This window comes from Streptacidiphilus rugosus AM-16, from assembly GCF_000744655.1.
GTDB lineage: Bacteria > Actinomycetota > Actinomycetes > Streptomycetales > Streptomycetaceae > Streptacidiphilus > Streptacidiphilus rugosus.
In genome coordinates, this window is sequence record NZ_JQMJ01000004.1 from 2,252,720 (window position 1) to 2,309,383 (window position 56,664).

The following is a 56,664-nucleotide window of genomic DNA, read 5'->3' on the forward strand; positions in this document are numbered from 1 at the left end:
GATCACTGTCACCAGGGTGACCAGATCGAGCAGATCACGGAAGCCCTGGATCGGGTGACCGCCCACCAGGGTGGTCAGGCCGCGCACGCCCAGGGAGCCGACGGTGAGGGTGATGACCTCGGCGCCCTCGGCGTTCATCGGATCGCCCTCCGGTGCGGAAGGTGCGGGACCGGCTTTCAGGCGACCACGCCCAGGTCGTGGGGCGTGTTGTTGAGCCGGCGGCCCCCGGTGTCGGTGACGGTGACGATGTCCTCGATCCGGACGCCGAAACGACCGGGCAGGTAGACGCCGGGCTCGATGGAGAAACACATGCCGGGCACCAGCGTCTGCTCCTCGCCCTCGACCATGTAGGGCGGCTCATGGGTGGTCAGTCCGATGCCGTGGCCGGTGCGGTGGATGAAGTACTCGCCGTATCCGGCGTCGGTGATCACGGCTCGGGCCACCCGGTCGATCTCCTGACAGGCGACGCCGGGCCGGACGGCCTCGAAGGCGGTCTGCTGGGCGCGGCGCACCACCTCGTGGACCTTCCTGACCTCGTCGGGCGCCTGCTCCCCGACGTGGACGGTCCGGGTGGTGTCCGAGCCGTATCCGTCCTTGAGGCCGCCGAAGTCGAGGACCACGGTGTCGCCCTGCCGGATCACCCGCTCCCCCGCCTCGTGGTGCGGGTTGGCCCCGTTGGGCCCGGAGCCCACCACGGTGAAGTCGACCTGGCTGTGGCCGTACTCCAGCAGCAGCCGGGTCAGGTCCGCGGCGACCTCGGTCTCGCGGCGGCCGGCGAAGGGCACCGAAAGGATCGAGCGGAACGTCTCGTCCGCGGCGGCCCCGGCGGCGGCGAGACGTTCCAACTCGTCGTCGTCCTTGACCGCCCTGAGCATGGGCAGCGCCCGGGTGAGCGGGCGGAAGCGGGTCGACGGCAGCGTCTCCTGGAGACCGAGCAGGTGGAGCGCCCAGGCCGAGTCGGAGATGCCGTAGCTCCCGGCGGGGTCGAGCAGCGGGCCCGCCGCCTGGTAGGGGTCGGCGCCGTCGGCCCAGTCGGTCAGGGTCAGCGCCGGGGCGCCGGTGGCGCCCTGGGCGTCGGGGCGCTCCAGCCGCGGCACGATCATGGTCGGCGGCCGGTCGGGCGCGAGCACCAGCGCGGTGAGGCGTTCGGTGAGGGCCACCGGCTGATAGCCGGTCAGGTAGAGCAGGTCGGGGCCGGGGGTGACGACGAGACCGGAGAGTCCGGCCCGCGTCGCGGACTCGGTCGCGCGGGCCATCCGGTCGGCGTAGTCGTGGACGGTGAAGGCCTGGGGCATGGTGTCGGACTCCGTGTCAGCGGGCGCTCGCCGCGTAGTGGCGCAGGAACAGCGCCTCCACCAGGGCCATGCGCTCGATCTCGGTCGGGTCCACGCTCTCGTTCGGCGCGTGGATCATGCAGCGCGGCTCCTCCACGCCCATCAGGATCAGTTCCGCTCCGGGGATCGCGTCGGCCAGCACGTTGCACAGCGGGATGGAGCCGCCCTGGCCCAGGAAGGAGATCGGCTTGCCGTAGGCCTCCTGCATGGCCCGGTCCAGCGCGGCGTAGGCCGGACCGTCCGTGGCGGCGCGGAACGGCGACCCGCCGCTCTCCCGTTCGACCTCGACCTTGGCGCCCCAGGGTGCGGCGGCGGTGAGGTGTGCGGTCAGGGCGGCCGCGGCCGCGTCGGCGTCCGTGCCCGGCGGCACCCGCAGGCTGACCCTGGCCCTGGCCTTGGCGGGCACCGCGGCGGCCGAGCCGACGACCGGCGGGCAGTCGATGCCCAGCACGGTGACCGCGGGACGGGCCCAGAGTCGGTCGGCGACGCTGTCGGAGCCCATCAGCCCGACCCCGTCGAGCACCCCGGCGTCGGTGCGGAACTGCTGCTCGTCGTAGCCGACGCCGGCCCAGGTCCCCGTGTCGTCCAGGCCGTTGACGCGGGTCCCGCCGTCGGCGTCGCGCAGCGAGTCGAGGATCCGGATCAGCGCAGCCAGCGCGTCGGGGGCGGGACCGCCGAACATGCCGGAGTGCACGTCCCCGGCCAGTGTCGAGACGGTGACCACGACGTTGGCCAGTCCGCGCAGGACCGTCGACGCGGTCGGCACGCCGACCGCGGCGTTGCCGGTGTCGCAGATGAGCAGCGCGTCGGCGCGCAGTTCGTCCGCGTGGTCGGGGACGTAGGCCTCCAGACCGCCGGTGCCCTGCTCCTCCGAGCCCTCCACCACCAGCTTCAGCCCCACCGGCAGGTCGTCGCCGAGCGCGCGCAGGGCGGTGAGGTGCATGACGATGTTGCCCTTGCAGTCCGCCGACCCGCGCCCGTACCAGCGGCCGTCGCGCTCGGTCAGCTCGAACGGCGGGGAGTGCCAGGCGGCGTCGTCCAGCGGGGGCTGGACGTCGTAGTGGCAGTAGAGCATGACGGTCGGCGCGCCGGGCGGGGCCGGGCGGTGGCCCAGCACGGCGTGGCTGCCGTCGGGGGTCTCCGCGAGGCGCACGTCCTTGAGGCCGACCTCGGTGAAGGCGGCCGCGACCCACTCCGCGGTCCTGCGGCAGTGCTCGGGCGGGTACTGGCGGGCGTCGGCGACCGACGGCATGGAGACCAGTTCGGTCAGGTCGGCCTTGGCCCGCGGCATGAGGGCGGCCACGCGGCCGGCGAGGTCGTCGAGTGTTTCAGTCACGGACGGTGTTCCCAGTCTTGAGGTCGTCGATCTTGCGCTGGTACTCGTCGAGCTTGTCCGGGCAGTACACCTTGACCACCTCGGCGCCGGCCTGGAGGATCCGCAGGTCGGCGATGACCGGCCGCATCCCCGGGCCGCCCGAGCCGTTGGCCATCTGCACCAGCCACAGGCCCTGCTTCAGAGCGGAGTTCGGGTCGTTGCAGACGGCTCCGCCGTCGGTGCCCAGGACGTCGGTGATGTTGTGGACGTTCAGGGAGGGGAAGCCCTTGGCGACCAGCGCGTCGTTCAGCTGGTGCGCCTTGCTGGTGGCGTCGTTGGTGGCCTTCTGCTGGGTGTAGGTGAACACGCCGGCGATCATCATGCCGACCAGCACCACGATCGCGCCGACGTAGATCCACCGGTGCTCGGACCACATGCGGGTGGGGCTCACGCCGCTCCTCCGTTCACAGGGGCCGCGTCCGCGCCGGGCTGCCGCCAGCTGGGTTTGCGTGCCTTCAGGAATCCGAACGGAATGACCACTCCGAGCAGCAGGAGGCCGCCGCCGACGATGCCGATGTAGGCCCAGTCGTTGCCGCTGCCGAACTGCGAGGACGGGATGAAGCCGATCGCCATCGCCAGCGCCGAGGCGACGAAGCCGACCACGCAGAGGGTGGTGAGCAGCGGGGCGCGGTAGCCGCGAGGATGGTCCGGCTGCTTGCGGCGCAGCTGGACGGCGGCCAGGAACATCAGCAGGTACACGATCAGGTAGACCTGGGTGGTGATCACCGAGAAGATCCAGTAGACGCTGGAGACGTTCGGGATCAGCGCGTAGAGCAGGGCGATGAAGGTCGTGAGCGCGCCCTGGGTGACCAGGATGTTCTGCTGGACGCCGTGCTTGTTGAGCCGCTGCAGGAACGGGGGCAGGTAGCCCTCCTGGCGGGAGATCAGCAGCAGGCCCTTGGACGGGCCGGCCAGCCAGGTGAGCATGCCGCCGAGCGACGCGGCGCACAGGGCGAAGGCGACGATCGGGACCAGCCAGCCGACGTGGAAGTACTGGAAGAAGGCGTCGAAGGCCTGCATCACGCCGGCGGTCAGGCTGAGCTGGTCGGAGGGGATGACCCAGCTGATCGCCAGGGCCGGCAGGATGAAGATCAGCAGAACCAGGCCCATGGCCAGGAACATCGACCTGGGGAACTCCTTGGCCGGATTCCGCAGCTTGTTGACGTGGACCGCGTTCATCTCCATGCCGGAGTAGCTGAGGAAGTTGTTGACGATCAGCACCAGGCTGGCGACGCCGGTCCACTCGGGGAAGAGGTGCGCGGCGTTCATCGGCGCGGCGGAGGGGTTGCCCTGCCCGAGGAAGACGAGCCCGAGCACGACCAGCAGAGCGCCGGGGATCAGGGTTCCGATGATCAGGCCGCCGGAGGCCAGACCCGCGACGGCGTTCGTGCCGCGGGAGGACACCCACACCCCGGTCCAGTACAGGACCACGATGACGATCGCCGTGTAGACGCCGTTGCTGGCCAGGCTCGGGTTGATCGCGTAGGAGATGGTGCTGGCCACGAAGGCGAGCAGGCTCGGGTAGTAGAAGATCGTCATGGCGAACTGACACCAGACGGCGAGAAAGCCCATGGGCTTCGACAGCCCCTGGGCCACCCAGTTGTAGACGCCGCCGCTCCAGCCCGAGGCCAGCTCCGCCGAGACCAGCGCGGTCGGCAGCAGGAACACGATCGCCGGCACCACGTACAGGAAGACACAGGCGAGGCCGTAGACGGCCATGGTGGGCGCGGCACGGAGGCTCGCGACGGAACTGGTGGTCATCAGGGCCAGGGTCAACCACGTGATCTTGTTGGGCCCGGTCGTGGCCCGTACCGCGGTGGCCGCCCCGGACCCTCCGGCCCGGCCCCGGTCCGCGGCCGGTACGTCGGCAGCACTCATCTGGCCCCTCCTCGTCCTGATCACCGGCGGGCTCCCGCCCGCCTGGAACCGATCATGAGGATCGTTCAGATCCTTCGCATGCGGTGTGCGCCGTCCGTGGCACGCCCCAGGTCGCAGGGCGGGAGGCTGCCACCGGCCGTAGGCTGGGGCTCTGATGCGTATCAGCCGTCCGGCGTCCCCCGGGATCGTGCTGCCGTCCGTCCTGGCGGTACTGGTCGTGGCGAACCTTGCCGAGAACGGACGCCTCCCCTCCCTCGGCCTGGCGGACGCCGTCCTCGCGATCGCCCTGCTCAGCGTGATCGTCCGGTGGGCCGGCGGGACCCTCGACGACGTGGGCCTGGCCCCGGACACCCTGGGCCGCGGCGCGCGGTGGGCACTGGCGATCATCGGCATCGTCGCCTCCGTCTACCTGGTCGGCGCGCTGCTGCCGTTTACCCGCGAGCTCTTCTCCGACACCAGGACCGGCCACCTCGCCGGCGGCGAGGTGGCGCTGAAGGTGTTCGTCGTCGTCCCGCTGGGCACCGTGCTGCTGGAGGAGTACGCCTTCCGCGGCGTGCTCTACGGGCTGCTCCGGCGCTACCGCGGCACGGTGACGGCGACCGCGGTCTCCTCCGTGCTGTTCGGGCTCTGGCACGTGCTGCCCTCACTGCACCTGGCCACGCAGAAGCCGACGCTCACCGCGGTCTTCGGCCATTCTCCGCTCGGCGCGGTCGTCGCCGACGCCGGCGCGGTGCTCTTCACCTCCGCCGCGGGCGTGCTCTTCTGCGAGCTGCGCCGCCGCAGCGGCAGTCTGCTCGCGCCGATCGGGCTGCACTGGGCGACCAACGCGCTGGGCTACCTGGCCGCCTACGCCCTGGCGCGGAGCCGGTAGCGCCCCGTGTCCGGCTGGCAGCGCGCAGGACTGCGGGCGACCATGAAGGTGCACCGTTCGATCACCTGATGGGTCGCCGTGGTGAAGACGCTCGACGAGGCCCAGGACCCTGGTGAAGGGCCCGGCGGGCCGGACAATCCGGAGAGGCCGAAGAAGCAGAGGAAGCGGCGCGGGGACCGGTGGTTCCGGTCGCTCACCCTCCCCGGCTGCTGGGGCGCGCTGGTGGCCTCGTGCCTGTCCTTCACCCCGTCACTGCTGCCGCGCGGCGGCGTGATCCAGGGCGTGGTGTGGGGCATCAGCGCCGTCATCGGCTACGGGATCGGAGTGCTGCTGGCGTCGATCTGGCGCGCCTTCGCCGACCGGGAGAGGCGCCCGCCCCGGTCCTGGGCCTGGCGGGCGTTCTTCGTCAGCGCGGCCGTGCTGCTGGTCGTGTTCTTCGGACTCGGACAGTACTGGCAGTACCTGATCCGCCAGATGATGGGCGTGAGCGAGTACGACGTCTGGTTGGTCGTCCTTTCGCCGCTGGTCGCGGTGGGGATGTTCTGGGTCCTGCTGCTGATCTCGCGCGGGATCAGGGGCGTGTTCCGCTGGACGGCGGATCGGCTGGGCCGGAGGTTCGGGCAGCGCGCGGCCAGGACGGTCGGCTGGATCCTGGTGGCAGGCGTGGCCTACCTGGTCGTCACCGGCCTGCTGCTGCAAGGGCTCGTCGGCCTGGCCAACGACATCTTCTCGGTCCGCGACGGCGCGACACCCGAGGGCGTGCACCAGCCCACCAGCGCGCTGCGCTCGGGCGGCCCGGGCTCGGTGGTGCCCTGGGACACGCTGGGACGGCAGGGCCGCGGCTTCGTCGGCACCGGCCCCTCGGAGACGGACATCGCGTCCTTCGTCCACCACCCCGCCATGGAGCCGATCCGGGTCTACGCGGGGCTCGGTTCCGCGGACGACACCGAGGCCCGCGCGCAGCTGGCGGTCCAGGACCTGGAGCGCGCGGGCGCCTTCCAGCGCAAGAGCCTGCTGGTGGTGAGCACGACCGGGAGCGGCTGGGTGGACCCGGCCTCGGTCGACTCCTTCGAATACCTGACCGGCGGCGACTCGGCGACCGTGGCGATCCAGTACTCCTACCTCCCGTCCTGGATCTCCTACCTGGTGGACCAGTCCAAGGCCAGGGAGGCCGGCCGCGATCTGTTCGACGCGGTCTACGGCGCCTGGTCGCGCCTGCCGCAGGCGGCCCGGCCCAAGCTCTACGTGGCCGGGGAGAGCCTCGGCTCCTTCGGCGGCGAGACGGCCTTCAGCGGCGAGAACGACCTGGCCAACCGGACGTCGGGCACGCTGTTCGTCGGTCCGCCCAACTTCAACACGCTGTTCCGCGAGTTCAGCGACCACCGCGACCCCGGCAGCCCGGAGATCCAGCCGGTCTACAAGGACGGCCGGACGGTCCGCTTCACCAGCGACCCGACCGCGGGGATCCCGCCCGCCGGCCGACCCTGGAACGGCACCCGGGTGCTGTACCTGATGCACCCGTCCGACCCGATCGTGTGGTGGAGCCCGCACCTGGTCTTCAGCGAACCCGACTGGATCGCCGAGACACAGGGAGCGGACGTGCTCAAGGGCATGGTCTGGATCCCGTTCGTGACCTTCTGGCAGGTCACCGCCGACCTGCCGTTCTCCACCGGGGTGCCGGCCGGCCACGGCCACAAGTACACGGCGGAGTACGTGGACGGGTGGAACACGGTCTTGCAGCCTTCCGGCGTCTCCGCCCAGGACCTCGACAACCTGAGGAAGATCATTGCCGGCGAGTGAGCGGTGGCGTGCGAGCGGGCCGGGCCGCGTGTGGCGTGAGGCAGCGGAACTGGACCTGATGCGCCGGTCCATGGGCTTCGCCACGCAGGGCCTGATCACCCTGGCGCCGCTGCTGATCGTCGTGGCGGCGATCGACCCGTTCACGGAGAACGGGTTCGCCAGGTGGGTGACCGACGGCATGAGCCTGCCCCCGAACACCGCCGCTCCGGTCTACCGGCTTTTCGCGACCGAGCACCAGGCGGCCCGGGCCGCCGGTGCCGTCAGCCTCGCCCTGCTGGCGGCCTTCGGTCTGAGCTTCGTGGCGGACGTTCAGTCCGGCTACGAGAAGATCTGGGGGCTCTCCGCCCCGTCGTGGCGCGGACTGTGGCGGCAAGCCGTCTGGCTCGGCGCCCTGACGGCCTACGTCGGGCTCTCCGTGGAGAGCGGCGACCTGCTCCGGCACGGCCTCGGGGCCTCCGTCGAACGGATCGCCCTGTTGGGGGTGTCCGGACTGCTGTTCTTCTGGTGGGGTCAGCGGTTCCTGCTCGGCGGCCGGGTCGGCTGGCTCGCGCTGCTGCCGGGAGCGCTGGTGACGATCGTCGGTCTGGGCGGCCTGCGGATCTTCTCGTGGCTGGTGTTCGACCCGATGGTCGTCAGCAACGCGGAGGCCTACGGCGCGGTCGGCATCGTCGTCGTGGTCGAGTGCTGGCTGATCGGGGTGGGCTTCGTCTTCTTCGGCGGCGGACTGGCGGGCCGCCTGTTCGTCGAGGCGCGCCAACGGCGGAGGGAGAGGGCCGCCGTCGGGCCGAACCCCGAGGAGTCCTAGGGCCGGGGTCTGTCAGTCCGAGGGGGGCAGTGCGCTGCCGAGCGCCAGAGCCAGCAGACGACGCCAGTCCAGCGGGCCGCCCGGGGCCGCGGGCACGCCAGGGCGTCGCCTGGGGACCACCACCCGCAGCGCGCCGGGACGGACCGCGCAGGTGACCGGCGTCGGCAGGTTCAGCGCCTCGCCGTCCACCCCGACCGGGATGGTCGGGGCCTGCGCGTCGACGGTGACCTGCCGCGCGGTCGTGACGGTCAGTCCGGCCGCCCGGCTGCCCAGCACCGCCACCTGCGCCGCCTGGGCGGCGTTCGCCACGCGCACCGAGACGACGCCGAGGGTGCCGAGGTCGAGCCGTGGCCGACGGGCGCCGCCACCCAGCGGCTGGGCGCCGGCGTACGGGTTGTTGCTCACCAGCAGGGCCTGCGGAGCGGTCAGCCGGGTGTCGTCCGCACGCGCGTCGAGCTGCGCGCCGGAGTAGCCGAGCAGCAGGTCGGGCAGGGCGTCGAGGGCCGTGCTCGTCTTGGCGTCGCGGTACTCGGGGCTCTGCACGATCTGCGCGTACACCCCGAAGGAGACGGTGTTGACGAACGGTCGGCCGCTCACCGTCCCCAGGTCGACCAGCAGTTCCTCTCCGTCGGTCAGCGCGTCCAGGGTGAGCGAGGGGTCCGCGCGGTCCAGGCCGAGGTCCATGGCGAAGTGGTTCCTGGTGCCTGCGGGAAGCACCAGGAACGGCAGCCCGTGCTCGGCGGCCACGGCGGCCACCAGCGCCTGGGTGCCGTCGCCGCCCGCCACCCCGAGCAGGTCGGCGCCCCCGGCCACGGCCCCGCGGGCGAGCTCGGTGACGTCGGTGTGTCCGCCCGCTGAGGTGTCCAGCAGCAGCACCCTGGCGCCCAGCCTCTCGGCCTTCTCGACCAGGCCGAACCGGCCCACCTTGCCGCCGCCGGAGCGCGGGTTCATGATCAGCACGGGGTGCTTCGCCGGGAGGTGGCGGACCGCGCGCATACCGGCCGGCGGCCGCACCGTCCGCAGCGCGGACCGGGCGCAGACCGCCGCGAGGCCCCACAGGACCACGGCGGCCAGGGCCTCCCCCCACAACCCCTTGACGGTGTAGGCGACCAGGACCAGGGCGAGCGCGGCCAGGGCGAGCACGGCGCCGGTCCAGCGTGCCGCACCCCGGTGGGCCACCACCAGCCACACCCCGGCGGCCGTCCCGGCCAGGCCGCACAGTCCGAGCAGCAGGATCAGCAGGCCGCCCCGCCCGGTCGTCGCGACCAGCACGACGACGGCCGCCAGACCGGCCAGCAACGCGGCCCAGGCCAGCAGCCGGGCGCGCGAACGAACCGACACCATCCGGAGCACCTTCTTCCCCTTATACCGTGATGATGACCCCCAGGTACGGCCCCCGCCACAGAGAAATGTGCGCCAGGAACTCCGGTCGGCTGCGTCGGGGGCGCCGGGCGTCGCACGCGGTCGGGCGCTCCGGGCGGAGCCGTGACGCGCGCACGTGTCCGAGCAGCCCGGCGGGCCCGGGCGCCCCGGCCGGTCGAAGCGCCGGGACGCCCCTGGCGAGGCATCATGAGGGAGCGCGACGGGAGGTGCTCCATGTCTGTCGACGGCTCGGCCGACGGGTGGCGACGTGTGGTGCCGTCCCTGCCGGGGCTCGGGACCCTCCGCCGCTACCGGCGGGACTGGCTGCGCGGCGACCTGCTCGCCGGCGCGACCGTCGCGGCCTACCTCGTGCCCCAGGTCATGGCCTACGGAAGCGTCGCCGGCCTGCAGCCGGTCACCGGCCTGTGGGCCATCCTCCCGGCGATCGTGCTCTACGCCCTCTTCGGCTCCTCGCGGCTGCTGTCGGTCGGCCCCGAGTCGACGACCGCCCTGATGACCGCGACCGTGGTCGGACCGCTGGCCGGCGGGGACGCCGGCCGGTACGCGGCCCTGGCGGCGACCCTGGCCGTGGTGGTCGGCCTGCTGTGCGTGGTGGCCTGGCTGGCCAGGCTCGGCTTCGTCGCGGACCTGCTCTCCCGCCCGGTGCTGATCGGCTATCTCGCCGGGGTGGCACTGATCATGATCGTGGATCAGCTGTCCAAGCTGACCGGGATCGACGTGCGCGGGGAGGGCTTCTTCCCGCAGCTCAAGTCCTTCGCCTCGGACATCACCGAGGCCCACCTGCCCACCGTGCTGTTCAGCATCGGCACGCTGCTCTTCCTGCTCCTGGTGGCGAAGTTCCTGCCGCGACTGCCGGGACCGCTGCTGGCCGTCGTGCTGGGCACCGCGATCTCGGCCGCCTTCTCGCTCAAGGACCACGGCATCGCGGTGATCGGCGACATCCCGGCCGGGCTGCCGCGCCCCAAGCTGCCGGAGCTGGGCGAGCTGCACCGGCTGGCGCTGCCGGCGACGGGCATCCTGCTGGTCGGCTACACCGACTTCATCCTCACCGGGCGTGCCTTCGCCAAGCGCGGCGACAAGCCCCGGCTGGACGCCAACCAGGAACTCCTGGCCCTCGGCGCGGTGAACATCGGGGCGGGCTTCTTCCAGGGCTTCCCGGTCAGCAGCAGCGCCAGCCGGACCGCCATCGGCGAGTCGACGGGCGCGAAGAGCCAGGTCTACACGCTCGCGGCCGGCCTCGGCGTGGTCGCCGTGCTGCTGTTCCTCAGCCCGCTGCTGCACGACACCCCCGACGCGGTGCTTGGCGCGCTGGTGGTGTTCGCCGCGATCCGGATGATCGACCTGGCCGGCTTCAGGAAACTCGCGTCCTTCCGCCGCGGCGAACTGCTGCTGGCGCTCGCCTGCCTGGTCGGCGTGCTGGCCCTGGACATCCTCTACGGCGTGCTGGTCGCGGTGGGCCTGTCGGTGGTGGAGCTGCTCAGCCGGGTCGCCCGGCCGCACGACGCCGTGCTCGGCGAGGTGCCCGGCGTGGCGGGCATGCACGACGTCGACGACTACCCGCAGGCCAGGACGGTCCCCGGCCTGCTGGTCTACCGCTACGACTCCCCCCTGTTCTTCGCCAACGCGGAGGACTTCCGCCACCGTGCGCTGGACGCCGTGGAGGACGAGCCAGGACCGGTGTCCTGGTTCGTCCTCAACACCGAGGCCAACGTCGAGGTGGACATCACCGCGCTGGACTCCGTGGACGCCCTGCGGCAGGAGCTGGAGGAGCGCGGGATCGTCTTCGCCCTGGCCAGGGTCAAGCAGGACCTGCTCGACGATCTCGACGCCTACGGCCTGAGCGAGTCCGTCGGCGCGGACCGGATCTTTCCCACGCTGCCCACCGCGGTGGACGCCTACCGCGCCTGGGCGCGCGGGAAGGGCATCGAGGACGGCGCCGCGTCGGAGTGATCCCTCGCCCGTGATCCGGGGTCAGCCCTCGGCCGGGGCGGACGTCCTGATGACCTCGGCCGCCACGCGCTCCACCAGGATCGGGACGAAGGTGCGGATCCTGCTGCCGTCGAAACGACGGCGGGCCGCGTCCCAGGCGCGGTCCACCGCCTCCGGGCCGACGGCCCCGTCGAAGTCGCGGTGCAGCCGCGCCCGCACCACCTCCAGCGCCGCGCCCTCCTGGCTCTCGTGCATGTCGTCGACCACCAGCTCAGTCACTTCACACCAGGTCTCTCCGCCCCGAACGGCGGGCCAGGAACTTGCCGGACTCCCACGCCAGCAGCAGTGCCACGGCGGCGAGGAGCGCCCAGCCGAACTGCCGGGCGTTGATGTCGGTGGTGCCGAGGATGCGGTGGAACGCGTCCATCTGGGTGACCAGGACAGCGAGGACGAACTCGCCCAGGGCGGCCAGGTTCATCTGCTTGCTGTCGAAGGTGCTGACCCGCAGCACCGACTCGCGCTCGCTGCGGCACTCGAAGGCGGCCACGATCAGGCAGAGCGCGAAGGCGGTGAAGGCGATGGAGTTGCCGATGCGCTCGTCGCCGTAGTGGACCTGGCCCAGCTTGATCAGCGCGAGCAGCAGGACGGTCACCGCCAGCCCGGCGAGTCCGACGGTCACGACGACCGGCCTGGTCAGCACGGACTCGCCGCGCGGACGGGGCACCCGGCGCATCAGTCCGGTGCTCTCCTGGTCGAAGCCCAGGGCGAAGCCGAACGGGGCGTTGACGACGAAGTGGACCCACAGGACCTGGGCCGGGGTGAAGGGTTCACCGGCGGCGATGTTGAAGAGGGTGGCGCCGAGGAAGGTCAGCACGAAGGTCACCAGCAGCACCAGCACGAAGCGGATGTACTTGGTGAGGTTGTCGTAGAGCTTCCTGCCCTCCTCCACCGCGTAGACGATGGTGGCGAAGTTGTCGTCGGCGAGGACCATCCGGCTGGCGTTCTTGGCCACGTCGGTGCCGCTGCCCATGGCGATGCCGATGTCGGCGGCCTTGATGGCCGGGGCGTCGTTGACACCGTCGCCGGTCATCGCGACCACGTCGCCCTTCCGCTTCAGCGTCTCGGCGAGCAGCACCTTGTGTTCGGGGGCGACCCGGCCGACCACGCCGATCGCGTCGATCCGGTCCAGGCGCTCCTGCTCGGACAGCGCGGCGAACTCGGCGCCCAGCAGCGCCTCCCCCTCGATGCCGAGCTGGCGGGCGATGGCGGCGCCGGTGGTGACGTCGTCGCCGGTGACCATCCGGACGCGGATGTGGGCGTCCTTCGCGCTGGCGACGGCGGCCTTCGACTCCTCGCGCGGCGGGTCGACCATCGCGACCAGGCTGGTGATGCGCAGGTCGGTGACGTGCGCCAGCAGGTCGCCCTCCGGGTCGAAGTCGGCCGGGTCCAGGTCCCGGTAGGCCGCGGCCATCACCCGCAGTCCCTCGCCGCCCATCCGCTCGGTCTGCGCCTGGGCGCGGCCGCTGAGGTCCGCGTCCCAGGGGACGCCGGCCCCGTCCGCCAGCGCGGTGGTGACCCGGCCCATGACGGCCGGCGCGGCGCCCTTCACGAAGCAGCGCACCACCGGCCGGCCGGCCGCGTCCTCGGCTCGGTTGAAGCTGGCCATCAGTTTGTAGTCCGGGTCGAAGGGCAGGGTCGCCAGCCGGGGGTAGCGCTCGCGGCTGCCCTCGATGTCCAGGCCGGCCTTGTGCCCGAGGACCAGCAGCGCGCCCTCGGTCGGGTCGCCCACGACCTCGCCGTCCACCAGCTTGGCGTCGTTGGCGATCAGGTAGGGCAGGACGGCGGACTCGACGCTCCGGGAGGAGCCCGCGGCGTGGTGGACCTGTCCTTCCAGGCGGTAGCCGGTGCCGGAGACGGTGTAGCGGTCGGTGGGACTGAGCACCTCGACGACCGTCATCTGGTTCATCGTCAGGGTGCCGGTCTTGTCCGAGTTGATGGCGGAGGTGAAGCCGAGGGTCTCGACCGACGGCAGCTCCTTCACGATCGCGTGACGCTTGGCCAGGTTGAGGCTGCCGACGGAGAGGATGACCTGACTGACCGTCGGCAGCGCCTCCGGGATCGCGGCGATCGCCAGCGAGACGGCGCTGACGAAGAGCGCGTCCCACGCCTGGTCCCGGCTGCGGCCGAGGGCGAACATCACGATCATGGTCAGGCCGGCCGCCGCGGCGATCCACAGCGTCAGGGTGTTCAGCTCACGGGTGAGCGGCGACTGCTCCGACTCGGTGGCCGACAACATCCCCGAGATCTTTCCGAGTTCGGTGCCGGAGCCGGTCGCGGTCACCACCAGCAGTCCGCTGCCGTGGGTGACCGGCGTGTTCATGAAGGCCATGTTGGCCTGCTCGCCGGGGGAGAGCCGGGTGCCGGTCAGCGTCGTCGTCTCCTTCGACGCGGGGACGCTCTCCCCCGTCAGCGCCGACTCGTCGATCTGCAGGGCGTTGGCCGCCACGATCCGGCCGTCCGCGGGGACCTCGTCGCCCGCCGAGATCAGCACGACGTCGCCCACGACCAGCTGCTCGGCCGGGAGTTCCGTCTCCACCCCGTCGCGCCGGACCCTGGCCGTCGCCTCCATCATCGACTTGAGCGCGTTCATCGCGCTCTCCGCCTTGCCCTCCTGGCGCAGTCCGGTGACGGCGTTGAAGAGCGTCAGGGCGATCAGCAGGATGCCGGTGCTCCACTCCTTGATCGCGAGGGAGACCACCGCCGCCGCGACCAGGATGATCTGCATGTAGCTGCGGTACTGGTCCAGAAAGCGCAGCCAGTCGGGGCGCGGCTTCTCCTCGGGCAGCGCGTTCGGCCCGTCGGCGGCGAGCAGTTCGGCCGCCCTGGCCCCGCTGAGCCCGGTCGCCGGATCCGTTCCCAGCCGGATGGCCACCTCCTGCGCGGTCCGGGCGTACCAGGGCGACGCGTCGACGTCCGGCGCTGCGCCGGCGGCCTGCTCAGCCATGCCCGCCACTCCGGTGCTCCGCCGCGTACGGGTCCCGTTCGGCGCCCTCGGGAGCCTCGTCCTCCAGGTCGCGCTTGGCCGCCCGCAGCGCCTTGCGGGTCTTCTTGTCGACCTCGGGGTACTGCGGATCGATGTCCATCAGGGTGTGCACCAGCAGCGCCGCGGCGCAGATCCTGGCGAACCACTTGCGGTCGGCGGGAACGACGTACCAGGGCGCCCACGGGGTGCTGGTGGCCGAGAGCATCTCGGAGAAAGCCTTCTGGTAGTCGTCCCAGTACTGGCGCTCCCTGGCGTCGGCCGCGGAGAACTTCCAGTTCTTCTCCGGCAGGTCGACCCGCTTGAGGAAGCGCTTGCGCTGCTCCTCCTTGGAGAGGTTCAGGAAGATCTTCACCACCCGGAAGCCGTTGTCGGTGAGGTGACGTTCCCAGTCGTTGATCGCCCGGTAGCGGCGTCGCCACAGGCCGGGGCCACGCATCTCCTCGGGCAACATCTGCCGGTCGAGGTTCTCCGGGTGCACCCGCACCACGAGGACCTCCTCGTAGTGGGACCGGTTGAAGATGGCGATGTCCCCCCTGGCGGGCAGCCTCGCGGCGTAGCGCCACAGGTAGTCGTGGTCGAGCTCCTCGCTGGAGGGCACCTTGAAGCTGCTGACGTGCACGCCCTGCGGGTTCACCCCGCTCATGACGTGGCGGATGGTGCCGTCCTTGCCCCCGGCGTCGAGCGCCTGCAGGCAGAGCAGCACCCCGTGGGTGTCCTCCGCGGCGAGCTTCGCCTGGTACTCCGCCAGCAGGGACACGCCGGTGCGCAGCAGCTCGACGCCCTCGTGCTTCTTCATCCCGGCCTTGAAGCGGGGGTCGAAGTCCCGCGCGAGACGGACGCGGGAACCGGGCTCCACCCGCAGCGGCTCGATGAACTCGGCGATCCTTCTGACCGTCTTCCTGTCCGCCATGACCGGCACCAGGCCCTTCCGGTTCCCGCGGACACGCGGGGCCCGCTGTGTTCGTTCCACGGTCCGGCTGCCGCACGGGACCGGCAACCCGACCGCGTCCGTCCGGGGCGGTCGGCCCACGGCGACGTGAGCCGGCCGCCCCGGGTGTCGTCGGCGTCAGGCGCTCGGGCCGGTGCCTCCGGTGCCGTCCGCCGCGGACGCCGGGCGGTTGCCGGCGGACCAGACGGTCAGGCCGTAGATGGCGACCACGTCGACCGCGATGATCAGGAGCGACCACAGCGGGTACGAGGGGATGAAGGCCATCTGCACGAAGGCGTTGAGGCAGAGCACGACGATGCCGGTCCACCGGGCCCACTCGGCGCGGGCGACCAGGACGCCGTAGGCGGCGCCGATCTGGACCACCGCCAGGGCCAGCACCACCCAGCCCCAGGTGCGCAGGTCACCGAAGACGAAGGTCGCGTTGCCGACGAAGACCTTCGAGTTGGCGATGGCGGCGATGCCGTCCAGCCCGTTGAGGAAGCCCAGCAGCGCCAGCAGCACCCCGGCGAAGGTCACCAGCCCCGGGCGCCCGATCTCGGTTCCGGCCGCCCCGGCCGCGGCACGGCGGGGGTGGTGGTGGGTAGCGGTGGTCACGTTGTCCTCCGGTTCGGCGGTTCGGGGTCAGGCGGCCAGCACCTTGGACTTGGCCTTCTGGTACTCCTCGTCGGTCAGGTCGCCGTGGTTCTTCAGCTCGACGAGGCGGGCGAGCTGCTCGCCGGTGTCGGGACCGGGCTGGTCCTTGGCCGCGTCGCGCACGCGGGCCCGGAAGTCGTCCTCGGCCGCCGCCATCTCCTTGGCCTGGCGCTCCGCCATGCCCTTGCCGCGGGCGATCAGATAGACGAAGACGCCGAGGAAGGGCAGCAGGATCAGGAACACGGCCCAGCCGGCCTTGCCCCAGCCGCCGATGTCCGGGTCCCGGAACAGGTCCATGAACACCCGCACCAGCAAGAAGATCCACAGGACCCACAGGAAGAACCACATGGTGGTGAGAAAGATGTCCAGCAACGGATAGTTCACGGCGTCCACCTTTTTCGGTTCCTTCAGCCCCTGACGCCGGGGCTGCGGCTGCTCCGAGCGCAGTCGCACCTTCAGCTTCGGCAGCACCCGGCGTCGGCCGCACCACCCGGCCGGGGTGATTTCTCCGCGACCGGTCTCAGTGACCCACGGCGACCTTGGCGATCACGATCAGCAGGCCGAGCGCGAGATTCACCCCGGCCTCGACGGCCGTCTGCCGGACCGAGGCCCCGGCGCGGCGCGCGCCCAGGGTCGTCCAGACGACCTGCTGGGCCACGGCCACCCCGATCGCCAGCCAGGCGGTCTCGGCGGTCCCCAGCCACGGGCTGACCAGCACGGCCACCGCGGGCAGCACGGCGGCCTCGACGATGGGCCACTCGTGGCGCCCGACCCGCCGCAGGTCACGCCAGTTGACGGGGTGCCCGATCTCCCGCTCGCCGACCAGGCGGGCGTAGGCGTGCGCCATCCAGAACACCAGCCCGGTGACGACCAGCAGCAGGACCAGGGCGAGCCGGGGATGCGGTCCCGTCGTGCCGGAGGCGGCGATCACCGAGGCGGCCAGCAGCGAGCCGTAGACCGCGCCGGCGTAGTCCGTGCGCTCGGAGTCGGCGTCCTCCGCGGGCCGGAGGGGCGGGCCGGACGCGTCGGGCGCACGGGCCCGGGACGGATCGGGGACGGTCACGGTGTGCTCCTGTTCCGGCAGGCTGCTGCGTGCACCCGAAGGGCCGATCGTCGCCATGGTGCCCGGCCGCGGCGCGCGCCCGGCTCACCCGAAGCAGGTGAACGGACCGCCGTCGGCCGACCGGCCGAATGGCCCAAGGTCAGGTTCTCGACTACCGTCGAAGACGTCGTCACGAAGGCGGTGCCCCGTCACGCCCGGTCGCCCGGGCGGCTCCCGGTGCCTGCGTCGCCGCAGTCCGCCCGCCCGCCCCGTGGCGGCAGATTCCAGGCGGTGACACCCATGTACGACCCCCAGCAGCCGTCGACACCGCCGGCCGCGGCGCCCGGACTTCCGAACGGCGACCCGGTCCTGCTCACCCGGCTGCACGCACCGGGACCCATGACCGCCTTCGTGCGCCGCGACCGCCTGGTCCGCAGGCTCGACGAGGCCGTCAGACTCCCGGTCACCCTCGTCAACGGGCCCGCGGGCGCGGGCAAGACGATGCTGGTGGCCGACTGGCTGACCTGCGGCCGGATACCGGGGCCCACGGCGTGGCTGACCCTGGAGACCGGGGACAACCTCCCCGGCAACTTCTGGGCCTACGTACGCGAGGCGCTGTTCCGCGCGGCCCCCGACGACCTGCCCGCGGACGTCGGCGTTCCCGCGCAGGCCGAGCATGTCGAACCGTCCCTGCTGGTGCGCCTGGCCGCGTGGATCAACAGCAGGCCGGAACCGTTCGTGCTGGTGCTGGACGAGTGCGAGCAGCTCAACAACCCCGACCTGACCGGCCAGTTGCACGACCTGATCCGGCACACCGAGGAGCACCTGCGGCTGGTGCTGATCAGCAGGAACGAGCCGCTGCTGCCGCTGCACCGCTACCGGGCCGCCGGCCTGCTGACCGAGATCCGCACCGCGGACCTGGCGCTTCGGCTCCCCGAGGCCACCGAGGTGCTGGCCAGGCACGGCCTGCGCCCCAGCCCGGCCACGGTGGAGGCGGTGAACCGGAAGCTCACCGGGTGGACGGCAGGACTGCGCCTGCTGGCCCTCGCCGCCAGGGACGTGGACGACGTCGACACCTGTCTCAAGCGGATCGAGACCGAGCAGGCGGCGCTGTCGGACTTCCTGCTCGCCGAGGTGCTGAAGGTCCAGCCCCACGAGTCGCAGGACCTCCTGCTGCGCTGCAGCATCCTGGGCCTGGTCCACCCCGACCTGGCCGACGCGCTCACCGGACGCCGCGACGGCCGCCGCATCCTGACCGAGCTGCACCAGACCAACGCCTTCACCGAGGCCCTGCCCGACGACTGGTACCGGCTGCACCCGATGTTCGCCAGCATCCTGCGGCTGCACCTGAGCGCCACCGCACCCGACCAGGTCGAGGCGCTCCACGAACGCGCCGCACGCTGGCTGGCCGCCCACGAGCGGCACCGGACCGCACTGGACCACGCCGCCGCGGGCGGCGCCTGGGACTTCGCCGCCCAGATCGTCGTCGACCAGCTGGCGCTGGGCGAGCTGTTCACCGGCCGTGAGGTCGGCCGGCTGCGCGACCTGTTCTCCCGGATGCCCGCGTCGGCGCGCTCGCCCGCCGCCGAACTGGTGCGCGCGGCCCTGCACCTGACGGCCGACGACGTCGAGACCGCGGTGACGGTCCTGGACCGGGTCGCCCCCGCGCTGCCGCCGGAGGAGGCCGGTCCGCAGTTGGCGGCGGCGCTCCTGCACGCGGAGGCGGGGCGGCTGCTCGGCTCCGCCGAGATCGCCGACAGCGCGGCCCGCCGGGCCCACGGCCTGGAGCGCTCGGCGCCGCCCTCCCGGCTGGCCGAACACCCCGAGCTGCTCACCCACGTGGACGTCGACCTGGCCTCCGCCCTGCTCGCGGAGGGACGCCTGGAAGAGGCCGGCCAGGCGCTGGACGCGGCGGCACAGGCTCCGGTGTCGACGGCGACGGCGCTGCTGCGCCACGACTCGCTGTGTCGGCTGGCGCTGATCGACTACCTGCGCGGCTGGCCGGGCCGGGCCGAACAGCGGGTGCGCCGCGCCGACCAGGAGGCCGAGAGCGCCAGTCTCCCGGCGGACAGCCGGTTCGGCGTCGGCGACCTGGTCCTGGCCGCCGCGGCGCTGGAACGCGAGGAGGTGGGCGTCGCCCAGGAGGCGCTCACACGTCTGGAGACCGCGCAGGAGAGCCGGTCCGATCCCGTGGTCGCGCTCGGCCGGGGCGTGGTCAGGGCCGACCTGCACGTGGTCCAGGGGAATCCCGAGGCCGCCCTGGAGCTGCTGGAGGAGACCCGTCGGCACGAGCTGGCCGGGCATCCCTCGGCCTGGGGGCGCGAACGCCTGGCCATCACCGCCGCCGCGGCCCACCTGGCCGCCGGGCACCCCGAGGCCGCCCTGGAGGTCCTCGCCGAGGTGCAGGACGGCGGACCCGGCACGATCGTCGCCGCGGCCAGGGCACGTCTCGTCGCGGGCCGGACGGACGGGCGCACCGTCGAGCAGCTCCAGGCGCTGCGGGACGACCCAGAGGTCGGCACCGCGCCCCGCACCCGGGCGCTGCTGCTGCTGGCGCAGACGAGCTCGGCGCACGGCGACGACGACAGCACCCGGCTGCTGCGCCAGGCCATCGCCACGGCGCAGCCCGAGCGGCTGCGGCGCCCGTTCCGTGAGTGCGCGAGCTGGGTGCGCCCGCAGCTCCGGCGTCATCCCCAGCTGGCGCAGAGCCATCTGTGGCTCCCCGGCGACCTGCGTCCGCCCGGGCCCGACGGCGTCACCGACGGGGCGGCCGACGCGGCCGTCGAGGCGCTGACCGAGCGCGAGCTCTCGGTGCTGGCGTGCGCGGCGCGGATGATGTCGACGCAGGAGATCGCCGAGGACCTGTTCCTCTCGCCGAACACCGTGAAGACCCATCTCAAGAGCATCAACCGCAAACTGGCGACGTCGAGCCGGCGTGAGGCGGTGCGCAAGGCCGCCCGACTGCACCTGCTGGACGACCTCTGACCGCAGGCGGCGGTCAGTCCTCCTCCGGCAGCTTGCGCACGTCCGTCACGGTCAGCCCGAGCGCCTGGAAGCGGTTCAGCAGCCCGTAGAGATGGGCCTCGTCGACCAGGTCCCCGAAGAGGACCGTCTGTCCCAGCACCACGACGCTCTCCAACTCGGGGAAGCCCTCACGGCGGGTGGTCTCCTGCAGCACGCCGGCGACTCGGATCTCGTAGCGCACGGGGCCGGCTCCCTTCGCTTCGCTCTGCGCTCGAACGGTGAGTCCAGCGTCGCCCCGGGCGGCACGGATCCGCATCACCCCTTCAAGGTGACTGCTGTGCGAAGGATGTGAGCGGCCGTGCCCGCGGCGGCGCCGCGCCGACAGTCACCCACCTCGGGTGATTCGCCCGCGCGGCGGCGCTCCCTACGGTGACAGGGCAGGGAAGATCTCCGCCCGCACGGGAGCACTCGATGAGCCTCTACCCCCCGAACGCGGACCACGGCGTCGTCGGCGAGCTGCAGAGCACCGCGCCGGGGCGTGGGGCCGGCGCCGGAGCGCACGGATGACCAGCACCCTCTCCCTCCCCACCGCCGCCGGGCGGCGCGTGCTGATCCCGCTGGCCCTGGCCCAGTTCATCTGCAGCTTCGCCGGCTCCAGCATGAACGTGATGATCAACGACATCAGCGCGGACCTCGACACCACCGCCCAGGGCGTCCAGGTCGCCATCACCGTGTTCCTGCTGGTGATGGCCGCGTTGATGATCCCCGGCGGGAAGCTGACCAACCGGTACGGCCGCAAGCGGTGCCTGATGGTCGGTCTGGCCACCTACGGCGTGGGCGCGCTGCTCAGCGCGGTCGCTCCCGGGCTCGGGGTGCTGATCCTCGGCAACTCGATCCTGGAGGGCGTGGGCACCGCGCTGCTGATCCCCCCGGTCTACATCCTGACCACGCTGCTCTTCGTCGGCACCGCCACCCGGGCCCGCGCCTTCGGCGCGATCATGGCGCTCGGCGGCATCGGCGCGGCGGCGGGCCCGCTGATCGGCGGCCTGCTCACCACGGCGATCAGCTGGCGGGCCAACTTCGGCTTCCAGGTGCTGGTGATCGTCGTGATCATCGTGCTCACCCGGAAGCTGGAGGACCCGCTGCCGGCCGACCCGACCCAGCCCTTCGACGGCGTCGGCGCGGTCCTGTCCGCGGTCGGGCTGGTGCTGGTGGTGACCGGGATCCTCGCCGCGGACAACAACACCTGGCTGATGCTGGGGCTGATGCTCGGCGGTGCGGCGGTGCTGGCCGCGTTCTTCTGGTGGATCAGGAGGCAGGAGCGCTCCGGACGCGAGCCCCTGCTCCCCATGGAGCTCTTCCGTCACCGCGTGTCCAACCTGGGTCTGGTCACCCAGAACGCCCAGTGGCTGGTGCTGATGGGCGCCTCCTTCACGGTGGGCGCCTACCTCCAGGTGGTCCGCGGCTACAGCGCGATCGCCACCGGCGGCGTCTTCACCGCCGCCACCGTCGGCCTGCTGACCACCTCGCTGGCCGCCGAGCGCCTCGCCAGGCGCTACGCGCAGCGCACCCTGATCGTCGCGGGCTTCGTGGTCACCGTCGCGGGCATCGTGCTGCTGCTCACGCTCGTCCGCGCCTTCAGCGACGTGTGGGCGTTCACCCCGGGCCTGCTGCTGATCGGGCTGGGCCTCGGCGCGATGCTGACGCCGTCGGTCAACGTGGTGCAGTCCGGCTTCCCCGACAGCCTCCAGGGCGAGATCTCCGGGCTGTCCCGCTGCATCTCCAACCTCGGCTCCTCGCTGGGCACGGCCGTGGCCGGCACCATCCTGGTCTCCGAACTCACCAGGAACGGCTACGCCGCGGCCATGATCGCGCTCGCCGCCTTCGGTCTGGCCGGACTCGCCGCGGCACTCCTGCTGCCCCACGACAGCCCCGACCGCGGCGCCGTGTGAACGGCGGATGCGCAGAGTGCATCGAATCACCACGCATGTGCACGTCCTGTGGCGATCCGATCATTCGCGCGATTCGGAGTTGCCGACTCCGAGCGCCCTGTGAGCAGAATCGGGTCGCCCCCGGACGAACTCGAACCGCGGGCGGGCGATCACGGGGGTGTCATGCCAGGCTCAAAGCGATCGGGAGCATTCCACCGTGTGGTTCCAGTCCCGCCGCCCCGGAGGCGAGCCCCCGGCCGGTGTTCCCGAGAGCGACATCCTGAGCCCGCCGCCCCAGCAGGGCCCTCCCGAAGGCGCCCTGACCGGCCGTGACGTCGCCCTGATCCGGGCGAGCCTGGCCGTGGTCGAGCCGCTGGCCGCGGATCTCGCGGTCTACTTCTACGCGATCCTCTTCACCCGCTTTCCCCAGGTCAGGGAGATGTTCCCGCCGGGCATGGACGTCCAGCGCGGACGCCTGCTGCGCGCCCTGCTGCACATCGTCGACCTCGTCGACGACCCGGAGGGGCTGCAGCGCTTCTGCGCGCATCTGGGCCGCGACCACCGCAAGTTCGGCACGCAGACCGCCCACTACGACGCCGTCGGGGAGTGCCTGCTCGCCTCGCTCGAACGGTTCGCCGCGGACGCGTGGAACCCGGAGGTGGCCCGCGCCTGGACGCGTGCCTACGCCGCCGTCGCCCGGACCATGACGGAGGCGGCCGACCAGGACGCCCAGGTGCGCCCTGCGGTGTGGAACGCCAGGATCGTGCACCGCCAGCTGTTCGGGCACGGCATCGCCGCGATCACGGTGCTGCCCGACCAGCCCTACCGGTACTCCGCCGGACAGTACGTCAGCATGGAGACCCCGTGGTGGCCCCGCGAGTGGCGCTACTACTCGCCCGCCAACGCGCCGCGGGCCGACGGCACGATCACCTTCCACGTCCGCGCCGTGCCCACCGGCTGGGTGAGCAACGCGTTGGTCCGCCGCTCCGCCGTCGGCGACGTGGTCCGGCTCGGGCCTCCGCTGGGCGACATGGTCCTCGACCCGGCGTCGGGCCGCGACATCCTGTGCGTCGCCGGCGGCACCGGGCTGGCGCCGATCCGGGCCATCGTGGAGGAGAGCGCCCGCAGCGAGCAGCAGCGCCGGATGGACGTCTTCATCGGCGCGCGCACGTCCGACGAGCTCTACGGGCTCGACGACATGCTCCGCTTCGCCCAGCGCAACCACTGGCTCCAGGTCCGCGCCGCCGTGTCCGACGAGGACATCCTCGGCCTGAGCGGATCGCTGCCCCAGGTGCTGGCGAAGTTCGGCCCCTGGTACCGGCACGACGCCTACCTCAGCGGCCCGGCCCCGATGGTCACCGCCACGGCCGACGCCCTCACCAGAACCGGCGTGCCGCTCTCGCGCATCCGCCACGACCCGCTCGACCTGCCCTCCCTGTCCCTGGCCTGACCCGGCCGTCCCCGGTGCTCCCCTGGCGGGAGCCGCCGGGCCTCACCCCTGGGAGTCCCCCTCCGTGACCGAGCCCGACCACCGCTTCGGTTCCGCCGGCGAGCGCATGCTGCAGCAACGGCACGGCACCGCGGAACGCGCCGCCGCGTTCTACGACCGCCAGGTGCACCCGTCGCTGACCTCGGCCATGCGCGCGTTCATCGCCCGGATGCCGATGGTCTTCCTCTCCACCGCCGACGCCGGGGGCGAGTGCGACGCGAGCTTCCGGGCGGGACCGCCCGGCTTCGTCCAGGTCCTGGACGACCGCACCCTGGCCTATCCCGAGTACCGCGGCAACGGCGTGATGGCCAGCAGCGGCAACATCGCCGAGAACCCCCACCTCGGCATGCTGTTCATGGACTTCACCCACGACCACGTCGGACTGCACGTCAACGGCACCGCGGCGCTCTACCCGGACGCCCGGCTGCGCAGCCGCCACCCCGACCTGCCGGTCGACCCGGCCCCCGGCCGCCGCCCCGAACTCTGGGTCCACGTCCGTGTCGACGAGGCGTACATCCACTGCTCCAAGCACATCCCCCATCTGGAGCCCGCCGCGCGCCCCCGCGACCCCGAGTCCACCCGTCCGCGCGACCAGCACTACTTCACCGCGCCGCAGCTTCCCCGGCAGCCGGACGGGTACCCCCCGGTCGCCGCGGAGCTCGCCGAGGAGCACGAGAAGGCGCCCCAGGGCGGGCGCGCCCGGTGGCGGGGGCTCAGCCGTCACCGTTGAGGCCGTGAGGGGCGGCGAACGGCACCTCCGCCGAGAATGGACTGGTGAGCACCTCTGCGCGGGCGGAAGCCGCCGGTCCCGGACCTCGCCTCGCGACGCCCGCGGCCCGGCCGTCGGCCCGCAGGGGGACGCCGTGTCGGTCAGGGTGAGCGTTCGCGCTCACCTCCGCGCGAAGGCGACGGCGGTCACCGCTCGGTGGCCGGAGTTCCGCGCCTTCGCGATGCGGGCCTGGCACCTGGGGCACGAGGTGGAACTGCTGCAGCGCTCGATGGCGTTCGCGGCGCTGTTCTTCGTGACGCTGGTGCCGCTGCTGGTGGTCATCGCCGCCGCCTCCACCGCGCACGGCAGCGGGATCTCCCGCTGGGTCACCGACGCGCTCGGCCTCTCCGGCGAGGGCGCGTCGTCCGTCCAGCGGCTGTTCGTCTCGCAGCGGCAGATCCTCAGCGCGACCACCGTCTTCGGACTCGCCTCGCTCGCCGTCTTCGGCATCTCCCTGATGGCCTCGGTCCAGGGCGCCTACGAGCGGATCTGGAGGCTCTCGCCCGGGCCCTGGCACAACGCCTGGCGGCAGGCCACCGGGCTCGCCGGGCTGATCGGCTACATCCTGCTCGCGGCGTTCAGCGGCAGCCCGTGGCGGCACACCGCCGCGCAGCCGACGCTGCGCGTCCTCGCCACCGTGATCGGGGGGATCGCGCTCTTCTGGTGGCTGCCGCACCTGCTCCTCGCCTCCAGGGCGAGCTGGCGCGAGCTGCTCCCGGGCTCCCTGGCGACCATCGTCGCGCTGGCCGGGCTGCAGGTCTTCTCCCGCCTGGTCTTCGCCCCGCTGCTGGTCACCAACGCGGTCTCCTACGGGACGGTGGGCACGGTGCTGGTCGTCCAGTCCTGGCTGATCGGGGTCGGCTACTCGGTCTACCTCGGGGCCATCGTCGGCCGCAGCTTCATCCCTCACCCCCGGCGGTCCGGCCGCGTCGTCGAGGAGGACACCGGCGACGGCTCCGACGCGGAGCCCACCGGCTGAACGGCTCTCCGGCCGACGGGGCCGGCGTCACCCGAACGGCCCGTCCCACGCGCCCCGCGGCGGCGCAGCCGGGAGGCTCGACGTGCCTGGACTCCACGGACCGGGGCTCCGCAGGCCGGGGCGCTCGCGTGCGGCCGGCGAAGGGAGAGGAGGAAGCTCGTGCGCCGCTATCCCCCCATCGCCGACCACGGCATCGTCGGCGACCTGCAGACCGCCGCGCTGATCTCCGCCGAGGGGGTCGTCGACTGGTTCTGCGCGCCGCGGTTCGACTCCCCCAGCATGTTCGCCGCCCTGCTCGACCACGACCGCGGCGGCCATTTCGCGATCACGGTGGCCGGGGAGCCGGACGAGGTCACCGTGCGGCAGCTCTACCTGCCGGACACCGGGATCCTGGTGACCCGCTTCCTCACCCTCGGCGGCATCGCGGAACTGGTCGACTTCATGCCGCCGCAGGACCCCGAACGGGCCTCCGACCGGCACCGTCTGATCCGGGTGGTCCGTGTGGTCCGCGGCAGCGTCGACTTCACGCTGGAGTGCCGGCCCCGCTTCGACTACGGCCGGGCCGAACACCGGGCCACGCTGGAGGAGGGAAGGGTCAGGTTCGAGGCGCCCGCGGCGAGCGCCTGGCTGGAGAGCATCGGACCGGTGCCGCTCGCCTGCGAGGAGGGCGACGCGACGGCCGCGTTCACGCTCCGGCACGGCGAGCTCGCCGCCGTCGTGCTGACCACCGGCGCGGCCGGCTCCGCCGCCCCCGAGCCGATGGACGAGGCCACCGCCCGCGCGACCTTCGCGCTGACGCTGGACTTCTGGCGGGAGTGGATCGGCCGGTGCCGGTACCGGGGCCGCTGGCAGCAGATGGTGAACCGCTCCGCGATCACCCTCAAGCTGCTCACCTACGCCCCCACCGGCGCCATGGTCGCCGCGGCCACCGCCGGACTGCCCGAGCAGGTCGGCGGCGAGCGCAACTGGGACTACCGCTTCACCTGGATCCGCGACGCCTCGCTGTCGGTCGGCGCCCTGATCGAGCTCGGCTACGACGACGAGGCGAACGCCTTCCGACGCTGGGTCGGCGAGCGGATCAGGGCCGGTGACGCGCCGCCGGGCGAGAAGCTGCAGATCATGTACCGGGTGGACGGCGACCCACGGCTGTCGGAGGAGGAGCTCGGCCACCTCGAGGGCTACCGCGGCTCGTTCCCGGTCCGGGTCGGCAACGGAGCGGCGGACCAGCTGCAGCTCGACATCTACGGGGAGGCCGTCTACGCGCTCGCCCAGGCCGAACACCTCTCCGGGCTCGCCGGCCACGACGGCTGGATGGTCATGGCGGGCCTGCTCGACTGGCTCTGCGACCACTGGGACCGTCCCGACGAGGGCATCTGGGAGACCCGCGGCGGACGCCAGGACTTCACCTACAGCCGGGTCATGTGCTGGACCGCCCTCCACCACGGCATCCGCATCGCCACCCGCTTCGCCCGCCCGGCCGACCTCGCACGGTGGACCGCCGCCAGGGACGCGATCCTGCTCCAGGTGATGGAGCGGGGCTGGAGCGACGAGCGCCGGGCCTTCGTCCAGCACTACCGGACCGACGTGCTGGACGCCTCGCTGCTGCTGATGCCCAAGGTCGGTTTCGTCGCCGCGCGCGAGCCGCGCTGGCTGTCCACCCTGGACGCGATGGACCAGGAGCTGGTCACCGACAGCCTCGTGCACCGCTACGACCCGGCCGCCTCCCCGGACGGCCTGCGCGGCAGCGAGGGCACCTTCTCGCTGTGCAGCTTCCTCTACGTCGACGCGCTCGCCCGCGCGGGCCGGCTCGACCAGGCCCGCTACGCCTTCGACAAGATGCTCACCTACGCCAACCACGTCGGCCTGTACGCCGAGGAGATCGGCCCGACCGGTGAACAACTGGGCAACTTCCCCCAGGCGTTCACCCATCTCGCGCTGATCGACGCCGCGCTCGCCCTCGACGCCGAGCTCGACGCGCGAGGCGGGCCGGGAGGCGGCTGATAGCGTCTCGCCATGACGACCTCGGACCGCAGGACCGGCACCAGCACCGACGCCTCCGCCGCGAGGGAGCTGTGGCTGCGGACCGAACCCCTGCACGCGGTCGTCTACTTCGACGAGACATGCCGCGGGCTGGGCCGGACGATGGGCCTCAAGGGCTTCTGGATGGGCTACTTCGCGCTGCGGATCGCGCCGCTGGGCCCGGTGGGCCCGGCCGTCGCCGGGTCGGCGCTCGGGGTGTTCGCACCGGGGATGGTGGCCCGGGCGCTGCCCGCCGCCTGGGCGATCGTCCCGCCCGGGGAGGCGCTGGAGTGGCGGGCGAAGTCGACGGCCGAGGCCCTGCGCCGGGTGCTGCCGCAGGCCGACCGGCTCGCCGCCGCGCTGGCGGACCCGCTGACGGCGATCGTGGCGGACGCGCCGAGCCTGGCCCGGCCGCTGTTCGCCGCCAACCGCGAACTGTGCGGGCGGGCGGATCCGGTCGAGCAGCTGTGGCAACTCCTCACCTGCCTGCGTGAGTTCCGCGGCGATGCGCATCTGTCCGCGCTGGCCGACCACGGCCTGGACGCGCCCGAGGCGCTGGTGCTCGCCGCCGCGACCGGGCGGGTGCCAGGGGACGGCATCCGGCTGGACCGGGGCTGGACCGAGACCGAGTGGGCGGACGCCGCCGAGCGCCTGCGCTCGCGCGGCCTGCTCGACGCCGGGGGCGCGGTCACCGCGCGCGGGCGCGAGGAGCGGGACCGGATCGAAGCGGCGACGGACCGGCTGGCGGCCCGACTGCTGCGGCCACTCGATGAGGCAGGACGGGAGGCGCTGCTGGACCTGCTCGCGGAGCCCGCCGCGCTGCTGCGGGCGGCCGGCATCCCGCCCCGGCTGAACCCGATCGGACTGCCGCCCGGCAACTGACGCCGGAGCCCTCCGCGAAGGGCCCTGCGATCTCCCTTGACTTCTCTGCCCGCGCGGGCGAAATTCCTCGTCGCCGCACCGGGACCGGGCTGCTTCGGGCGGCGCCGTCTGCGCCACCACGTCAGCCAGGGTCAGCGATGATCGGTGGGATCCGCCATGTCCGGAACCGGGTCGAGCACGTCAGGAAGCGGCCTGTCACGTCGTCAGTTCATCTCCAGGGCCGCGGCGGGCGCGGGGGTGCTGGCGGCGCCGACGCTGCTCACCGCCGCCGTGGCGACGCCGGCGCGGGCGCTCGGCAACGGGGACCGGGTGCCCGTGCTGGTGATCGGCACCGGCTACGGCGGGGCGGTCACCGCACTGCGGCTGACGCAGGCCGGAGTGCCGGTCGCCATGGTCGAGATGGGCCGGAGCTGGACCACGCCGGGCAGCGACGGCAAGGTCTTCTGCAACATGCTCAAGCCGGACGGCCGCTCGTTCTGGCTGCGCACCGAGACGGACCAGCCGGTCGGGTACTTCCTCGGCGCGCCATACAACAAGAGCATCTCCCGCTACACGGGTGTCCTGGACTCCGAGCACTTCGCCGACACCCGCGTCTACCAGGGCCGGGGCGTGGGCGGCGGCTCCCTGGTCAACGGCGGGATGGCGGTGGTGCCGAAGCGGGCGTACTTCGAGGAGATCCTGCCGCAGGTCGACTCCGACGCGATGTACGACGTCTACTTCCCGCGCGCCAACGCCGGGCTCGGGGCCAACAGTGTGGACCAGAACTGGTTCAACTCCGCCTCCTGCTACCAGTACGCGCGGGTCGGCGCGAGCCAGGCGCACGACGCCGGGCTCAACACCGTGTTCGTGCCGAACGTCTACAGCTTCCCCTACATGCAGCGCGAGCTGGCCGGGAGCGCGCCGCGTTCGGCGTTGGCCGGCGAGGTCATCTACGGCAACAACTACGGCAAGCAGTCGCTCGACAAGACCTACCTGGCAGCCGCGGCCGCGACCGGGCTGCTGTCGATCAGCGCGCTGCACCAGGTCACCGCGGTGTACCCGGCCGCGGTCGGCGGCGGGTACACCGTGGAGATGTCGCAACTGGACACCGGCGGCAACGTGGTGGCACGGAAGACGGTCACCGCGGAGAAGGTGTTCTTCGGCGCCGGCAGCGTGGGCACCAGCAAACTGCTGGTGACCATGCGCGCCACCGGTCGGCTGCCGAACCTGCCCGACGCAGTCGGCCAGGGCTGGGGCAACAACGGCAACGTCATGGTCGGGCGGGCCAACTACCTGTGGGCGCCCACGGGTTCGCTGCAGGCCTGCATGCCGGTGAAGGGGATCGACAACTGGGACGACCCGGCCGGCCCCTGCTTCGCGGAGATCTCGCCGTTCCCGGCCGGGACGGAGCTGTGGATCAGCCTGTACCTCGCCATCACGAAGAACCCGAACCGGGCCGCGTTCAGCTTCAACAGCACGACGGGCGGGGTGGACCTGGGCTGGCAGGCGTCCTGGACCGAGCCGTCCATCGCGGCGGCGAAGCGGGTCTTCGACCGGATCAACTCCGCCGAGGGAACCATCTACCGGACCGACCTCTTCGGCGTCTACAGGACCTGGGGCGACGACTTCGTCTACCACCCGCTGGGCGGCTGCGTGCTGGGACAGGCGACGGACCTGTACGGGCGGCTGCCGGAGTACCCGGGGCTCTATATCACCGACGGGTCGCTCGTGCCCGGCAGTACCGGGGTGAACCCCTTCGTGACCATCACCGCCCTGGCGGAGCGGAACATCGAGAACGTGCTGGCGAACGACTTCGCGTGATCCCCGTGGTCACCGGCCCGGCGGCGTCGGCCGCTCGGGCCGGTCGGTGGGCTCGGGCCGGCGTTCGGGCAGGCCGCTGACCATGGCCTTGAAGCGGGCGTTCAGCGTGCGGCGGGCCGCCCGGCGCTCCGATCGGGCGCGTTTCGAGCCGCCCTCGCGGTAGAAGCGGCGGAACCAGGGCGAGCCCGGGTGGGCGAGCCGGATCGCCCCCCAGAGCGCGAAGAAGGGCAGCAGCACCCCGGCCAGCCCGAGGAAGATCCGTCCCTTGAGGACCGAGACGACCGACAGCGCGCAGTTGAGCAGCAGGAAGGTGAAGAAGAACCAGGTCCCCTCCCCCGGTTGGCGGGCGAAGGGATTGGACACCAGCAGCCCGATGCCGCCGAGCGCGGCGACGCCGACGACGGTGTCGACGGACTTGCGGCCCTCGTCGGCCCAGTAGACGTCCGAGAGATGCAGCCAGAGCGCGTACTCGTCCAGGGTCAGCGCGGCCCCGACGCCGAAGACGGCGGCGAGGACGTCGCGCAGGGCTCCGTGCGGGGCCGCGAGGAACTCCACCGGCCCGGCGATCAGCATCAGGAAGATCCCGGGCACCAGGTGGTGCACATGGACCGAGCCCACCGCGACGTTGCCGAAGGGCCCCCGGCCCGACCGGATCATGCGCACGACCAGGCGGGTGACCGCGAAGGTGCCGACGAAGGCGAGCAGCATGAACAGCAGTGCGGAGCGGCCGGTTCCGAAGTGCAGGTGCAGTTGCATCCCTCGATGGTGACCGGCCGCGACGCGTCCCGCGCTCCACGGCGCGCCGTACTCCGTCAGACGTGTCCGGGCAGGTTGACAGGGGTGTCCTCGGAGGTGTCGCCGTCCTCGACCTCTTCGCGGGAGATGCCGAGCAGGTAGAGCACGGTGTCGAGGAACGGCACGTTGACCGCGGTGTGCGCGGCCTCGCGGACCACCGGCTTGGCGTTGAACGCGACGCCGAGGCCGGCGGTGTTCAGCATGTCGAGGTCGTTCGCGCCGTCGCCGATGGCCACCGTCTGCTCCAGCGGAACGTCCGCCTCGGCCGCGAAGCGACGCAGCATGGCGGCCTTGCCGGCCCGGTCCACGATGTCGCCGACGACGCGCCCGGTGAACCGGCCGTCCTCGACCTCGAGGGTGTTGGCGGCGGCGAAGTCCAGACCGAGCCGCTCGGCCAGGTCGTCGGTGACCTGGGTGAAGCCGCCGGACACGATCCCGACCTGGAAGCCGAGCCGCTTGAGGGTGCGGATCAGCGTCCGGGCGCCCGGCGTCAGCCGGACCTCGGAGCGGACCTTGTCGACCACGTCCGCGTCCAGACCGGCCAGCAGGGCGACGCGGGCGCGCAGCGACTCGGCGAAGTCCAGCTCGCCGCGCATCGCGGCGGCGGTGACCTCGGCGACCTGGGGCTCGCAGCCCGCGTGGGCGGCGAAGAGCTCGATCACCTCGTCCTGGATCAGGGTCGAGTCGACGTCCATGACGACCAGCCGCTTGGCCTTGCGCTGCAGCCCCGACGCGACCACCGCGACGTCGACGCGCTGGGACGCCGCCTCGGGCGCGAGCGCGGCGCGCAGGGTCTCGGTCGGCACGCCGGAGACGGCCAGCTCGACGGCGGTCACCGGGTACTTGGCCAGCCGGAAGACGCGGTCGATGTTCCCGCCGGTCTCCGTGATCCGCGCGCTGAGCGCGGCGACCGCGGCGGCGGTGAGCGGGTGGCCGAGCACCGTGACGTGCGAGCGTCCCTCACCGCGCGGGCGGTTGTCGCCGATGCCCGAGATGACCTCGGCCTGCAGCTTCCGGCTCTCCGCCCACTGGTGCACCTCGGCCCGCAGCTCGCCGTCCTTGGACGGCGCGGTCACCAGGGCGCAGAGCACGATCCGGCCCCGGGTGACGACCTGCTCGAAGTCGACGACGTCCACGCCGTACTCGGCGAGGGTGGTGAAGAGGCCTGTGGTGATCCCGGGTCGGTCCTTCCCGAAGACCTTCACGAGCAGGGTGGGGGAATCGGCGATGGCTGCGGCGCCGGCGGCAGTCTTTGCGTTCATGATGAGCCCCACGCTACCGGGTGCCCCCACCCCCTGAGCAGCGCGTCCCGCCAGGCGGACGCCCGGCGGGACGCGCGATTCGGCCGATGCGGTCGTTTCAGTCGAGACAGGCCTTGTCGCCGCTGGAGATGGAGAACGTGAGGGTGAGCGCGTCACCGGTGAAGCCGACGTCACCCTGGACGCCGGCGGCGGGAACCGTCAGCGTGCTGATCCAGGACTCCCAGGCGCCCTTGAGCATCCGGATGTCGTTCGGGCCGGCGATCTCCCGGTGGAAGCCCGCCCCGGCGAGCGCGGACTTCATCGCCGCCGGCGTCTGCGCGTAGCGCTTCGCGGGCAGGAGGAAGAAGTAGTTCTCACCGCAGCCGCTGTGCTTCTGCGGCCGCTGCCTGGCCTCCCGCTGCTGCTCGGCGGTGAAGCCGGCCTTGGTGAGGACCTCCGCCGTCACCGCCGCGATCCGAGTCGTCTCGGCCTGCCGCTGTGCGAGGACGGCGGCGGGCGTCGCGCTGCTGGACGCGGCGACCGGCGCGTGGGTCGGGGTGTGTGCCGGCGCCGGTGCGGCGGTGGCGCAGCCCGCGGTCAGGGCGACCGCGACGGCGGCGAGGAGAAGTCGGGCTCGATGGTGCATCGGGCCAGGCTAGGGGGGCGCGGTTCGACCGCCACAAGCGGGTCCCCTCATTCCGTATCCGCCGCCATACCGCCGGGACCTGCGGCGTCGGCACGTTCCGAGCCGGCTCGCCCTCGCCGTCACGACCGGCACCGCGCACTCGTCCGACCGCGACGCCGAGCCGGCCCGGACCCCCGCCTCGCCGCAGGCACGGGCGGCTCGGCGACTGCGGCCGCGTCGCAGCCGGCGCTGCGGCGAGGCGGGGGTCCGGGCCGGAGGCCCTCGGGGCTCTCCTCACACCCCCGCCGGGCCCGGCCCGCCGTGCACGGCCTCGCCAACCTCCGGCAGGGAGATGCCCCCTCGCTGCGTTGTCGGGTCATCCACGGACGGCCCCGTACGAGGGCACCCCTCCGCCCCGCCCCGTCCGGCCGCGCCGGCCGGCCCGGGCGATCCGACGCGGGTGCGAAGACAGGCCATAGGGTGGTGCGCGGGAAGACGTGTTTCAGGAGGGTCGAGCTGTGCTCGTGTTGTTGCCGCCGTCGGAGGGCAAGGCCGCGTCCGGGGTGGGTACGCCGCTTGAGCTGGAGGCGCTCGCGCTGAGCGCGCTGAGCGCGCAGCGGGAGGCGGTGCTGGACGCGCTCGTCGCCGTCAGCACCGGGGACGAGGCCGCCGCACTGGAGGTGCTCGGACTGTCCGAGGGCCTGCGCGGCGAGCTCGCGCGGAACGCGCTGCTGCGGACCGCCCCCGCGCTGCCCGCGGGCGAGCTCTACACGGGCGTGCTCTACGACGCGCTCGGACTGGCCGAGCTCGCCGCCGAGGCCCGCGCCCGGGCCGAGCGCGACATCCTGGTCTTCTCCGGCCTGTGGGGCGCGGTTCGGCTCACCGACCGGATCCCGCCCTACCGCTGCTCCGGCGGCGTGAAGCTGCCGCCGCTCGGCGGGCTCGGGGCGTACTGGCGCAAGCCGATGGCCGCCGTCATGCCCGAGGTCGCCGGCGAGGGCCTGGTGCTGGATCTGCGGTCCTCCGCCTACGCCGCCCTGTGGAAGCCCACCGGCGCCGTCGCCGGGCGGACCGCGACGGTCCGGGTGCTGCACGAGCGGGTCGTGAACGGGGTGACCAAGCGGTCGGTCGTCAGCCACTTCAACAAGGCGACCAAGGGCCGGCTCCTGCGCCAGCTCATCGAATCCGGGAGCGAGCCCGCCTCACCCGCCGAACTCGTCGATGCGCTGCGGGAGTTGAAGTACACGGTAGAGGCCGCCGCGCCCACGGCGGGGAAGCCGTGGGCGCTGGACGTGGTCGTCGCGGAGCTGTGACGCACAGTCAGGCGGGCGTGCCGCCCGCGTAGTCGCTGTTCAGCGCGGTCTCGATGGTCGAGGCCACCCCGCTGTCGGTGAGGATGATCCCCAACTCGCGGTTGCTGTCGAGCGAGTTGGAGGTGATGTTCATCGACCCGGCCTCGACCTTCTGGGTCGCGAGCCCGTAGTCCGCGACGATGGCCTTGGCGTGGATGTAGAAGCCGGTGCTGGAGGAGTAGCCGCGCACGGTGCCGCCCGCGTCGTCGATCTGGGCGACCTCGCTCGCGTAGCTGCCGGGGGTCTCCAGCACGACCCTGACCTTCACGCCAGCGGCGGCGCGCGCGGCGATCGCGTCGACGACGGCGGAGTCGCTGAACTCCTCCTCCTCGACGTCCAGCGTCCTGGTCGCGCCGTTGACGACGGCCAGGAGGCGGGAGCGGGAGTCGGTCGGCGACCAGAGCAGGTTGTCTCCGTCCCCCGGGGTGACCGAGGTGTGCGCGTAGTCGGCGCCGAAGACTCTCTCCACCGCAGCGACGTCGTTGGCGTCGCTGTCCACGACGCCGTAGTCGCGGCTGGTGGGGTAGTACTTCGAGGTCAGGTTGCCGGTGAGGATCATCGAGGTCGCGCCGTCCACCGTGATGGTCTTCTGGTGGGTGTAGACGTAGGAGCTCGACGAGTAGACGACGCCGACCCCGGCCGCCTTGAGCGAGGAGTAGGCGGACCCGTTGACGCTGGTCTTCGTGCGGTCCAGGATCACCCGCACCGTGACGCCGGCCTTCTTGCGGGCGATCAGGTCGTTGACGGCGGTGGTGTCGCTGAGCTCGTACATGGTCATGTCGAGCGTCCTGGTCGCCGAGTTGATGAAGCTGTAGACGGTCGGCTCGGTCGTGCCGAGGTTGAAGGCGAACGCCGAGTAGCCGGCGGCGTGGGCGGGCAGGGCGTCGGCGAGAAGGGTGGCTCCGGCGGTGACGGCGACGGCGAGAAGGCGGCGGGTTCCCTTGCGCGACATACGCTTCTCCATGGGGAGTCGACGAGGAGTCGGTGGCCCGTGCGGATCCGGACGAGTCCGGTCGGCCGACCGCGCACCAGGACACCACGCGCGTAGACTGCGGCAGAAGACGTTGACGGTTAAATGTTCATGACCAAAGCACTGCGCGGGCGGGGCCGGCGGGTGCGCGCGGTCGCCGGACGGAGCACATTCGCCGTGCAGTGACATGGATCTCACAGGAACCTTGAGATGCCGACGCAGGACCGCATACGCTCGATCACCACCCGTCCAGCGCGGGGGCCTCCCCTCACTTGCCACGACGTCTCGGAGCTCCGATGACCGCAGCACAAGGAACCACCCACCCCGCCACCCTCGATGACGTGAAGGGTTGGTTCTTCGCGGTCGACCGGCACCTGTTCGTCTGGTTCCTGGAGCAGCAGAAGCAGCGCGGCACCACGGGAAACCTCATCGAGATGGGCGCGTACCTGGGACGCAGCGCCATCCTCCTGGGCGACTACGTGCGCGAGGAGGAGACGTTCACGATCTGCGACCTCTTCGACTCCGACGCCCCGGACGCGGCCAACTCCGGCGAGATGGCGGCGTCGTACCGCAAGACGCTGACCCGCGACGCCTTCGACGGCAACTACCTGGCGTTCCACGACGAGCTCCCCGACGTCATCCAGGCGCCGACCTTCGTGCTGGCGGACGGCCGCGTCGAGCCGAAGTCGGCGCGCTTCGTCCACATCGACGCCTCGCACCTGTACGAGCACGTCATCGGCGACATCGCGGTGGCCAGGGACGCCCTCACGCCGGACGGGGTGGTCGTGCTCGACGACTACCGCTCCGAGCACACCCCGGGCGTGAGCGCCGCGGTGTGGGAGGCCGTGGCCACCATGGACCTGCGGCCGATCGCGGTGTCCTTCAACAAGTTCTACGGCACCTGGGGCGACCCGGAGCAGTACCAGGACCAGTTGAAGGCCGACCTGAGCGCCGACCCCCACATGCGTGTGTACCAGGAGGACGTCCGCGGCCGGCGTCTGCTCCGGGTGCGCAGCATGCCCGGCCTCCAGCCGCCGGAGTTCCGGCACTCCCGCTACTACGACGAGATCCGGGCCCAGCAGGCCGAGGCCGCGCGCCTGCACGCGAGGAGCTCGGCCGCCCGCTCCATCCGCGCCAAGCGACTGGCCAAGGACCTCCTCCCCCCGGTCGCCACCCGCGCGATCCGCAAGGCCATGCAGGAGCGCCGGGCCTGAGCCGCGGTCGGGGCCGGGGCCGGGAGAAGGCTCGACGTCAGCCCCTCCCCGGCCCGGGGCGGCGGGCGAACCGGCCTGCGCCGGCACCCTGCCCGCACCCGGTCGGAGCAGGCCCGGGATCACGCCGCCCGAGCCCAGGGCCGAACCGCCGTCCGCTCGGCGATGACGCGCTGCGGCGTGCCGCGGAGCGGAGTGGCGAAGGGGAACAGCGGTCGGCTGCCGTGGCGGGGCCGGGGCCGGGGCCGGTGCGAGCCGCCGTGGTCGCACCCCAGGTCCGGCCACCGCAGCCCCGGGACCGCCGAACTCCGGCTGCGGCTGCACCGGGCCCGGCCGGGAGTCGCGGCACCCGCGCGTCCGCTCGGCGGCGGGTCAGCGCAGGTGCGAGGTGTCGTTGAAGAGGCGGAGCGAGGCGTTGCCGTCCGCGTAGTACTGGACCGCGGAGACCGAGGCCGCCGCCAGTTCCATGCGGTACAGCGACTCGGCCGGTGCGCCGAGGGCGAGCCGCACCAGGGTCTTGATCGGCGTGACGTGGGAGACGACGAGCACCGTCCGGCCCGCGTACCTGGCGAGCAGGCGGTCCCGGGTGACGGCCACGCGGCGGGAGACCGCGGCGAAGCTCTCGCCGTCCGGCGGGGCCGTCTTCGGCGAGGCCAACCACGCGTCCAGCGCCTCCGGCTGACGCTCTTTCACCTCGGCGAAGGTGAGCCCCTCGAAGGAGCCGAAGTCCGCCTCGCGCAGGCCCTCCTCGACGCGGACCTCCAGGCCCAGCAGGTCCGCGACGGCCTGGGCCGTCTCGCGGCAGCGGGCCAGCGGGGAGCTGACGATCGCCTCGATGCTGCCGCGCGCGGCGAACGCCGCCGCCGCGAGCGCCGCCTGGCCGCGCCCGCGCTCGGAGAGCGAGGGGTCGGCCCCGCCGCTGCCGGAGAAGCGCTTCTCCGGGGTGAGCGGGGTCTCGCCGTGGCGCAGCAGCACGAAGGTGGTCGGCGTGCCCATGTCGGCGGGACGCGCCCAGCCGGCGGGAGCGGTCGCCGGCGCCTCCGGCAGGGTCTGCGGCTCCGCGTCCGCCGCCACCGCGCGCTGCTGCTTCGGCGGCTTCGGCTCCCAGGCGCGCCCCGCCTGGCCGACGTCCATGGCCTCGTTGGCCAGCCGGTCGGCGTGCTTGTTCTGGTTCCGCGGCATCCAGGCGTACGTGACCCGCCCGGCGGGGAAGACCGAGCGGGCCTCCGCCGCGAGCGGCTTCATGTCCGGGTGTTTGACCTGCCAGCGGCCGGACATCTGCTCCACGACGAGCTTGGAGTCCATCCGCACCGACACCGAGGCCGCCGGGTCGATCGCCGCCGCGGCCCGCAACCCGGCGATCAGGCCGCGGTACTCGGCGACGTTGTTGGTGGCCCGGCCGATGAACTCGGCGGCCTCCGCCAGCAGTTCACCGGTGTCGCCGTCGCGCACCGTGGCGCCGTAGCCGGCCGGGCCCGGGTTGCCCCGGGACCCGCCGTCGGCCTCGACGATGAGACGACGGCCCGGGGCCCCGGAATCGGCGGCGCCCGAGCCGGTGGTCACAGACCCGACTCGGAGGTGCGGACGAGGATGCGCCCGCAGTTCTCGCAGCGGACCACGGCGTCCGCCGCGGCGGCGCGCACGGCGCCCAGGTCGGTGATGCTGAGCTCGACCCGGCAGCCCTCGCAGCGGCGCTGGTACAGGCGCGCCGCACCGACGCCCGCGTTCTGGGTGCGCAGCCGGGTGTAGAGCTTCAGCAGGTCCTCGGGGACGACCGCGGCGACGGTCTCCCGGTCGCGGGTGGTCTTCTCGGCCTCGGCGTCGATCGAGGCGTAGGCGACGTCGCGGCGGCCCTCGGCCTCCTTGGCGCTGCTCTCGGCGTCGTCGCGGCGGGCGGTCATCTCGCTGACGCGGGTCTGCCCCGACTCCACCCGCTCCATGATCTCCAGGACCACGTCCTCGAGGTCGCTCTGGCGCTTGGCCAGCGAGCCGACCTCGTGCTGGAGGTTGGCCAGGTCCTTGGCGGAGCTGACGCTGCCCGAGTCGAGCAGCTTCTGGTTGCGCGCGGCGCGCTGGCGGACCTGGTCGACGTCCTGCTCGGCCTTGGTCAGCTCGCGCTGGGTGTCGCTGAGCTGGGTCTCGGCGGCGACGGTCAGCGAGCGGAGCTGGGCCAGGTCGGCGGTGCGCTGCTCGATCTCGGCGTGCTCGGGAAGCGTCCGCCGACGGTGGGCGAGCTGGTCCAGGCGGGAGTCGAGTGCCTGCAGGTCCAGCAGGCGGATCTGGTCGGCGGGCGCGGCGTTCAGGGGTACTCCTCAGGCAGTGGGCTGGTCGGGGGCGGAGACGGTGGGCTCCGCGAAGGGCATCGGGGCGTGCGTGGTCCAGGGATCGGTGACGTGGGTGGACACCCGCGTCTCCAGACCCCAGCCGTGCTTCTCCGAGACGGCCAGCAGCGCGCTCTCCGCGCTGCGCAGCCAGGGCCACTCGGTGGCCCAGTGGGCGGCGTCGACCAGGGCCGGTCTTCCTTCGGACGCGGCCTCGCGGGCCTCGGAGGCCGGGTGGTGGCGCAGGTCGGCCGTGACGTAGGCGTCGACGCCCGACTCGCGGACGGCGGCGAAGAAGCTGTCCCCCGAACCGCCGCAGACGGCGACGCGGTGGACCGGGCGGTCCCGGTCCCCCGCCACGCGGACGCCCTGGGCGGTGGCGGGCAGGCCCGCCGCGACGCGGGCGGCGAAGGCAGCGAGCGGCTCCGGAGCGGGCAGCTCGCCGATCCTTCCGGTGCCGCGGCGGCCCGCAGGGTCGGTCGGGTCCGCGATGAGCGGACCGGTGATCCGCAGACCGACGGCCTCGGCGAGGGCGTCGGAGACGCCCGGGTCGGCGTGGTCGGCGTTCGTGTGCGCCACCAGCAGGCCGACGCCCTGACGGATCAGGGTGTGCACGACCCTGCCCTTGAAGGTGTCGGCCGCGACGGTCGTGGTGCCGCGCAGGTAGAGCGGGTGGTGCGTGACGAGGAGCTGCGCCCCGAAGGCGACCGCCTCGTCGACCACGGCCTGCACCGGGTCGACGGCGAAGAGCACCCGGTCGACCTCGGCCTCGGGGTCGCCGCAGACCAGCCCGACGGCGTCCCAGGACTCCGCCCAGGCGGGCGGGTACAGCTCGTCGAGAGCACGGCGGACGTCGGAGAGTTTCGGCACGTGTCCGAGGGTATCGCGGCCGGGTGCCCGGATCGGACATCGCGGAAGGTTACGGCCCGATCCGTGGCTCCACCCGTACGAGTGATGAATCCGCGATCCCGTGCGAGCCCCGCACGGCCGAAAGTAGCTTCGGTTCTGCGGGCAAGACGCACGGGCCGAGCAGCCGTGGTCGTCGGAACAGCCCGGAGTGCGGCGGCCTGTGGAGGGGTCGCGGCGGTCCGGGCCCGGCGGCCGCCGCTGCACGACCCGACCTTCCCGCCGACCTCTTCGTCACAGCCGGGGGCGCGCGACGCGCGCCGCCCGGACCACGGGAGCGGCCCGGCAGGTCCTCATCGGACAGGCCCTGAACCGCGGCGCTCCCCTCCCCGTCGTCGTTCCGACCGAGCAGCGGTGGTGCAGCCATGACCGCGATCCCCCTGAGCATCCCTCCCTTCACCCCGGTGTCCCCGTTCGTCCCCGCGCCCGGCGCGGCGGGCGAACGGGGCGGGCGGCCGGCTCCCGCCGCCCTGCGGCGGGTCAGCTTCACCTTCTCCGCCGACGGCTCCCACGCCGCCTGCCTGGCCGCCGAGGCGGACGGTCGCTGGCTGGTGGAGAGCTGGCGGCTGGGCGGGGCCGGTTCGCCGTGCGAAGCCGAGGCGCTGCGTCCGGGGGCCGGCGGGCGCCGCTCGGAGAGCCTGCGCTCGCAGCTCGTGCCGCTGACCGACGGGCGGGTGCTGATCTGCCGTCACGAGGGACCGCAGCAGGAGCTGATAGTCCGCGGCACGGACGGGCAGGCCGATCTCTCCGCCGGCCGGCTCCAGCGCGCCGGTCTGCGGCTGCTGCCGCTGCCCTCCCCCGTGCCCGGCGCCCCGGTCGCGGTCGCGCTGGGCACGGACGGCGAGACGGCCACCACCGTCTGGCTGATCAGCGCGGACGGCGTCTCCGCCCCGCAGTCCGTCGCCGAACTGCCCGGCCTCTACGGCGGCGGCGTCTGGCTGGACGAGGGCGGGCGGCTGCTCGCCCTGGACCAGCTGCAGCGCTTCCCCGACAACTCGGGCCGGGTCAAGACGGTCGTCCTCGATCTGGCGCGCGGCACGCTGAGCCCGCTCCTCGAACTCTCCCCGCGCAGCAACGACCGGCTCGCCGCGTGCGACCCGGGCAGCGGCCTGATCCTGGTCCGCAGCGACGCCCCCGGGGAGGACCGGCTGGGCTGGGGCACCCTCGGCTCGGGCGAGCCGCTGCACTTCCCCGAGTGCCTGCGCGGCGGCCGGCACTTCCTGCGGCCCGTCGCGATCGAACCCGGCCGCAACCGGGTCGCCGTCCAGGCCGACTGGGGTGCGACGTCGACGTTGGCGCTGTGGGAGCCCGGCGCGCTCGCGCTCGACCCGCTGCCGATCCCTCCGGGGCGGCTCGGCGGGGTGGCCCACTGGTCGGCGGCGGGCCTGCGGATGCCGTACTCGGCCCCCGACCGCCCCGCCGCGATGGCCTCGGTCGACGTCGACCTGCTGCTGAGCGGCGAGACCAGACCGATGCCGCGCGCGGCGTCCCGCCCGCTCACCCCCGTGCAGGGCGGCGCGGCCGGGCTGACCAGCGTGGTCCAGGTGCTCCCCGAGCCGCGCGAGACGGGCTGGCGGCTCGACGGCAGCGCGCAGCGCCCGGACGGCCGCCCCTGGGAGACCGCGCAGACGGTCACCCTGCCCGGCGCGGCCGGCCCGCTGGAGGGCGTCGTCTACGGCGGCGACTCGTGGCTGACCGCCGAGCACCTGGTCATGGCCCTGCACGGCGGCCCCGCGGACGCCTGGCGGATGGAGTTCGAGCCCACCCTCCAGCGGCTGGCGGCCGAGGGGCTGGCCGTCGTGGCCCCCAACCAGCGCGGCAGCACGGGCTACGGCGTCGAGCACGCACAGGCCGTCCAGGACGCCTGGGGCGGCCCGGACCTGGACGACGTGCTCACCCTGCTGCAGAGCATCGGCGGGCAGCGCGAGTCGATGGGCCTCGGCCAGGTCGCCCTGCTCGGCATCAGCTACGGCGCGTTCCTCGCGCTGCTGGCCGCGGGCACGGCACCGGAGCGGGTCGCCAGGGTGGCCGCCGTCTCCCCCTTCCTCTCCGGCGCGCGGCTCCATGCGGAGGCCGGCCCGGCGGTCCGCGGCCTGACGGACCGGATGGGCGCCTCGACGGAGCCGCGGGACGGCCGCGGCCCGCGGGACGTCCTGCTGCTGTGCCACCGCCTGGCGGCGGAGCTGCTGATCGTGCACGGAGACGCCGACGAGGTCGTCCCCGTCACCCAGTCCCGGCTGCTCCGGCAGGAGTTGCTGCGCATCGGCCGGGTCGAGGGCGTCGACTTCCAGTACGTGGAGGCGGCCGGCGCGGGGCACGAGGTCCTGGCCGAGGAGGGCGCGCCGCTGTTGCAGGAGCTGCTGGCGGGCTTCCTGCGGAGCGTGCACCCGGTGTGAAAGGTACGGGTCGGCACATTAGGGTTTGACCGGTATTGACGGACGAAGCGAACACCACGGAGAAGACAACTCTCATGTCTGATGCCCTCAACGACATCAATGAGAACGGCACGGAGGACGACGCGCACGGCCGCCACCGGGGCCACGTTTCGGAGGACGAAGCGCAGGACGGCTCGGCCCACGGCCGTCACCGCAGGTCCGAGTAGCACCGTCAGGGGCGCGAGGCTCTGCTGATATGCGGCTCCGCCGCTTGGGCGCGACAAGCCACCCCGTGCGGATGGTCCTCGATGTGCAGGGCCATCCGCACGGGGTGGTTGTTCGCGCAGTTCCTCGCGCCCCTGGTGGTGCAACTGCGGCTCAGTTCTCGTGCTTGAGCCCGAGTACCGCCATGTTGGCGAAGCCGTCGCCCGGCCTGCGTGCCGCGTAGAAGGGGGACATCAGCTCGTCCAGCTCGCTCGGCGTGAAGCTCTCCTTCGCCGTGTCGAACTTCGCCAGGACCGGTGGGGCCCCCAGGACCGCGACCATGCCGCCGTGGACGACGAAGCACTGGCCGTTGACCGTCGCCGCCGCCGGGGACGCCAGGTAGGCGACCAGCGGGGAGACGTGCTCCGGGGCCAGCGGGTCGATGCCCGATTCCGGCGCCCCCATCGAGCCGGTGAAGACGTCCTCCGTCATCCGGGTCCGCGCCCTCGGGCAGATCACGTTCGAGGTGACCCCGTAGCGGGCCAGCGCCGACGCGCAGCTCGTGGTGAGGCCGACGATGCCGCCCTTCGCCGCCGCGTAGTTCGGCTGGCCGGCCGAGCCGGCGACGAAGGCCTCGGAGGAGGTGTTGACGATGCGCCCGTACACCGGCGCCCCTGCCGCCTTGCTGCGGTTGCGCCAGTGTTCCGCCGCGTAGCGGGTGGTGGCGAAGTGGCCCTTGAGGTGGACCTGGATGACGGAGTCCCACTCCTGCTCGCTCATCGAGAAGACCATCCGGTCGCGCAGGATGCCCGCGTTGTTGACCAGGATGTCCAGCTGCCCGTACGTCTGGACCGCCAGGTCGACCAGCGCCTCGGCCGAGGCCAGGTCGGCGACGTCGCCGTGGTGGGCGACGGCGTGGCCGCCGAGGGCGACGATCTCGGCCACGGTCTCGTCGGCGGGCGCCGCCGACGCCTCGCCGCTGCCGTCACGGCCGGGCGCGCCGAAGTCGTTGACGACGACGTTCGCGCCCGCGCGGGCGAGTTCCAGTGCTTCGGCGCGGCCGAGGCCCCGGCCCGCGCCGGTGACGATCGCGGTGAGGCCGGTCAGGGAGGTGGTCATCCGTTGGCTCCTGTGTGAGTGAACGAGGCTTCAGCCCAGGTCGATGACGGTCCGCAGGGCCTCGCCCGTCCGCATCTGCTCGATCGCGTCGTTGACCGACTCGATCCTGACGTGGTGCGTGATCATGCCTTCGAGGTCGAGCCGCCCGGCCCGCCACAGCTCGATGACCGTCTGATAGGTCTTGGGCACGTCCGTGCCGCCGTACAGCGAGGGCAGGATGCGCTTCTCGTTGAAGAACAGCTCGAACATGTTGAACTGGGCGTTGTCGTCCATCGCGCCCGCGCCGACCACGACGACCGCGCCGCCGCGCCGGGTCGCGTCGTAGGCGGTGCGGACCGTGGCCGAGCGGCCGACGACCTCGAAGGCGTAGTCGAAGCCCTCGCCCGCGGTGATCCGGTTCTTGGCGTCGTTCAGCTCGTCGGGGTGGACGGCCTCGGTCGCGCCGAACCGCAGCGCCCACTCGCGGCGGCCGGCGACCGGGTCGACCGCCAGGATCTGCGCCGCGCCGGCGACCTTCGCACCCTGGATGGCGGCGATGCCCACGCCGCCGCAGCCGATCACGACGACCGACGAACCCGGCGTCACCTTCGCGGTGTTGATGGCCGCGCCGACGCCGGTGGTCACGCCGCAGCCGATCAGCGCGGCGACCTCGTAGGGGACGTCGTCCGGGAGCTTCACCGCGCAGCCCGCCGCGACGACGCTCTCCTCCGCGAAGGTGCCGGTGGCGGAGAAACCGAAGATGTCCTGCCCGTCGTGGCGGTAGCTGGGCGTGCCCATGTTGCCGAAGGCGGCCAGGCAGAGATTGCCCTCGCCGCGCCTGCAGCTGGCGCAGACCCCGCAGGGCGGCATCCAGCAGACGATCACCCGGTCCCCGACGGCCAGGTTCTCGACTCCCTCGCCGACCTCGACGACCTCGCCGGCGCCCTCGTGGCCGGGGACGAAGGGGGCGGGCTGCGGCAGCACGCCGCTCATCGCGGACAGGTCGGAGTGGCACAGGCTGGCGGCCTTCATCCGGATGCGGACCTTGCCGGGGCCGGTCGCCGGTATCTCGACGCCGTCGTGGACCTCCAGCTTTTCCTGGCCGGTCTCGTGCAGAACCGCTGCGCGCATCTTCGGGCTCCTCGGTCGTTGCGGTGCGGGTGGTGGAGAGGTGCGGGATCAGGGCTGGTAGGTGACGACGGTGTCGGCGAGCACGGGGGCGTCGTCACGCTCGACGCTGGTCGCGCTGACCAGCAGGCGGTCGGCGCCGTCCTGCCAGATGCGGACGCGGAGCGTCTCGCCGGGGAAGAAGATCCCGGCGAAGCGGGTGCTGTAGCTGCGGACCCGGGACGCGTCGCCCGCCAGCACCGTGTCCACGACGGCCTTGAGGGTGACGCCGTAGGAGCAGAGGCCGTGCAGGATCGGGCGGTCGAAGCCGGCCAGCTTGGCGAAGTCGGGGTCGGCGTGGAGCGGGTTCCAGTCGCCGGAGAGACGGTAGAGCAGCGCCTGGTCGTGCCGGACCGGCACCTCGCGCCGGAAGTCGGCGGCGCGTTCGGGCAGGGCGATCCGGGTGCTCTCGCCGCGCTCGCCGCCGAAGCCGCCCTCACCGCGGACGAAGATCTCGGTGTCGCAGGTGTAGAGCGGACCGTCCGCGTCGGCGGCCTCGCTGCGCATGACCAGGACCGCGGCCTTGCCCTTGTCGTACACCGCCGCGAGCGAACTGGTCAGCACCGCCTGCCCGGCGGCGGGGATCGGCCGGTGCAGTTCGATCCGCTGGCCGCCGTGGAGCACCTGCGCGAGGTTGATCTGCAGGCCCGGCTGGTTGAACGCGCCGGCCTTGGCCAGCCCGCCGCCCGCGACGGTGACGAAGCTGGGCAGGACCTGCAGGTCCTTCTCGTAGGTGTAGCGGAGCTCGTCCGGATCGGTGGCCGGTCGCTGCGCGCCGGCCCCCACGCCCAGGTGGTAGAGGATGACGTCCTTCTGCTCCCAGGCGAGGTCGGTGGTCCGGGCCGGGGCGGCGAGCGCCACTGCGGGGTCGATGGGCATTGCGAAGCCTTTCGTTCGTGCCGGATCGCTCAGTCAGTCTGGGGGCATGGGGGAATTGGTGGACCCCGACGCGGCCGTCCGCACCGTCGGCCGCGCCGGGGTCGCTCTTCGCGGGCTCCGACTTTCGGCTTCCGGTCGGTCCCGCGGGCTGAGGGGCTGAGCATTCTGATCCGTGCTCAATCAAATGAGCTAGAACAAGTTCTAGCGCAAAGCGGTTGAGTTGAGAACGCCCGGGAACCGGTCAGTCACAGCGCGGCAGCTCAGCGACGGAGAAGAGTCACCACCGCGGCGCCGCCCAGACCGATGTTGTGCGCCAGACCCACCCGGGCGCCGGGCACCTGCCGCGCCTCCGCCTCGCCGCGCAGCTGCCAGACCAGCTCGGCCGTCTGTGCCAGCCCGGTCGCGCCCAGCGGGTGGCCCTTGGAGATCAGGCCGCCGGAGGGGTTGACCACCCAGCGGCCGCCGTAGCCCGTCGCGCCGTCGGCCACGAGCTTGCCGCTCTCGCCGTCCGCGCACATGCCCAGCGCCTCGTAGGTGAGCAGTTCGTTGATGGAGAAGCAGTCGTGCAGCTCGATCACGTCGACGTCCTCGATGCCGAGGCCCGACCGCTCGAAGACGGCGCGCCCCGCCTCCCGCGACATCGGCTTGCCCACGACGTCGATGCAGGAGCCCGAGGCGAAGCTCTCCTCGGTATCCGTGGTCATCGCCTGGGCGACGATCTCCACGGCCCGCTCCTGCAGTCCGTGCTCGCGCACGAACCGCTCGCTCACCACGACCGCCGCGGCCGCGCCGTCGGAGGTGGGCGAGCACTGGAACTTGGTGAGCGGGGCATGGATGGTCCGCGCGTCCAGCACCTCCTGGAGCGTGTACTCCTCGCGGAACTGCGCCCGCGGATTGGCCGCGGAGTGGCGGTGGTTCTTCACCCCGACCAGCGCGAGCTGCTCGGCCGTGGTGCCGTAGCGCTCCATGTGCTCGCGGGCGGCGTTGCCGAAGATCTGCGCGGTGGGCGGACTCGCCTCGAAGCCGTGCTTCGCGGCCATGACGCCGTAGTGGCGGGCCACGGGGCTGGTCGCGAAGCCGTCCGCGCCGCTGCCCGCGCCGAGCGCGCCCTTGCTCATCTTCTCGAAGCCGAGCGCGAGGACGCAGTCGTTGATCCCGCCGGCCACGAACTGGCGGGCCGTCATCAGCGCCGAGGAGCCGGTGGCGCAGTTGTTGTTGAGGTTGTAGACCGGGATCCCGGTGAGGCCGATCGAGTAGACGGCCCGCTGCCCCGCCGTGGACTGCTGGAAGCAGTAGCCGACGGCGGCCTGCTCCACCAGGTCGTAGCCGACGCCCGCGTCCGCGAGGGCCGCGCGGCCGGCCTCCTCGGCCATCTCCCAGTACTGCCACTCGCCCGACTGACGGTCCTTCATGCCTGGTTTCTCGAAGTTGGTCATGCCGACCCCGACGAGGAACACCTTCTCGGTCATGCGTCACTCCGCTTCAGGTTCGTTGGAGCCTTCGGTCCTGCGTCCCGATCCGTCGGCGCGGGGTCGCGGGGAAGGCCGAGGATGCGCTCGGCCACGACGTTGAGTTGGACCTGGGTGGTGCCGCCGGCGATGGTCAGGCAGCGGGACATCAGCAGCGCGTGCCCGATCTCCCTGCCGACCCCCTCGTAGACCGCGCCCGCTGGTCCGCACAGCTCCAGCGCGTACGCGGCGACGCGCTGCGCGTGCGGGGCCGAGACCAGCTTGCGCACGCTGCCCCCCGCGCCCGGGTCCAGGCCGTCCAGCGCGCTGAGCGTGGAGCGCAGGTCGATGCAGGTGAGCACGTGTTCGTCGGCGGCCAGCCGCCCCAGGGCCGACGGCTCGGCGCCCGGCGCGGTCAGCAGGCGTCGCACCGCCGGGCCGGTCGGGCTGGAGTCGGCCATGTGGACCCGCTCGTTGCCGAGCGTGTGCCGGGCGACGCGCCAGCCCTCGTCCACCGCGCCGACCACGGCGTCGGCGGGCAGCCTGACGTCGTCGAGGAAGATCTCGTTGAAGACCGCGTCGCCGGTGAGTTCGCGCAGCGGCCGGATGTCGAGGCCGGGGGTGCGGCGCATGTCGACGACGAAGTAGGTGAGCCCCTGGTGCTTGGTCTTCTCGGGGGAGGTGCGGGCCAGCAGGATGCCGAAGTCGGCGGTGCGGGCGCTCGAGGTCCACACCTTCTGACCGTCCACCCGCCAACCGCCGTCCTCCTGCCGCACCGCGCGGGTGCGCAACGCGGCCAGGTCCGAGCCGGCCTCCGGCTCGGAGAAGAGCTGGCACCAGGTCAGCTCGCCGCGCAGGGTGGGCATCAGCAGCCGCTCGCGCTGCGCTTCGGTGCCGTGGGCGGCGAGGGAGGGGACCACCCAGTTGCCGATGGTGAGGTCCGGCAGCCGGACCTCGGCCGCGCGCAGCTCCTGCTCAACCACGAGTTGACGCAGGGCGTTGGCGCCGAGGCCGTAGGGCGGCGGCAGATGCGGTGCGGCCCAGCCGCCGGGCGCGAGCCGGCGACGCTGTTCGGCCGGTTCGAGTCCGCGCACGGAGGCGGCCGCGGCCCGCGCCTCGGCGCGGAACTCCTCGGCCTCGGCCGGGAGTTCCAGCTCAGGCCGCCACTCCCCCGGCTGCGCGGCCGCCGCCTGCGCGACGCGTCGCCACAGCGTCCCTTCGCCGCCCGTCAGCTGGCGCAGCGTCAGGGCTCGGCGCAGGCGCAGATGGGCGTCGTGCTCCCAGGTGAAGCCGATGCCGCCGAGGATCTGGATGCAGTCCTCGGCGTTGGCGCAGGCGGCTTCGAGCGCGAGGGCGGCGGCGACCGCGGCGGTCAGCGGGCCGGGCTCGCGGGCGGCGGCCCAGGTCGCGGCGGCGGCCTTCTCGGCGCGCACGAGCAACTGGGCGCAGAGGTGCTTGACCGCCTGGAACTGGCCGATCGGCCGCCCGAACTGCTCGCGCACGCGGGCGTGGGCGACGGCGGTCTCCAGTGCCCAGCGCGCGATCCCGCAGGCCTCGGCGGCGAGCAGGGTGCCGATCACGGCGTCGGCCCGGCCCTCGGCGAGGTCGACGGACCTGGCGGCGACGTCGTCGAACTCGACGCGCGCGAGACCCCTGCCGAGATCCAGGGCGGCGAGCGGGGTGATCCGTGCGGCGGAGCCCTCGACCAGGTACCAGTCACCGCCGCCCGCGCCTCCGGCGTCGGCCCGCACCAGCAGCAGGTCCGCCTCGGCGGCGCCCAGGACCACCTCGGCCCGGCCGGACATCCGCCCGCCCGTCGCGGTGACGGCGCCCTCCCAGACGACCGCCGCTGTCGAGGCTCCCTCGGCGAGGGCGGCGAGTTCGCCCGGCGCGGCGGAGCCGGCGAGCAGCGCGGAGGCGAGGACGGTGGGCAGGAAGGCCCCCGGCAGCAGGGCCCGGCCGGTCTCCTCCACCACGACGGCCAGATCCAGCAGCCCGCCTCCGCCCCCGCCGACCGCCTCCGGCAGGTGCAGACCGAGCATCCCCTGCCCGGCCAGCCCCTTCCACCACAGGGGCCGGGCGGTCCCCACCGCACCCGGCCCCTCCGTCAGCGCGCCTCTGACCACGACACCGGACACATCCCGTTCCAGCCAGCGCCGCACCGAACTCCGCAGTTCCCGGTGCTCCTCGCTGATGCCGATGGCCATCTACGCCCCTTCTCCGCAACTGACGTGGCGTCAGACTAGAACGCGTTGCAGAAACTGGGAAGCCCGCAAGGGAGTCGACTTTCCCCGCGAGCTCGCGCCGGGCATGATCTACCGCCATGACCACGCCTGCGACCAGCAAGGACACCGCATGTCCAGAATGCTCGGGTTCGCTCACCACGGATCCGCGATTCACCCGCTGGTGCCCGAATTGTCACTGGAACGCGTTGCCTGACGCGCAGCGCACCGCACCCTCCCCGACCGGCCGGAGCCTGCGTCGCCGACTCGACGAGTCGCTGGAGCAGCGGCTCTTCCAGGAGGCGGTCTCCGGTCCGGGCGGACTGCGTCGGCGGGCCGACCTCCCGCACGTCCTCGCATGGACGCTCGCACTCCCGGTGCACCTGCTGACCCTGGCCGCGCTCGGCGGCGTGGTGGTCCTGCTCGCCGCCGACGTCTGGACCGCCGACATCGCCGCGCTCGCCCTGCTCGGCGTCGCCTGGGTCGGCCGGCCGCGCCTGGGCAGCATGCGCGCCGAGCGGCGGAAGTCGCTGACCGTCAGCCGCGAAGCCGCACCGCAGCTGTGGTCCCTGATGGACGCCGTCGCCGCCGAACTCGGCACCCGCGGCCCCGACCTGGTGGTCGTCGACCGCCGCTTCAACGCGAGCTACGCACGGGTGGGACTGCGCCGACGCGTGGTGCTCAGGATCGGGCTGCCGCTCTGGGTCTCGCTCGACGAGCAGGAGCGGGTCGCGCTGCTGGCCCACGAGTTCGGGCACGGGGTGAACGGCGACGTCCGGCGCGGTCTCTGGCTGGGCGTCGCCCTGAGCAGCCTGGCCGAGTGGTGGTACTTCCTCACCCCGTCGCCCGGTCGGGTGCGGGTCCGCATCCGCGGCGGCCTCGACGTGCTGTTCACGCTCGTCGCGGAGACGGTCCAGCGGCTGCTGGCCGTGCTGGCCGAGCTCTACCACCGCCTGCTGCACTGGCTGACCCGGCACGGCAGCCGCCGGGCCGAGTACCTGGCCGACTCGTTCATGGTGCGGCTGGCCGGACCGGGCGGCGCGGCCGGGCTGGTGGAGGCGCTCCGCCTGGGCACCGCCTTCGAGACGCTGGTGCAGCAGCGCACCATGGCCGCCAGGCGGCCGGTACAGCGCAGCCGGTCCCGCAGGAACGAGGCCGCCGGAGGCGCGGAGCCCGCCTCCGAGGTCACCCCGCCCGACCTGTGGACCCAGCTCGGTACCTACGTGCGCTCGATCCCGGCCGAGGAGCGCACCCGGCGGATCGTGGCCTCGCAGCTCCGCCACGACGACTTCGACGGCACCCACCCGCCGGCGCACCTGAGGCTGGCCTACGTCAGGAGCCTGCCGGAGGGCGAGCCGGCCGTGGTCCTCGACCCCGCCGCCTCCGAGGCGATCGACGCGGAGCTGCGTCCGGCGGGCGTGAGCATCGCCGCCGAGCTGATCCGCCGCTGAGGGTCCGGCGGCCCCACCGAGCCCTCTCCCGAGGCGTTCGGCCAGGGGGTTCAGCGCATCGCGGGGAGCTTGGAGCGCCACGCCGTTCCGCGCAGCCACCTGCGACGGGCGCTCTGCCCACCCGCGCGCCCCGTCTGCCTGTCTGCCCCTCTGCCCGCCGAAGTGACCCGCCGGTAAGGTGACCCGCTATGAACGCGACCCGAGAGATCAGCCCGGCCCGGCCGGAGGCAGGCGTGCTGGCCGCCTTCGAGGCGGCCACCGGCTTCATGCCCGTGGACGAGGGCCTGGCTCTGTACGCCGCCGCCCTGGAGGCGGCGCGGCGGACGGGGCGGCCGCTGCTGGAGGTCGGCACCTACTGCGGGCGGTCGACCATCCTGATGGCCGAGGCCGCACGCCTTGCGGGCACCGTCGCCGTGACGGTCGACCACCACCGGGGCTCGGAGGAGCAGCAGCCCGGCTGGGAGTACCACGACACCAGCCTGGTCGACCCCGAGGTCGGGCTGATGGACACGCTGCCCAGGTTCCGCCGCACGCTGCACGCGGCCGGTCTGGAGCCGCACGTGGTGGCGCTGGTCGGCCGTTCGCCGCAGCTCGCCGCCCTGTGGGGCACGCCGCTGGGGCTGGTCTTCGTCGACGGCGGGCACACCGACGAGCACGCGACGGGCGACTACGAGGGGTGGGTCCCCCACCTCGCGCCCGAGGGGCTGCTGGTCGTGCACGACGTCTTCCCCGACCCGGCCGACGGCGGGCAGGCCCCTTACCGCGTGTATCTGCGGGCCCTGGCCGAGGGTTTCGAGGAGATCTCGGTGACCGGCTCGCTGCGGGTGCTGCGCCGACAGGGCTGAGCACCCCGGGCGGCGATGGCCTGCCTGTCGAAGTCGCCGCGCTCGGCCATGGCGCGGCCGACCCGCGACTCCTTGTGGGAGCGGCCCTCGGGTCAGCCGGAGTCGCGACGGAGGAACCAGTGCCCGCAAGGGCCGTCGCCGGGCGGGCCACGCCCGGGCCGGGTCGCGGACGCGGCGCGGCCGGCGCCGCCCCGGCGCATCGGCCCGCCCCACCCGGCGCGCGACTCCGACCCGCCTGACCACGGGCCCCGCGGGCGCCGCCGGACCGACCGCTCCGGCGGGCATGACACGTGCCCGTCAGGCCGGATCTTGATCCTTGGCAATCCCTCCATTCGGCTCCCGCGTTTCGATACCGTGGCCGCCATCGGCACGCGGAACGAGGTGGGCGAGTGAGCGAGCAGGACAACACCGCGCCCGCGGTGTGGGATCCGACGGCCAGAGACGGGGCCGGCGGCTGGGTCCGGCGCGGCGAGCCCAGGACGACGCCGTTGCGCAAGACGGACGAGCCCCCGGGCGACGCGCCCGAGGAGCGGACGACGGTCCTTCCGCCCGTGCCCGCCGGGCCGTCCGGCCCTCCGGCCGGGCCGATCCCGCCGCAGGCGGGACCGGAGCCCGTGCCGACGGAGCTCGACCAGCCGGTCGTCCGGCCCTTCGCGGCGGCGGCCGGGATGCCGACCGCGCAGCCGACGCCCACCGTGCCGAACTTCGCCACGCCGACGGGCCCCGCCACCGCGCCGCCGTCCCCGGCGGCGCCGACCGCGGCGCCGATGCCCGGGTACGGACCGGCGGGCGGCTCCCCCTACGCGCCGCCCGGGTCCCCTTCCACGCCCCCGAGCGTCGGCTACCCGCCCACCGGGTACGGTCCCGCCGCGCCCCCGGCGCAGGGCCCGGGCCCCGGCGCGGCGCCGACCGTCCCCGGATATCCCCCGCCGTACCGGCCGGGCGGACCCGGCTACCCGCCGCAGGCCACGGCCGCACCCTCGGCCGCTCCCTCGCCCGCCCAGCCGCAGGAGCGGTCGAACCTCCCGCTGCTGGTCACCCTCGTCGTGGTGGTGGCCGCGCTGCTGGGGGTCGGCGCGGTGTGGGGGCTCGGCCTGGGCCGGTCCCCGAGCACCCCGTCGACCGGCGCCGCAGGGGCCCCGACCGCTTCGACCGCGGGCAGCGCCCCGGCCGGTCCGGCCTCGCCCTCCGCCGCGAACTCGGCGTCCGCCTCCCCGTCGGAGACCTCGACCGCGGGGGCGACCTCGCAGGCGCAGGCCGTCGACGCGGTGCTCTCCCAGAGCTCCTCCGACCGCAGGCAGGTCGCCTCCGCGGCCAGCGACGCGAGCGGCTGCACGAACCTCAGCGCCGCCCAGTCCGCCTTCAGGACCGCCGCGAGCGACCGGCAGAGCCTGGCCACCAAGATCGGCGGGCTCGACGTCTCGCAGCTGCCGAACGGCGCGGCGATGATGCAGTCCCTCGCCAAGGCGGAGCAGGAGTCGGCGTCCGCGGACAACTCCTTCGCGGCCTGGGCCGGCACGCTCATCTCCAGCGGCTGCACCGCCCCCGGCCCGGCGCCGACGAACGGCAGCGACTACCAGGCGGCCATCGCCTCGAGCCAGCAGGCCAGCACGGACAAGCAGAACTTCGTGGCACAGTGGAACGCGATCGCCGGCCAGTACCAACTGCACCAATGGACCAAAGATGACATCTGAGCAGCACACGCCCTCGCGCACCAGGGTCACCACCCTGGTCCTCGTGCTGGCCGCGCTCGTGCCGCTCTGCTTCGCGGGCTGGCTCGGCTGGCAGGCCATAGCGGGCGAGAAGAACAAGAACACGGGGACGGCGACGGCCGCGGGCGGCGGGGCCCCGGCGTCCCCCTCGAAGTCGGGCTCCGCGTCCGTCTCCGCCTCGGGCACGCCCAGCGCGTCCCCCTCCCCCTCCGCGGCGCAGGGCGGCGTCGCGGGCAAGCCGCTGGCGGGCAAGGTCATCGTGATCGACCCGGGCCACAACCCGAACAACGTCGACCACCCGAGCGAGATCAACCGCAACGTCTTCATCGGCAACAGCAGCAAGGCCTGCGACACGACCGGCGCCTCCACGAACGCCGGCTATCCCGAGGCGGACTTCACCCTCGACGTCGCGCGGCGGGTGCGCACCCTGCTGCAGGCCGAGGGCGCGAAGGTCGTCTTCACCCAGGACGGCGACACGCCGTGGGGTCCGTGCGTCACCCAGCGCGCCGCGATCGGCAACCAGGCCCACGCCGACGCCGCGATCTCCATCCACGCCGACGGGGCCGGCCCCTCCGACTACGGCTTCCACGTCATCATGCCGAGCCGGGTGAACGCCGGGGGCGTGAACAACACCGCCATCGTGGCCCCCTCGCGCACGCTCGGCTTCGACGTCCGCGCCGCCTTCGCCTCGGCCACCGGCGAGCACTACGCCACCTACATCAACGGCGGCGTCGGCTACGACGTCCGCAGCGACCTGGGCGGCCTGAACCTCTCCTCCGTGCCCAAGATCTTCATCGAGTGCGCGAACATGCGCGACGCGGCGGACGCGGCCAAGATCACCTCCGCGGCCTGGCGGCAGTCGGCCGCCCAGGGCATCGCCAACGGTCTCGGCCAGTTCGTCCTGCACGGGAGCAACACGTCGGGCTGATACGGTCCCAAGCGGTCCCAAAAGGTCATCGGTCCGTCAGAAGACCGGTGGCCCGCCACCGTCCGCACCGTACTCGACGACTCACGAGAGGGCTTACTCGGTGAATCTGCGAACCGTCACCAGGGGGGACGCCGCTCTTGCGGCATCGGCGCTGCTGCTCTTCGTCTCGTCCTTCCTCACCTTCTACGCAGCGGGCGGGGTTCAGTGCACGGCCGTCGGCGGGGTTCCGTCCGGCTGCACCTCGACGAACGCGTGGAGCCTGGACCTCTTCCCACTGCTGCCCAGCGTCTTCTTCCTGGGGATCATCGGCGCGGGCCTGGTGCTGGTGGACCGGAACGTGCCGAAGGCCCCGGCCGTGCTCGGGATCCCGCTGCGCGCCTGGGGCACCGTGCTGACCGTGGCCTCGGCCTGGTCGGCACTCTGGGCGCTGTTCGGCTCGCCCTCCGGCGCGCTGTTCGGCCACCCGGACGCCACCTCCAGCCCGCAGGTGGGCGCCTTCCTCGCGTTCGTGTTCGCCGTGCTGACCGCCGTCCTGGCCATCGCCGGGCCGCTGGTCCCGCTGCTGACCGCGCCGCTGCTGCCCGAGCCCGCACCGGCCGGGGTGGGCTCGGCCGCCGCGCAGGGATACGGCGCGCCGCAGCAGGGCCACCCGCACCTGGGGCACTTCGGCGGTCAGCCGGTCCAGCAGGCGCACCCCGGCCAGCCGTTCACCGGCCCCGAGCCGGTCCCGGCGGAGCCGTTCCCGGCCCCGGCGGCCACCCCGGCCGCGACGCCCGCTCCGGCCGCCGCGGCGCGGCCCGAGCCGAAGCCGGAACCGCAGGACGAGCCGCCGACCGTCCCGGCGACGCTCCCGCTCGGATCCCGGACGCCGCCCCCCGCCGCCGCCGAGCCGCCGGCCCCGAGCTTCGCGCCGTTCTGGTTCGCCGTTCCCGCCGCCCGGCCGCTCGCGCCGGAGGGCGAGCCGCAGGGCACGCCGGTCGGCGAGCTGGTGCCGGGCACCTGGTACCTGGCCATCGCCCAGCGCGGTGAGGCGCTGCTGACGCAGACCCAGGAGGGCAAGCGCGGCCTGCTCGCCGACACCTCGGGCATCCAGCGCGGCTGAGTCGGTCGCGCCCGTCCGCTGACAATCGACGACCCCCACGCTAATCTGACGCTCCGTCAGCTACGCGTGGGGGTCCGGTCTTATGCGCCTCGGTCTCGTCCTCGGCTACTGGGGCGCCGCCCCCGCCCAGGGCTTCGTCGAACTCGCCCAGGAGGCCGAGCGGCTCGGCTTCGACTCCGTCTGGACGGCCGAGTCCTGGGGCTCCGACGTGTTCACCCCGCTCACCTGGATCGCCGCGCACACCAGCAGGATCAGGCTCGGCACCGGCATCGCGCAGATGGCCGCCAGGACGCCGACCGCCACGGCGATGCACGCCATGACGCTCGACCACCTCTCCGGCGGCCGACTGCTGCTGGGGCTCGGCCTGTCGGGGCCGCAGGTCGTCGAGGGCTGGTACGGCCGCCCGTTCCCCCGCTCCCCGCTGACCGCAGTGCGCGAGTACGTCGACGTCATCCGGCAGACGCTGCGCCGCGAGAAGCCGGTCACCCTGGACGGGCGTTACCACCCGCTCCCCTACGCCGGCCCGGACGGAACCGGACTCGGCAAGGCGCTCAAGCCGATCCTGCACCCGCTGCGCCCCGACATCCCGATCCTGCTCGGCGCGGAGGGCCCGAAGAACATCGCCCAGACGGCCAGGATCGCCGACGGCTGGCTCCCCCTCTACTTCTCCCCCGAGCGCGCCGACCTGTACGCCGAACCGTTGGCGGCCGCCCGCGACGGCTTCATGGTCGCCCCCATCGTCCACGCCCGGATCTGCGAGGACGTGGCGGAGGGCCTGGCACCGATCCGCGCGATGCTCGGCTTCTACATCGGCGGCATGGGCGCGCAGGCCAGGAACTTCCACGCGGACCTGATGGCCAGGATGGGCTACGAGGCGGAGGCCCGCCTGATCCAGGAGCTGTTCCTGGCCGGCCGCAGGGAGGAGGCGATCGCCGCGGTCCCGGCCGCCTTCGCCGACGAGATCAGCCTGGTCGGCCCGCGCGCCAGGATCGCCGACCGGCTCGCCGCCTGGCGCGGCACGCCGGTCACCGACCTGCTGATCACCTCCCGCGACCCGGCGACCCTGCGCACCCTGGCCGAACTGGTGCTCTGAACCGCGGGGTCGGTCCGTCAGTTCAGGCTGAGCCCGGCTCGCCACAGCTCGTGCAGCCGGTTCTCGCCGAACAGCTCGGGGCCCGGCGCGCCCTGCGGCAGACGGCCGTTGAGCCAGAGCATGACGTCCAGCGCGGTGCCCCGCACCGCCGCGTCGGCCTTGGCGTGGCCGTGGGCGACGGTGAAGCCCTCGGGGGCGCGGCTCAGCTGCCACTCGCCGGGCACGTCCGTGCAGTGCAGATGCAGGGTGTCGCCCTCCCCCGCCAGACGCTCCCGGCCGGTGAAGGCGCGCGAGGTCGGATCGCCGGCGTTGGCGAGCAGCTCGTCGACATTGTCCGCGGCCAGCTCCGCGTCGGCCTGCGGCGGCAGACCCAGCGTCAGGTCCCCGTCGACGCGGTGCACCAGGGTCTCGTGCGCGATCCGGCGACCCCACCAGCGGGAGGTGCCGGGGCCCGCCCAGCCCCACACCTGGAGATCGGGTCCGGTCGCGCGCAGCAGTGCGACGGTGCGGTCCGCGCCCGCCAGCAGCCAGGCGGCCTCACCGCCGGCCGGCATCTCGCGGTCGGGGACCTCCTTGAACGGCACCCGCTGCGACGCCTTGCGCGCCACGATCTCGCCGATCCAGCGGAACACCATGCCCTGGTGGAAGGCCAGATCGCGCAGCGTCCACTCCGGGCAGCTCGGCACCGGCGCGGCGAGGTCCCCGGTGGCGACGGCCTCGGCGAGCCGTCGCGCGTCCGCGGCGGCGGAGTCCAGGTACCGGTCGTGTGTCAGCCAATCCATTCCCATGGCCCGGACGCTAGCACCCGCACAGGCCTCACCGTCCGGTCGTCCGAAGGCCGGTG

At 73.1% G+C, this 56,664-nt stretch carries 48 protein-coding genes (1 of these 48 running past the window's edge); 22 read left to right on the forward strand and 26 right to left on the reverse strand.

Annotated elements, in window-relative coordinates; translation table 11 throughout:
* The 5 genes in view from BS83_RS19340 to BS83_RS19360 are tightly spaced (at most 38 nt apart) and all read right to left on the reverse strand, a layout consistent with a single transcriptional unit that may run on beyond the window.
* Nucleotides 1–138: the 5' portion of a hypothetical protein gene (locus tag BS83_RS19340; RefSeq protein WP_037604965.1), read on the reverse strand. 54 nt of this gene lie to the left of the window's left edge; the window shows 138 of its 192 coding nt (coding positions 1–138); it begins with the start codon at nucleotides 136–138; its stop codon lies beyond the left edge, outside the window.
* A gap of 38 nt (nucleotides 139–176) precedes the next feature.
* Complete coding sequence (locus tag BS83_RS19345; RefSeq protein WP_037604966.1) at nucleotides 177–1,295, reverse strand: aminopeptidase P family protein; 1,119 nt, start codon at nucleotides 1,293–1,295, stop codon at nucleotides 177–179.
* 16 nt (nucleotides 1,296–1,311) lie between these two features.
* Nucleotides 1,312–2,625 carry a dipeptidase gene (locus BS83_RS19350; RefSeq protein ID WP_051945454.1) on the reverse strand — a complete coding sequence of 438 codons (1,314 nt, stop codon included), beginning with the start codon at nucleotides 2,623–2,625 and terminating at the stop codon, nucleotides 1,312–1,314.
* A gap of 37 nt (nucleotides 2,626–2,662) precedes the next feature.
* Entirely contained in the window at nucleotides 2,663–3,100 is a 438-nt protein-coding gene (locus BS83_RS19355) for a hypothetical protein (protein WP_037604968.1), read from the reverse strand.
* Nucleotides 3,097–4,587, reverse strand: coding sequence for an APC family permease (locus BS83_RS19360; RefSeq protein WP_037604969.1), 1,491 nt, complete (start codon nucleotides 4,585–4,587; stop codon nucleotides 3,097–3,099). Before BS83_RS19360 ends, BS83_RS19355 begins: the two co-directional genes overlap by 4 nt.
* Nucleotides 4,588–4,741: 154 nt before the next feature.
* Here BS83_RS19360 and BS83_RS19365 point away from each other — a divergent pair, with 154 nt between their 5' ends.
* From BS83_RS19365 to BS83_RS19375, 3 genes are all read left to right on the forward strand, one after another.
* Complete coding sequence (locus BS83_RS19365; protein WP_037604970.1) at nucleotides 4,742–5,458, forward strand: CPBP family intramembrane glutamic endopeptidase; 717 nt, start codon at nucleotides 4,742–4,744, stop codon at nucleotides 5,456–5,458.
* Nucleotides 5,459–5,536: 78 nt separating this feature from the next.
* Nucleotides 5,537–7,258, forward strand: a complete 1,722-nt coding sequence (locus BS83_RS19370; RefSeq protein WP_198035264.1) for an alpha/beta hydrolase — start codon at nucleotides 5,537–5,539, stop codon at nucleotides 7,256–7,258.
* A 58-nt stretch (nucleotides 7,259–7,316) separates the two neighbouring features.
* On the forward strand, nucleotides 7,317–8,063 hold the full coding sequence (locus BS83_RS19375; RefSeq protein ID WP_084715005.1) for a YhjD/YihY/BrkB family envelope integrity protein: 747 nt from the start codon (nucleotides 7,317–7,319) through the stop codon (nucleotides 8,061–8,063).
* A gap of 12 nt (nucleotides 8,064–8,075) precedes the next feature.
* On the opposite strand, the gene BS83_RS19380 is transcribed toward BS83_RS19375, so the two are convergent.
* Nucleotides 8,076–9,407, reverse strand: coding sequence for a diacylglycerol/lipid kinase family protein (locus BS83_RS19380; RefSeq protein WP_037604971.1), 1,332 nt, complete (start codon nucleotides 9,405–9,407; stop codon nucleotides 8,076–8,078).
* A 252-nt stretch (nucleotides 9,408–9,659) separates the two neighbouring features.
* Between BS83_RS19380 and BS83_RS19385 the strand changes: the two genes are divergently transcribed.
* A complete protein-coding gene (locus BS83_RS19385; protein WP_037604972.1) occupies nucleotides 9,660–11,396 on the forward strand; it encodes a SulP family inorganic anion transporter in 1,737 nt (578 codons plus the stop codon).
* 21 nt (nucleotides 11,397–11,417) lie between these two features.
* Here BS83_RS19385 and BS83_RS19390 read toward each other — a convergent pair whose 3' ends face one another.
* From BS83_RS19390 to BS83_RS19415, 6 genes are all read right to left on the reverse strand, one after another.
* Nucleotides 11,418–11,654, reverse strand: a complete 237-nt coding sequence (locus tag BS83_RS19390; RefSeq protein WP_037604973.1) for a three-helix bundle dimerization domain-containing protein — start codon at nucleotides 11,652–11,654, stop codon at nucleotides 11,418–11,420.
* A 1-nt stretch (nucleotide 11,655) separates the two neighbouring features.
* Entirely contained in the window at nucleotides 11,656–14,379 is a 2,724-nt protein-coding gene (locus BS83_RS19395; protein WP_037609415.1) for a cation-translocating P-type ATPase, read from the reverse strand.
* The gene (locus BS83_RS19400; protein WP_037609416.1) at nucleotides 14,372–15,328 is read right to left on the reverse strand and encodes a polyphosphate kinase 2 family protein; all 957 of its coding nucleotides are present in this window, start codon (nucleotides 15,326–15,328) and stop codon (nucleotides 14,372–14,374) included. The genes BS83_RS19395 and BS83_RS19400 overlap by 8 nt, the downstream gene beginning before the upstream one ends.
* A 156-nt stretch (nucleotides 15,329–15,484) precedes the next feature.
* Complete coding sequence (locus tag BS83_RS19405) at nucleotides 15,485–15,961, reverse strand: DUF7144 family membrane protein (protein ID WP_051943362.1); 477 nt, start codon at nucleotides 15,959–15,961, stop codon at nucleotides 15,485–15,487.
* Nucleotides 15,962–15,988: 27 nt separating this feature from the next.
* On the reverse strand, nucleotides 15,989–16,384 hold the full coding sequence (locus BS83_RS19410) for an SHOCT domain-containing protein (RefSeq protein WP_037609418.1): 396 nt from the start codon (nucleotides 16,382–16,384) through the stop codon (nucleotides 15,989–15,991).
* A gap of 136 nt (nucleotides 16,385–16,520) precedes the next feature.
* A complete protein-coding gene (locus BS83_RS19415; RefSeq protein WP_157597242.1) occupies nucleotides 16,521–17,063 on the reverse strand; it encodes a hypothetical protein in 543 nt (180 codons plus the stop codon).
* 279 nt (nucleotides 17,064–17,342) lie between these two features.
* Between BS83_RS19415 and BS83_RS19420 the strand changes: the two genes are divergently transcribed.
* The gene (locus BS83_RS19420) at nucleotides 17,343–20,027 is read left to right on the forward strand and encodes a helix-turn-helix transcriptional regulator (RefSeq protein WP_037604974.1); all 2,685 of its coding nucleotides are present in this window, start codon (nucleotides 17,343–17,345) and stop codon (nucleotides 20,025–20,027) included.
* A gap of 13 nt (nucleotides 20,028–20,040) precedes the next feature.
* Here BS83_RS19420 and BS83_RS19425 read toward each other — a convergent pair whose 3' ends face one another.
* Complete coding sequence (locus BS83_RS19425; protein ID WP_037604975.1) at nucleotides 20,041–20,247, reverse strand: hypothetical protein; 207 nt, start codon at nucleotides 20,245–20,247, stop codon at nucleotides 20,041–20,043.
* Nucleotides 20,248–20,569: 322 nt separating this feature from the next.
* Between BS83_RS19425 and BS83_RS19430 the strand changes: the two genes are divergently transcribed.
* The 7 genes from BS83_RS19430 (at nucleotide 20,570) to BS83_RS19460 (ending at nucleotide 29,875) form a co-directional block, all read left to right on the forward strand.
* Nucleotides 20,570–21,958: an MFS transporter gene (locus tag BS83_RS19430; RefSeq protein ID WP_037604976.1), complete on the forward strand. Its 1,389-nt coding sequence runs from the start codon at nucleotides 20,570–20,572 to the stop codon at nucleotides 21,956–21,958.
* A gap of 196 nt (nucleotides 21,959–22,154) precedes the next feature.
* Nucleotides 22,155–23,387, forward strand: a complete 1,233-nt coding sequence (locus BS83_RS19435) for a globin domain-containing protein (protein ID WP_084713699.1) — start codon at nucleotides 22,155–22,157, stop codon at nucleotides 23,385–23,387.
* Nucleotides 23,388–23,493: 106 nt separating this feature from the next.
* Nucleotides 23,494–24,156 carry a pyridoxamine 5'-phosphate oxidase family protein gene (locus tag BS83_RS19440; RefSeq protein WP_084715007.1) on the forward strand — a complete coding sequence of 221 codons (663 nt, stop codon included), beginning with the start codon at nucleotides 23,494–23,496 and terminating at the stop codon, nucleotides 24,154–24,156.
* Nucleotides 24,157–24,301: 145 nt separating this feature from the next.
* Nucleotides 24,302–25,174 (forward strand): YhjD/YihY/BrkB family envelope integrity protein, encoded by an 873-nt coding sequence (locus BS83_RS19445; protein ID WP_157597243.1) that lies wholly within the window; start codon nucleotides 24,302–24,304, stop codon nucleotides 25,172–25,174.
* Between the two features lie 159 nt (nucleotides 25,175–25,333).
* Entirely contained in the window at nucleotides 25,334–27,175 is a 1,842-nt protein-coding gene (locus BS83_RS19450; protein WP_037604977.1) for a glycoside hydrolase family 15 protein, read from the forward strand.
* Between the two features lie 12 nt (nucleotides 27,176–27,187).
* The gene (locus BS83_RS19455) at nucleotides 27,188–28,075 is read left to right on the forward strand and encodes an SCO6745 family protein (RefSeq protein WP_051943366.1); all 888 of its coding nucleotides are present in this window, start codon (nucleotides 27,188–27,190) and stop codon (nucleotides 28,073–28,075) included.
* Between the two features lie 156 nt (nucleotides 28,076–28,231).
* Nucleotides 28,232–29,875, forward strand: coding sequence for a GMC oxidoreductase (locus BS83_RS19460; protein ID WP_037604978.1), 1,644 nt, complete (start codon nucleotides 28,232–28,234; stop codon nucleotides 29,873–29,875).
* Nucleotides 29,876–29,884: 9 nt separating this feature from the next.
* On the opposite strand, the gene BS83_RS19465 is transcribed toward BS83_RS19460, so the two are convergent.
* From BS83_RS19465 to BS83_RS19475, 3 genes are all read right to left on the reverse strand, one after another.
* The gene (locus tag BS83_RS19465; RefSeq protein WP_051943368.1) at nucleotides 29,885–30,631 is read right to left on the reverse strand and encodes a hypothetical protein; all 747 of its coding nucleotides are present in this window, start codon (nucleotides 30,629–30,631) and stop codon (nucleotides 29,885–29,887) included.
* A 56-nt stretch (nucleotides 30,632–30,687) separates the two neighbouring features.
* Nucleotides 30,688–31,932 (reverse strand): phosphoserine phosphatase SerB, encoded by a 1,245-nt coding sequence (gene serB, locus BS83_RS19470; protein ID WP_037609426.1) that lies wholly within the window; start codon nucleotides 31,930–31,932, stop codon nucleotides 30,688–30,690.
* A 97-nt stretch (nucleotides 31,933–32,029) separates the two neighbouring features.
* A complete protein-coding gene (locus BS83_RS19475) occupies nucleotides 32,030–32,557 on the reverse strand; it encodes a hypothetical protein (protein WP_037604979.1) in 528 nt (175 codons plus the stop codon).
* Nucleotides 32,558–33,054: 497 nt separating this feature from the next.
* Here BS83_RS19475 and yaaA point away from each other — a divergent pair, with 497 nt between their 5' ends.
* On the forward strand, nucleotides 33,055–33,849 hold the full coding sequence (gene yaaA / locus BS83_RS19480) for a peroxide stress protein YaaA (protein WP_037604980.1): 795 nt from the start codon (nucleotides 33,055–33,057) through the stop codon (nucleotides 33,847–33,849).
* Nucleotides 33,850–33,856: 7 nt separating this feature from the next.
* On the opposite strand, the gene BS83_RS19485 is transcribed toward yaaA, so the two are convergent.
* Complete coding sequence (locus tag BS83_RS19485; RefSeq protein ID WP_037604981.1) at nucleotides 33,857–34,840, reverse strand: phospholipase D-like domain-containing protein; 984 nt, start codon at nucleotides 34,838–34,840, stop codon at nucleotides 33,857–33,859.
* Between the two features lie 314 nt (nucleotides 34,841–35,154).
* Between BS83_RS19485 and BS83_RS19490 the strand changes: the two genes are divergently transcribed.
* Entirely contained in the window at nucleotides 35,155–36,072 is a 918-nt protein-coding gene (locus BS83_RS19490) for a class I SAM-dependent methyltransferase (protein WP_037604982.1), read from the forward strand.
* Between the two features lie 369 nt (nucleotides 36,073–36,441).
* Here BS83_RS19490 and BS83_RS45530 read toward each other — a convergent pair whose 3' ends face one another.
* From BS83_RS45530 to BS83_RS45535, 3 genes are read right to left on the reverse strand one after another with little or no spacing between them, the layout of a single operon-like run.
* Entirely contained in the window at nucleotides 36,442–37,632 is a 1,191-nt protein-coding gene (locus BS83_RS45530) for a bifunctional RNase H/acid phosphatase (RefSeq protein ID WP_051943370.1), read from the reverse strand.
* On the reverse strand, nucleotides 37,629–38,372 hold the full coding sequence (locus BS83_RS46540; RefSeq protein WP_198035442.1) for a zinc ribbon domain-containing protein: 744 nt from the start codon (nucleotides 38,370–38,372) through the stop codon (nucleotides 37,629–37,631). The genes BS83_RS45530 and BS83_RS46540 overlap by 4 nt, the downstream gene beginning before the upstream one ends.
* 9 nt (nucleotides 38,373–38,381) lie before the next feature.
* Nucleotides 38,382–39,260 carry a Nif3-like dinuclear metal center hexameric protein gene (locus BS83_RS45535; RefSeq protein WP_037604984.1) on the reverse strand — a complete coding sequence of 293 codons (879 nt, stop codon included), beginning with the start codon at nucleotides 39,258–39,260 and terminating at the stop codon, nucleotides 38,382–38,384.
* 401 nt (nucleotides 39,261–39,661) lie between these two features.
* Here BS83_RS45535 and BS83_RS41945 point away from each other — a divergent pair, with 401 nt between their 5' ends.
* Nucleotides 39,662–41,692 carry a S9 family peptidase gene (locus BS83_RS41945; protein ID WP_051943372.1) on the forward strand — a complete coding sequence of 677 codons (2,031 nt, stop codon included), beginning with the start codon at nucleotides 39,662–39,664 and terminating at the stop codon, nucleotides 41,690–41,692.
* A 74-nt stretch (nucleotides 41,693–41,766) separates the two neighbouring features.
* Nucleotides 41,767–41,898, forward strand: coding sequence for a hypothetical protein (locus tag BS83_RS48360; protein WP_269664862.1), 132 nt, complete (start codon nucleotides 41,767–41,769; stop codon nucleotides 41,896–41,898).
* 151 nt (nucleotides 41,899–42,049) lie between these two features.
* On the opposite strand, the gene BS83_RS19515 is transcribed toward BS83_RS48360, so the two are convergent.
* From BS83_RS19515 to BS83_RS19535, 5 genes are all read right to left on the reverse strand, one after another.
* A complete protein-coding gene (locus BS83_RS19515; RefSeq protein WP_037604985.1) occupies nucleotides 42,050–42,994 on the reverse strand; it encodes a 3-oxoacyl-ACP reductase in 945 nt (314 codons plus the stop codon).
* Nucleotides 42,995–43,024: 30 nt separating this feature from the next.
* Nucleotides 43,025–44,104 carry a zinc-binding dehydrogenase gene (locus BS83_RS19520; RefSeq protein ID WP_037604986.1) on the reverse strand — a complete coding sequence of 360 codons (1,080 nt, stop codon included), beginning with the start codon at nucleotides 44,102–44,104 and terminating at the stop codon, nucleotides 43,025–43,027.
* Between the two features lie 48 nt (nucleotides 44,105–44,152).
* Complete coding sequence (locus tag BS83_RS19525) at nucleotides 44,153–45,019, reverse strand: MaoC/PaaZ C-terminal domain-containing protein (RefSeq protein WP_037604987.1); 867 nt, start codon at nucleotides 45,017–45,019, stop codon at nucleotides 44,153–44,155.
* A 260-nt stretch (nucleotides 45,020–45,279) separates the two neighbouring features.
* Entirely contained in the window at nucleotides 45,280–46,488 is a 1,209-nt protein-coding gene (locus BS83_RS19530; protein ID WP_037604988.1) for a lipid-transfer protein, read from the reverse strand.
* Complete coding sequence (locus BS83_RS19535) at nucleotides 46,485–48,674, reverse strand: acyl-CoA dehydrogenase (RefSeq protein ID WP_051943374.1); 2,190 nt, start codon at nucleotides 48,672–48,674, stop codon at nucleotides 46,485–46,487. The genes BS83_RS19530 and BS83_RS19535 overlap by 4 nt, the downstream gene beginning before the upstream one ends.
* 224 nt (nucleotides 48,675–48,898) lie before the next feature.
* On the opposite strand from BS83_RS19535, the gene BS83_RS19540 reads away from it, so the two are divergent.
* The 6 genes from BS83_RS19540 (at nucleotide 48,899) to BS83_RS19565 (ending at nucleotide 55,820) form a co-directional block, all read left to right on the forward strand.
* Nucleotides 48,899–50,140 carry a M48 family metalloprotease gene (locus tag BS83_RS19540; RefSeq protein ID WP_037604989.1) on the forward strand — a complete coding sequence of 414 codons (1,242 nt, stop codon included), beginning with the start codon at nucleotides 48,899–48,901 and terminating at the stop codon, nucleotides 50,138–50,140.
* A gap of 188 nt (nucleotides 50,141–50,328) precedes the next feature.
* Nucleotides 50,329–50,985, forward strand: coding sequence for a class I SAM-dependent methyltransferase (locus BS83_RS19545; protein WP_037604991.1), 657 nt, complete (start codon nucleotides 50,329–50,331; stop codon nucleotides 50,983–50,985).
* Nucleotides 50,986–51,374: 389 nt separating this feature from the next.
* Nucleotides 51,375–52,679, forward strand: a complete 1,305-nt coding sequence (locus BS83_RS19550) for a hypothetical protein (RefSeq protein WP_037604992.1) — start codon at nucleotides 51,375–51,377, stop codon at nucleotides 52,677–52,679.
* Nucleotides 52,669–53,625 carry an N-acetylmuramoyl-L-alanine amidase gene (locus BS83_RS19555; RefSeq protein ID WP_037604993.1) on the forward strand — a complete coding sequence of 319 codons (957 nt, stop codon included), beginning with the start codon at nucleotides 52,669–52,671 and terminating at the stop codon, nucleotides 53,623–53,625. Before BS83_RS19550 ends, BS83_RS19555 begins: the two co-directional genes overlap by 11 nt.
* Before the next feature lie 100 nt (nucleotides 53,626–53,725).
* On the forward strand, nucleotides 53,726–54,727 hold the full coding sequence (locus BS83_RS19560) for a hypothetical protein (RefSeq protein WP_037604994.1): 1,002 nt from the start codon (nucleotides 53,726–53,728) through the stop codon (nucleotides 54,725–54,727).
* Nucleotides 54,728–54,809: 82 nt separating this feature from the next.
* Nucleotides 54,810–55,820: an LLM class F420-dependent oxidoreductase gene (locus BS83_RS19565; protein WP_037604996.1), complete on the forward strand. Its 1,011-nt coding sequence runs from the start codon at nucleotides 54,810–54,812 to the stop codon at nucleotides 55,818–55,820.
* Nucleotides 55,821–55,837: 17 nt separating this feature from the next.
* Here the strand turns inward: BS83_RS19565 and BS83_RS19570 are convergent, their stop codons facing one another.
* Nucleotides 55,838–56,602 (reverse strand): maleylpyruvate isomerase family mycothiol-dependent enzyme, encoded by a 765-nt coding sequence (locus BS83_RS19570; protein WP_037604997.1) that lies wholly within the window; start codon nucleotides 56,600–56,602, stop codon nucleotides 55,838–55,840.
* Nucleotides 56,603–56,664 lie beyond the last annotated feature (62 nt).

What these genes read in the sequence shown, in the direction of transcription:
- BS83_RS19345 (WP_037604966.1), bottom strand. Translation starts at nt 1,295, where the DNA reads ATGCCCCAGGCCTTCACCGTCCACGACTACGCCGACCGGATGGCCCGC.
- BS83_RS19350 (WP_051945454.1), bottom strand. Translation starts at nt 2,625, where the DNA reads ATGCCGCGGGCCAAGGCCGACCTGACCGAACTGGTCTCCATGCCGTCG.
- BS83_RS19360 (WP_037604969.1), bottom strand. Translation starts at nt 4,587, where the DNA reads ATGAGTGCTGCCGACGTACCGGCCGCGGACCGGGGCCGGGCCGGAGGG.
- BS83_RS19365 (WP_037604970.1), top strand. Translation starts at nt 4,742, where the DNA reads ATGCGTATCAGCCGTCCGGCGTCCCCCGGGATCGTGCTGCCGTCCGTC.
- BS83_RS19375 (WP_084715005.1), top strand. Translation starts at nt 7,317, where the DNA reads ATGCGCCGGTCCATGGGCTTCGCCACGCAGGGCCTGATCACCCTGGCG.
- BS83_RS19380 (WP_037604971.1), bottom strand. Translation starts at nt 9,407, where the DNA reads ATGGTGTCGGTTCGTTCGCGCGCCCGGCTGCTGGCCTGGGCCGCGTTG.
- BS83_RS19385 (WP_037604972.1), top strand. Translation starts at nt 9,660, where the DNA reads ATGTCTGTCGACGGCTCGGCCGACGGGTGGCGACGTGTGGTGCCGTCC.
- BS83_RS19395 (WP_037609415.1), bottom strand. Translation starts at nt 14,379, where the DNA reads ATGGCTGAGCAGGCCGCCGGCGCAGCGCCGGACGTCGACGCGTCGCCC.
- BS83_RS19400 (WP_037609416.1), bottom strand. Translation starts at nt 15,328, where the DNA reads ATGGCGGACAGGAAGACGGTCAGAAGGATCGCCGAGTTCATCGAGCCG.
- BS83_RS19420 (WP_037604974.1), top strand. Translation starts at nt 17,343, where the DNA reads ATGTACGACCCCCAGCAGCCGTCGACACCGCCGGCCGCGGCGCCCGGA.
- BS83_RS19430 (WP_037604976.1), top strand. Translation starts at nt 20,570, where the DNA reads ATGACCAGCACCCTCTCCCTCCCCACCGCCGCCGGGCGGCGCGTGCTG.
- BS83_RS19440 (WP_084715007.1), top strand. Translation starts at nt 23,494, where the DNA reads ATGCTGCAGCAACGGCACGGCACCGCGGAACGCGCCGCCGCGTTCTAC.
- BS83_RS19455 (WP_051943366.1), top strand. Translation starts at nt 27,188, where the DNA reads ATGACGACCTCGGACCGCAGGACCGGCACCAGCACCGACGCCTCCGCC.
- BS83_RS19460 (WP_037604978.1), top strand. Translation starts at nt 28,232, where the DNA reads ATGTCCGGAACCGGGTCGAGCACGTCAGGAAGCGGCCTGTCACGTCGT.
- BS83_RS19465 (WP_051943368.1), bottom strand. Translation starts at nt 30,631, where the DNA reads ATGCAACTGCACCTGCACTTCGGAACCGGCCGCTCCGCACTGCTGTTC.
- serB (WP_037609426.1), bottom strand. Translation starts at nt 31,932, where the DNA reads ATGAACGCAAAGACTGCCGCCGGCGCCGCAGCCATCGCCGATTCCCCC.
- BS83_RS19475 (WP_037604979.1), bottom strand. Translation starts at nt 32,557, where the DNA reads ATGCACCATCGAGCCCGACTTCTCCTCGCCGCCGTCGCGGTCGCCCTG.
- BS83_RS19485 (WP_037604981.1), bottom strand. Translation starts at nt 34,840, where the DNA reads ATGTCGCGCAAGGGAACCCGCCGCCTTCTCGCCGTCGCCGTCACCGCC.
- BS83_RS19490 (WP_037604982.1), top strand. Translation starts at nt 35,155, where the DNA reads ATGACCGCAGCACAAGGAACCACCCACCCCGCCACCCTCGATGACGTG.
- BS83_RS41945 (WP_051943372.1), top strand. Translation starts at nt 39,662, where the DNA reads ATGACCGCGATCCCCCTGAGCATCCCTCCCTTCACCCCGGTGTCCCCG.
- BS83_RS48360 (WP_269664862.1), top strand. Translation starts at nt 41,767, where the DNA reads ATGTCTGATGCCCTCAACGACATCAATGAGAACGGCACGGAGGACGAC.
- BS83_RS19515 (WP_037604985.1), bottom strand. Translation starts at nt 42,994, where the DNA reads ATGACCACCTCCCTGACCGGCCTCACCGCGATCGTCACCGGCGCGGGC.
- BS83_RS19520 (WP_037604986.1), bottom strand. Translation starts at nt 44,104, where the DNA reads ATGCGCGCAGCGGTTCTGCACGAGACCGGCCAGGAAAAGCTGGAGGTC.
- BS83_RS19525 (WP_037604987.1), bottom strand. Translation starts at nt 45,019, where the DNA reads ATGCCCATCGACCCCGCAGTGGCGCTCGCCGCCCCGGCCCGGACCACC.
- BS83_RS19530 (WP_037604988.1), bottom strand. Translation starts at nt 46,488, where the DNA reads ATGACCGAGAAGGTGTTCCTCGTCGGGGTCGGCATGACCAACTTCGAG.
- BS83_RS19535 (WP_051943374.1), bottom strand. Translation starts at nt 48,674, where the DNA reads ATGGCCATCGGCATCAGCGAGGAGCACCGGGAACTGCGGAGTTCGGTG.
- BS83_RS19545 (WP_037604991.1), top strand. Translation starts at nt 50,329, where the DNA reads ATGAACGCGACCCGAGAGATCAGCCCGGCCCGGCCGGAGGCAGGCGTG.
- BS83_RS19555 (WP_037604993.1), top strand. Translation starts at nt 52,669, where the DNA reads ATGACATCTGAGCAGCACACGCCCTCGCGCACCAGGGTCACCACCCTG.
- BS83_RS19565 (WP_037604996.1), top strand. Translation starts at nt 54,810, where the DNA reads ATGCGCCTCGGTCTCGTCCTCGGCTACTGGGGCGCCGCCCCCGCCCAG.
- BS83_RS19570 (WP_037604997.1), bottom strand. Translation starts at nt 56,602, where the DNA reads ATGGATTGGCTGACACACGACCGGTACCTGGACTCCGCCGCCGCGGAC.